55 protein-coding genes (1 of these 55 running past the window's edge) are annotated in these 57,671 nt (G+C 63.4%); 27 read left to right on the top strand and 28 right to left on the bottom strand.

Annotated elements, in window-relative coordinates; genetic code table 11:
* From VKS22_01455 to VKS22_01430, 6 genes are all read left to right on the top strand, one after another.
* Positions 1-410, top strand: the 3' portion of a protein-coding gene (locus VKS22_01455) for a class I SAM-dependent methyltransferase (protein HLW69267.1). The gene continues 217 nt to the left of window position 1, outside the view; only the last 410 of its 627 coding nucleotides appear in the window; its start codon lies beyond the left edge, outside the window; its stop codon occupies positions 408-410.
* Between the two features lie 40 nt (positions 411-450).
* On the top strand, positions 451-852 hold the full coding sequence (locus VKS22_01450) for a VOC family protein (protein ID HLW69266.1): 402 nt from the start codon (positions 451-453) through the stop codon (positions 850-852).
* 94 nt (positions 853-946) lie between these two features.
* Entirely contained in the window at positions 947-2,056 is a 1,110-nt protein-coding gene (locus tag VKS22_01445) for an aldo/keto reductase (GenBank protein HLW69265.1), read from the top strand.
* Between the two features lie 51 nt (positions 2,057-2,107).
* The gene (locus VKS22_01440) at positions 2,108-3,079 is read left to right on the top strand and encodes an amidohydrolase family protein (protein HLW69264.1); all 972 of its coding nucleotides are present in this window, start codon (positions 2,108-2,110) and stop codon (positions 3,077-3,079) included.
* A 347-nt stretch (positions 3,080-3,426) separates the two neighbouring features.
* Complete coding sequence (locus tag VKS22_01435; GenBank protein HLW69263.1) at positions 3,427-3,924, top strand: hypothetical protein; 498 nt, start codon at positions 3,427-3,429, stop codon at positions 3,922-3,924.
* Between the two features lie 151 nt (positions 3,925-4,075).
* Complete coding sequence (locus VKS22_01430) at positions 4,076-4,261, top strand: (4Fe-4S)-binding protein (GenBank protein ID HLW69262.1); 186 nt, start codon at positions 4,076-4,078, stop codon at positions 4,259-4,261.
* A 22-nt stretch (positions 4,262-4,283) separates the two neighbouring features.
* Here the strand turns inward: VKS22_01430 and VKS22_01425 are convergent, their stop codons facing one another.
* The 11 genes from VKS22_01425 to VKS22_01375 form a co-directional block, all read right to left on the bottom strand.
* Positions 4,284-4,736, bottom strand: a complete 453-nt coding sequence (locus tag VKS22_01425; protein HLW69261.1) for a response regulator — start codon at positions 4,734-4,736, stop codon at positions 4,284-4,286.
* A gap of 7 nt (positions 4,737-4,743) precedes the next feature.
* Positions 4,744-5,781: a sigma-54 dependent transcriptional regulator gene (locus VKS22_01420; protein ID HLW69260.1), complete on the bottom strand. Its 1,038-nt coding sequence runs from the start codon at positions 5,779-5,781 to the stop codon at positions 4,744-4,746.
* 149 nt (positions 5,782-5,930) lie between these two features.
* Positions 5,931-6,452, bottom strand: a complete 522-nt coding sequence (locus tag VKS22_01415; protein HLW69259.1) for a 6-carboxytetrahydropterin synthase — start codon at positions 6,450-6,452, stop codon at positions 5,931-5,933.
* On the bottom strand, positions 6,449-7,354 hold the full coding sequence (locus VKS22_01410; protein ID HLW69258.1) for a hypothetical protein: 906 nt from the start codon (positions 7,352-7,354) through the stop codon (positions 6,449-6,451). The genes VKS22_01415 and VKS22_01410 overlap by 4 nt, the downstream gene beginning before the upstream one ends.
* A 108-nt stretch (positions 7,355-7,462) precedes the next feature.
* Positions 7,463-10,963 carry a UvrD-helicase domain-containing protein gene (locus VKS22_01405; protein ID HLW69257.1) on the bottom strand — a complete coding sequence of 1,167 codons (3,501 nt, stop codon included), beginning with the start codon at positions 10,961-10,963 and terminating at the stop codon, positions 7,463-7,465.
* Complete coding sequence (locus tag VKS22_01400) at positions 10,960-14,220, bottom strand: PD-(D/E)XK nuclease family protein (protein HLW69256.1); 3,261 nt, start codon at positions 14,218-14,220, stop codon at positions 10,960-10,962. The genes VKS22_01405 and VKS22_01400 overlap by 4 nt, the downstream gene beginning before the upstream one ends.
* A gap of 101 nt (positions 14,221-14,321) precedes the next feature.
* The gene (locus VKS22_01395; protein ID HLW69255.1) at positions 14,322-15,164 is read right to left on the bottom strand and encodes an MOSC domain-containing protein; all 843 of its coding nucleotides are present in this window, start codon (positions 15,162-15,164) and stop codon (positions 14,322-14,324) included.
* A gap of 25 nt (positions 15,165-15,189) precedes the next feature.
* Entirely contained in the window at positions 15,190-16,011 is an 822-nt protein-coding gene (locus tag VKS22_01390; protein HLW69254.1) for an MOSC N-terminal beta barrel domain-containing protein, read from the bottom strand.
* The gene (locus VKS22_01385; protein HLW69253.1) at positions 15,980-16,651 is read right to left on the bottom strand and encodes a DUF2231 domain-containing protein; all 672 of its coding nucleotides are present in this window, start codon (positions 16,649-16,651) and stop codon (positions 15,980-15,982) included. The genes VKS22_01390 and VKS22_01385 overlap by 32 nt, the downstream gene beginning before the upstream one ends.
* Positions 16,652-16,877: 226 nt before the next feature.
* A complete protein-coding gene (cobU, locus tag VKS22_01380; GenBank protein HLW69252.1) occupies positions 16,878-17,402 on the bottom strand; it encodes a bifunctional adenosylcobinamide kinase/adenosylcobinamide-phosphate guanylyltransferase in 525 nt (174 codons plus the stop codon).
* Positions 17,403-17,405: 3 nt separating this feature from the next.
* On the bottom strand, positions 17,406-18,581 hold the full coding sequence (locus VKS22_01375) for a CoA transferase (protein ID HLW69251.1): 1,176 nt from the start codon (positions 18,579-18,581) through the stop codon (positions 17,406-17,408).
* Positions 18,582-18,689: 108 nt separating this feature from the next.
* Here VKS22_01375 and VKS22_01370 point away from each other — a divergent pair, with 108 nt between their 5' ends.
* The 3 genes from VKS22_01370 to VKS22_01360 are packed head-to-tail and all read left to right on the top strand — an operon-like array spanning position 18,690 to position 20,859.
* Positions 18,690-19,847, top strand: coding sequence for an alpha-hydroxy acid oxidase (locus VKS22_01370; GenBank protein HLW69250.1), 1,158 nt, complete (start codon positions 18,690-18,692; stop codon positions 19,845-19,847).
* A 14-nt stretch (positions 19,848-19,861) separates the two neighbouring features.
* Positions 19,862-20,440 carry a hypothetical protein gene (locus VKS22_01365; GenBank protein HLW69249.1) on the top strand — a complete coding sequence of 193 codons (579 nt, stop codon included), beginning with the start codon at positions 19,862-19,864 and terminating at the stop codon, positions 20,438-20,440.
* A gap of 50 nt (positions 20,441-20,490) precedes the next feature.
* Positions 20,491-20,859, top strand: a complete 369-nt coding sequence (locus VKS22_01360; protein HLW69248.1) for a hypothetical protein — start codon at positions 20,491-20,493, stop codon at positions 20,857-20,859.
* 30 nt (positions 20,860-20,889) lie between these two features.
* On the opposite strand, the gene VKS22_01355 is transcribed toward VKS22_01360, so the two are convergent.
* The 3 genes from VKS22_01355 to VKS22_01345 all read right to left on the bottom strand — a co-directional run bounded on the left by VKS22_01355 (position 20,890) and on the right by VKS22_01345 (position 23,708).
* The gene (locus VKS22_01355) at positions 20,890-22,020 is read right to left on the bottom strand and encodes a hypothetical protein (GenBank protein ID HLW69247.1); all 1,131 of its coding nucleotides are present in this window, start codon (positions 22,018-22,020) and stop codon (positions 20,890-20,892) included.
* A gap of 78 nt (positions 22,021-22,098) precedes the next feature.
* A complete protein-coding gene (locus tag VKS22_01350) occupies positions 22,099-22,704 on the bottom strand; it encodes a 2-hydroxychromene-2-carboxylate isomerase (GenBank protein HLW69246.1) in 606 nt (201 codons plus the stop codon).
* Between the two features lie 95 nt (positions 22,705-22,799).
* Positions 22,800-23,708 (bottom strand): DUF3108 domain-containing protein, encoded by a 909-nt coding sequence (locus VKS22_01345; GenBank protein HLW69245.1) that lies wholly within the window; start codon positions 23,706-23,708, stop codon positions 22,800-22,802.
* A gap of 87 nt (positions 23,709-23,795) precedes the next feature.
* Between VKS22_01345 and VKS22_01340 the strand changes: the two genes are divergently transcribed.
* The 3 genes from VKS22_01340 to VKS22_01330 are packed head-to-tail and all read left to right on the top strand — an operon-like array spanning position 23,796 to position 26,064.
* Positions 23,796-24,605: a HEAT repeat domain-containing protein gene (locus VKS22_01340; GenBank protein HLW69244.1), complete on the top strand. Its 810-nt coding sequence runs from the start codon at positions 23,796-23,798 to the stop codon at positions 24,603-24,605.
* Positions 24,602-25,447 carry an isocitrate lyase/PEP mutase family protein gene (locus VKS22_01335; GenBank protein HLW69243.1) on the top strand — a complete coding sequence of 282 codons (846 nt, stop codon included), beginning with the start codon at positions 24,602-24,604 and terminating at the stop codon, positions 25,445-25,447. Before VKS22_01340 ends, VKS22_01335 begins: the two co-directional genes overlap by 4 nt.
* The gene (locus VKS22_01330; GenBank protein HLW69242.1) at positions 25,447-26,064 is read left to right on the top strand and encodes a DsbA family protein; all 618 of its coding nucleotides are present in this window, start codon (positions 25,447-25,449) and stop codon (positions 26,062-26,064) included. Before VKS22_01335 ends, VKS22_01330 begins: the two co-directional genes overlap by 1 nt.
* Here the strand turns inward: VKS22_01330 and VKS22_01325 are convergent.
* The 5 genes from VKS22_01325 to VKS22_01305 form a co-directional block, all read right to left on the bottom strand.
* Positions 26,061-26,900, bottom strand: coding sequence for a hypothetical protein (locus tag VKS22_01325; protein HLW69241.1), 840 nt, complete (start codon positions 26,898-26,900; stop codon positions 26,061-26,063). The genes VKS22_01330 and VKS22_01325 overlap by 4 nt on opposite strands.
* Before the next feature lie 12 nt (positions 26,901-26,912).
* Positions 26,913-28,358 carry a glutamate synthase subunit beta gene (locus VKS22_01320; GenBank protein ID HLW69240.1) on the bottom strand — a complete coding sequence of 482 codons (1,446 nt, stop codon included), beginning with the start codon at positions 28,356-28,358 and terminating at the stop codon, positions 26,913-26,915.
* Positions 28,359-28,407: 49 nt separating this feature from the next.
* The gene (gene gltB, locus VKS22_01315; GenBank protein ID HLW69239.1) at positions 28,408-32,961 is read right to left on the bottom strand and encodes a glutamate synthase large subunit; all 4,554 of its coding nucleotides are present in this window, start codon (positions 32,959-32,961) and stop codon (positions 28,408-28,410) included.
* Entirely contained in the window at positions 32,961-33,524 is a 564-nt protein-coding gene (locus VKS22_01310) for an Lrp/AsnC family transcriptional regulator (GenBank protein HLW69238.1), read from the bottom strand. Before VKS22_01310 ends, gltB begins: the two co-directional genes overlap by 1 nt.
* 164 nt (positions 33,525-33,688) lie before the next feature.
* Positions 33,689-35,257: an outer membrane beta-barrel protein gene (locus tag VKS22_01305; protein HLW69237.1), complete on the bottom strand. Its 1,569-nt coding sequence runs from the start codon at positions 35,255-35,257 to the stop codon at positions 33,689-33,691.
* Positions 35,258-35,639: 382 nt separating this feature from the next.
* On the opposite strand from VKS22_01305, the gene VKS22_01300 reads away from it, so the two are divergent.
* The 5 genes from VKS22_01300 to VKS22_01280 all read left to right on the top strand — a co-directional run bounded on the left by VKS22_01300 (position 35,640) and on the right by VKS22_01280 (position 39,522).
* Complete coding sequence (locus VKS22_01300) at positions 35,640-36,551, top strand: cyclase family protein (protein HLW69236.1); 912 nt, start codon at positions 35,640-35,642, stop codon at positions 36,549-36,551.
* 37 nt (positions 36,552-36,588) lie between these two features.
* Positions 36,589-37,515, top strand: coding sequence for a cyclase family protein (locus VKS22_01295; GenBank protein HLW69235.1), 927 nt, complete (start codon positions 36,589-36,591; stop codon positions 37,513-37,515).
* Between the two features lie 20 nt (positions 37,516-37,535).
* Complete coding sequence (locus VKS22_01290; GenBank protein ID HLW69234.1) at positions 37,536-37,916, top strand: hypothetical protein; 381 nt, start codon at positions 37,536-37,538, stop codon at positions 37,914-37,916.
* 64 nt (positions 37,917-37,980) lie between these two features.
* Positions 37,981-39,177, top strand: a complete 1,197-nt coding sequence (locus VKS22_01285) for an amidohydrolase family protein (protein HLW69233.1) — start codon at positions 37,981-37,983, stop codon at positions 39,175-39,177.
* Between the two features lie 69 nt (positions 39,178-39,246).
* The gene (locus VKS22_01280; GenBank protein ID HLW69232.1) at positions 39,247-39,522 is read left to right on the top strand and encodes an AbrB/MazE/SpoVT family DNA-binding domain-containing protein; all 276 of its coding nucleotides are present in this window, start codon (positions 39,247-39,249) and stop codon (positions 39,520-39,522) included.
* A gap of 251 nt (positions 39,523-39,773) precedes the next feature.
* On the opposite strand, the gene VKS22_01275 is transcribed toward VKS22_01280, so the two are convergent.
* The 5 genes from VKS22_01275 to VKS22_01255 all read right to left on the bottom strand — a co-directional run bounded on the left by VKS22_01275 (position 39,774) and on the right by VKS22_01255 (position 44,115).
* Entirely contained in the window at positions 39,774-41,069 is a 1,296-nt protein-coding gene (locus VKS22_01275) for an MFS transporter (protein HLW69231.1), read from the bottom strand.
* An 83-nt stretch (positions 41,070-41,152) separates the two neighbouring features.
* Complete coding sequence (locus tag VKS22_01270; protein HLW69230.1) at positions 41,153-41,584, bottom strand: helix-turn-helix transcriptional regulator; 432 nt, start codon at positions 41,582-41,584, stop codon at positions 41,153-41,155.
* Positions 41,585-41,595: 11 nt separating this feature from the next.
* Complete coding sequence (locus tag VKS22_01265) at positions 41,596-42,759, bottom strand: acyl-CoA dehydrogenase family protein (GenBank protein HLW69229.1); 1,164 nt, start codon at positions 42,757-42,759, stop codon at positions 41,596-41,598.
* Positions 42,760-42,911: 152 nt separating this feature from the next.
* Complete coding sequence (gene lptE / locus VKS22_01260; GenBank protein ID HLW69228.1) at positions 42,912-43,478, bottom strand: LPS assembly lipoprotein LptE; 567 nt, start codon at positions 43,476-43,478, stop codon at positions 42,912-42,914.
* A 28-nt stretch (positions 43,479-43,506) separates the two neighbouring features.
* Positions 43,507-44,115: a hypothetical protein gene (locus tag VKS22_01255; protein HLW69227.1), complete on the bottom strand. Its 609-nt coding sequence runs from the start codon at positions 44,113-44,115 to the stop codon at positions 43,507-43,509.
* Between the two features lie 78 nt (positions 44,116-44,193).
* Between VKS22_01255 and VKS22_01250 the strand changes: the two genes are divergently transcribed.
* From VKS22_01250 to VKS22_01225, 6 genes are all read left to right on the top strand, one after another.
* Positions 44,194-45,216: a DUF1646 family protein gene (locus VKS22_01250; GenBank protein HLW69226.1), complete on the top strand. Its 1,023-nt coding sequence runs from the start codon at positions 44,194-44,196 to the stop codon at positions 45,214-45,216.
* 235 nt (positions 45,217-45,451) lie between these two features.
* Positions 45,452-46,864 (top strand): type I glutamate--ammonia ligase, encoded by a 1,413-nt coding sequence (gene glnA / locus VKS22_01245; GenBank protein ID HLW69225.1) that lies wholly within the window; start codon positions 45,452-45,454, stop codon positions 46,862-46,864.
* A 360-nt stretch (positions 46,865-47,224) separates the two neighbouring features.
* Complete coding sequence (locus tag VKS22_01240) at positions 47,225-47,410, top strand: hypothetical protein (protein ID HLW69224.1); 186 nt, start codon at positions 47,225-47,227, stop codon at positions 47,408-47,410.
* Positions 47,411-47,595: 185 nt separating this feature from the next.
* On the top strand, positions 47,596-48,498 hold the full coding sequence (locus VKS22_01235; GenBank protein ID HLW69223.1) for a DNA-formamidopyrimidine glycosylase family protein: 903 nt from the start codon (positions 47,596-47,598) through the stop codon (positions 48,496-48,498).
* A 182-nt stretch (positions 48,499-48,680) separates the two neighbouring features.
* On the top strand, positions 48,681-49,247 hold the full coding sequence (pyrE, locus tag VKS22_01230; GenBank protein HLW69222.1) for an orotate phosphoribosyltransferase: 567 nt from the start codon (positions 48,681-48,683) through the stop codon (positions 49,245-49,247).
* Between the two features lie 193 nt (positions 49,248-49,440).
* Positions 49,441-50,268 carry a dioxygenase gene (locus VKS22_01225; protein HLW69221.1) on the top strand — a complete coding sequence of 276 codons (828 nt, stop codon included), beginning with the start codon at positions 49,441-49,443 and terminating at the stop codon, positions 50,266-50,268.
* A 13-nt stretch (positions 50,269-50,281) separates the two neighbouring features.
* Here VKS22_01225 and VKS22_01220 read toward each other — a convergent pair whose 3' ends face one another.
* Entirely contained in the window at positions 50,282-50,977 is a 696-nt protein-coding gene (locus VKS22_01220) for a hypothetical protein (protein ID HLW69220.1), read from the bottom strand.
* A gap of 17 nt (positions 50,978-50,994) precedes the next feature.
* The gene (locus VKS22_01215) at positions 50,995-52,113 is read right to left on the bottom strand and encodes a hypothetical protein (protein HLW69219.1); all 1,119 of its coding nucleotides are present in this window, start codon (positions 52,111-52,113) and stop codon (positions 50,995-50,997) included.
* 523 nt (positions 52,114-52,636) lie between these two features.
* On the opposite strand from VKS22_01215, the gene moaA reads away from it, so the two are divergent.
* Complete coding sequence (gene moaA, locus VKS22_01210) at positions 52,637-53,635, top strand: GTP 3',8-cyclase MoaA (protein ID HLW69218.1); 999 nt, start codon at positions 52,637-52,639, stop codon at positions 53,633-53,635.
* Between the two features lie 25 nt (positions 53,636-53,660).
* On the opposite strand, the gene VKS22_01205 is transcribed toward moaA, so the two are convergent.
* Positions 53,661-54,449 (bottom strand): isoprenylcysteine carboxylmethyltransferase family protein, encoded by a 789-nt coding sequence (locus VKS22_01205; protein ID HLW69217.1) that lies wholly within the window; start codon positions 54,447-54,449, stop codon positions 53,661-53,663.
* An 83-nt stretch (positions 54,450-54,532) separates the two neighbouring features.
* Positions 54,533-55,471, bottom strand: a complete 939-nt coding sequence (gene trxB / locus VKS22_01200; GenBank protein HLW69216.1) for a thioredoxin-disulfide reductase — start codon at positions 55,469-55,471, stop codon at positions 54,533-54,535.
* A gap of 112 nt (positions 55,472-55,583) precedes the next feature.
* Here trxB and moaC point away from each other — a divergent pair, with 112 nt between their 5' ends.
* The 3 genes from moaC to VKS22_01185 all read left to right on the top strand — a co-directional run.
* Positions 55,584-56,117, top strand: coding sequence for a cyclic pyranopterin monophosphate synthase MoaC (moaC, locus tag VKS22_01195; GenBank protein ID HLW69215.1), 534 nt, complete (start codon positions 55,584-55,586; stop codon positions 56,115-56,117).
* Between the two features lie 23 nt (positions 56,118-56,140).
* Entirely contained in the window at positions 56,141-57,325 is a 1,185-nt protein-coding gene (locus VKS22_01190) for a class I SAM-dependent rRNA methyltransferase (GenBank protein ID HLW69214.1), read from the top strand.
* Between the two features lie 49 nt (positions 57,326-57,374).
* Positions 57,375-57,671: VOC family protein (locus VKS22_01185; protein ID HLW69213.1), on the top strand; the 297-nt coding region annotated here is incomplete at its 3' end.

The raw sequence follows: 57,671 nt of genomic DNA, 5'->3' as shown, positions 1-57,671 counted from the left end.
TCGTCGGCCTCGGGCTTAATCGCGAGGAGATGAGCGACAATCCCGCGTTAAGTGAAATCGTGGTGCATGATGTCAATCGGGAGCCGCGATTGCCCTTCGCGGATAGTTCCTTCGACGCGGCGCTGATAACCGTGTCGGTGCAGTATCTTACCCGGCCAATCGAAGTATTCGCCGAAGTTGGGCGGGTGCTGCGCGTGAGCAAGCCTTTCATCGTGAGCTTCTCGAACCGCATGTTTCCGACCAAAGCGGTCGCGCTCTGGCAGGCTTCCGGCAGTGCGGGTCGGGTCGCGGTCGTGACACGCTACTTTGAAGAAAGCGGCGCCTTCGAGCAGATCGAGGTAATCGATCGCAGCGAACGTCCAGGAGCGCCGTCCGATCCGATTTGGGCGGTGATCGGTTATCGGCGGTAATGAGCCCGCTTCAGCCCGGTTTCAAGGAGAGGTTCACACGATGATCTCACATCGGGGACTGCGCCATCTGGCTCTGCGGGTGGCGGATGTCGAGCGGGCGCGGGAATTCTACGCGCGCGTCTTCGGCATGCGCCTGGTATGGCAGCCCGATGCCGATAACGTCTATATGAGTTCCGGATGCGATAACCTGGCGCTCCATCGCGGTGCCCGCGGCGACCCCGCGGCGCAGACGCTCGATCATCTGGGCTTCATTGCCGCCTCGGTTGCTGAAGTCGAAGCGGGTTTCGCCTGGGCGGTGACCCACGGCCTCGACATCGTAAAGCCGCTGGCGCATCATCGCGACGGCTCGGTCTCGTTCTACCTTCGCGACCTCGACGGCAACGTTGTCCAAGTGCTGTACGAGCCTGCTATAAGTTCGCTGGATTTCGTGGCGAACAAGTAAGCGCTGCTCGGCTATCGGCTCAAATCTGATTCGGCTAACGTAGACACGGGTCACGATCGCGCTAACCCGCGATGGTGCTGCGAGAAGTGGGGGTATGATGAACGGTTGTGCGACACCCGAGGGTACCGCCGCTTACGCGCAGCGTTTCAGCGCGCTCGACGGTAATTACCGCCCGCTACTCGGGCTGGCGGTATCGTCAATTGGGCTCGGCACCTATCTGGGCCAGAGCGATGCGGCGACGGACGCGGCCTATGCCGAGGCTCTACGCGCTGCCCTGACCAGCGGCATCAATGTGATCGACACGGCCGTCAACTATCGCGATCAGCGTAGTGAACGCGTGATCGGCGCGGTGATGGCCGAGCTTTGTGCCGCGGGCAAGCTGCGACGAGAGGAGATTGTCGTCGCGACCAAGGGCGGCTACCTGGCGTTCGATGGCGGCATGCCGGCCGATCCGCGCGCCTGGTTCGAGGCGCAGTTCATCAAGCCCGGGATTGTCCGGGCGGGCGACGTCGTCGACGGCTCGCACTGCATGACGCCGCGCTATCTCGACGCGATGATCGAAACCAGTCGCAGGAATCTTGGGCTCGCTACGATCGATATCTATTACCTGCATAACCCGGAAGCCCAATTGAGCGCACTTAGTCGCGAGCAGTTCAACGCGCGCCTGAGGGACGCCTTTAGGGCGCTTGAAGGCGCGGTCCGCGACGGCCGTATCGGAGTTTACGGCGCGGCCACCTGGAACGGCTATCGTGCGACGCCAAAGGATCGCGGCTATCTTTCACTGACGGACATGGCCGCGATTGCGCGCGAGGTTGGCGGAGAGGGTCATCATTTTCGCGTCGTGCAACTGCCCTACAACCTCGCGATGACCGAGGCGTTGACGGCGCGCAACCAACCGATGCCCGACGGCAAGAACGGCAGCCTGCTCGCCGCCAGCGACATCCTGGGTATCGGGGTCTGCGCCAGCGCCTCGCTCCTGCAGGGGCAGCTCACGCGCGGGCTGCCGGCAATTCTAGAGGAGACCTTCACGGGGCTGAACTCCGACGCGCAGCGCGCGCTCCAGTTCGTGCGTTCGACGCCCGGGGTCAACGTCGCGCTGGCCGGGATGAGCACGGTGGCGCACGTCGCGCACAACCTCGGCGTCGCGCAGCATCCGCCGGCCTCGTTCGAAACACTACTGAAGCTCTTTGAACCGACGAAATAGCCATATAGCCCGGTAGCAGGATGGTGACGAGCGTCTAAAGCGGGCTGCGGTATGAAGATCGATTTCCACGCCCACGCCTTTCCCGCCAAGCTTTTCACCGAGCTCGCGCGGCTCTATCCCGGAATCCTCGAGTTGCAGCGCGACGCCGAAGGACAGTTGATTGCGCTGTGGTGCAACGCGCCGCTGCCGGCATGGGATCATGGCGCAAGGCTCGCGGACCTCGATGGCGCAGGAATCGATGTACAGATTCTTTCCGCTCCGCCGATCTACAACCGCGTTGACAGACACGCACCCGAGCTCTGCCGGATGGTCAATGACGCACTGGCGGAATCGTGCCGCCGCGAGCCTCAGCGGCTCAAGGCCTTTGCGCATCTGCCCTTTAACGATATCGATCAAGCGCTGGCCGAGATGGCGCGGGCGCTCGATGAACTCGGCTGTGTCGGCGTCTTAATCAACTCCAATGTCGGCGGCCGCTATCTCGACGAGGCGGAATTTTATCCGTTCTGGGAAGAGGTCAACCGCCGGCGCGTCTGCGTGTTTATGCATCCATCGATCTCGCCGGTTTATCGCGACGCGCAGCCGGCCACGATGTTGTCGTTCCCGTTTGACACAACGCTCGCAGCGCACCGCTTGGTGGCGGGCGGGCTATTCGAGCGCTTTCCCGACGTCGTGCTGGTGCTGGCTCATCTCGGCGGGACCCTGCCTTACCTGGCCCGCCGGATCGATCTCGCCTACGACGCGCCGGGCTTTTACGCCGGCTATCCTCGTCCGCGCCGGCGGCCGAGCGAAGACTTAAGCAAGCTTTACGTGGATACGGCGCTGGGCTGGAATCGGAGCGCTTTCGAGTGCGCGCGCGAGCTGGTCGGAATCGATCACATCGTCTTCGGCACGGATTATTTTATCCGCAGCACGCGCTTTATGGATTGGACCAGCGAGTTTATCGACGGGCTCGGGCTCAAGCCCGCCGAGCGCGAATTGGTTTACTCGGGCAACGCCGCACGCATCCTGAAACTTCACGGCTGAGGCCGTGGATTAGAGACGTCATGGCTGCGTGGCCTAAGTTCGTGCGAGGCGTGAAGCCGCGTCAACGGAGCGGCGGAGCGTCCGGACGGTGAAAAAATGAAGATCGGATTCATGGCCGATACCCTGCACCAGAAGGCGTTACAACACTGCAACGGCAGTGTCAGTCGGCGTCGCGGAACGGGACAGCCCTTAATCTAGTGCCGCAAAGCGGCGAGATCAGGCAAATTAGCCTTGAGTATCCAAGGCTGGTCCAAGAGAACCGGATTTCATAAGCGCCGGGTGCTTCGCGGAATCGGCATAGCGCTTGCTGAATAGGCTGAAACCAAACGATTTTGGAGGGCCCACCGATGTCCGCAATCTCTGCTATATCGCTTCACACAGTTCCGGAAATTACCCAGCCTCCGGTGGCTAACGGCTACAGCACCGCCAGCGCGGTGGTGAACAGTCTGCAATCGATCAGTTCGGCGCTGCAGTCGGGCGACGTGGCTACGGCGGAACAGGCCTACGGCTCACTCTCGCAGTTGCTGGGGTCGGTCAATTCCGGATCGCCGGGGCCGGCGTTGACGGCGCTCGGGCAGGCGCTACAGAAGGGCAATATTTCGGCGGCCGAGAAGGCGCTCAGCGCCGTCAGCAATAACATTCTGGGGATTCTGCAAGCGCACGCCGCGACACAGGGAGCGGCGGGAAATTCGAGCGGGGTCACGCGGATCGACGCGCTCATCAGCCAACTCGAGACGATACCGGGCGTGAGCGCCAACACCGCCTCTTCCGCCAGCATTGCCAATCCGCCCGCGGACAACGGCGCTTCGGCCGGCGGTCCCGGGGGAGTGAACGTCGTCGCGTGAAGCGCTGAACCAATCTGTCGATTCGATCATGCGGCGCGTCGGCCGCGAGAAAGATCGCTAGATTGAGGTATCATAGGCGAGCGCCGCGGCCCGCCAAAGATTGGCGGCGGGGTCAGACTTTGTGCGAAGCTGGCCGCGGAGGATCATAACGATGGCGCTTGAAGTGACGTGGGACAGCAAGGTCTGCATTCACTCCGGCAATTGCGTGAAGACGCTGCCGGAAGTCTTCAAGGTCGAAAATGGCAAGTTCGTGATCGAGCCGGCGGCCGCTGACGAGAGTCGCTTGCGCGGCGCGATCGCGGCGTGCCCTTCGGGTGCATTAAAGCTCAAGCAATAGTCGGCGAGGGTGGACGTCGGGGCTACTTCTTTTTGCCCCCGTTACGGCTGCGATTGAGGCGGCTGAGCGCGGCCTCGGTGGCGCGGCCGGCGGCGACCGCCTCGAGTTGTGCGCGGATACGGTTGGCGAGCTGGCGGCGAAAGACCGGCTTGGCGAGAAAGTCGCTAACTCCCAGACGCATCCCTTCGGCGCGGGCGTCGAGGTCGTCGCGCGCGGTAATCATGATGATCGGGATTTCCGCAGTCCGGGGATTCCCTTTGAGCGCACGGCAGACGTCGAAGCCGTCCATCCCCGGCATCATGAGGTCGAGCAGGATAACGTCGGCGGTGCGGTCGCGCAGCAGGCGGAGGCAATCCTGACCCGAGCCGGCCTCGATCGCAGTATAGCCTTCACGCTGGAGATGGCGGGCAAGAATCGAAACCGTATCGGGGTCGTCATCGACGACCATGATTTGCGCAATCCGTTGCTCCGCCATCGTGTCTTTAGCTTTCGTCATGGCCATACAAATTGGAAGGGACTAGGACGCCGCAGCGGCGCAGTTTTGCCGCGAAGGTGGTGCGCTTGAGCCCCAGCAGACGCGCCGCCGCCTGCTTGTTGCCGGCGCTCTGCTTCAACGCCTCGTTGATCATGCGGCCTTCGAGCTCGCGCACGATCGCGTTGAGGTTCACGCCCTTCTCATCGAGCGCCGGCGTCTCCGGCGGCGGGTTCAGACGACTGCCGTTTAACAGGTTGGCAGGCAAGATCGACGGGTCGATGACCGAATCCTCGCACAGGATGACCAGGCGCTCGACCATATTTTCAAGCTCGCGAACGTTGCCGGGCCAGTCGTAAGACCACAGATGGACCATCGCCTCGTCGGTCACGCGCCAGGTGTGGCCCGGGCGGCGCGCGCGCAGGCGGGCGAGAAAATGATCGATCAGGAGGGGAATATCGGAGCGGCGCTCGCGCAGGGGCGGGATGGCAATCGGCAGAACGTTGACGCGGTAGAAGAGGTCCTCGCGGAAGCTGCCTTTCTTGACGGCGGCGAGCAGGTCGGCGTTGCTTGCGGCGATCACGCGGACGTCGACTTTGGCCGAACGATCCGAGCCCACCGGACGCACGACGCCGTCTTCGAGCACGCGCAGGAACTTGGCCTGCAGCAGCAGCGGCATCTCGCCGATCTCGTCGAGAAAGATGGTGCCCCCGTCGGCCGTGGTGAAGAGTCCCTGACGCGCTCCGGAGGCGCCGGTAAAGGCGCCGCGCTCGTGGCCGAACATCTCGGATTCGAGCAGCTCGTGCGGAATCGCGGCGCAATTGACCGGTACGAAGGCGCGGTCGCGCCGCACTGAGAGCGCATGAATCGCCTTGGCGACTACCTCCTTGCCGCAGCCGCTCTCGCCGGTGATGAGGACGTTGGCGTCATCGGCGGCCGCGATCTTCTCGAGCAGTGCGCGCAGCTTGACGATCGTGGGATGAGCGCCAATCAGCGTCTGTTCAGGCAGCGGGTGGCGCGTCAGTTCTCGCAAGTTGGTTACAGCCATCGGTGCGCGAGGCTCCGGTAACTTTAAGCCGTTGGGCCTCAAAATCTTTTCACGTTATCCACACACTAGACAAGCCTAAGAATCACTCAAGCCCGATTTTGATTCGTTATGGGCGTTATCTGTTTCCAGATCGTCAGTCTTGAGGTCAGTCATTGGGATCGGTCGTCGGGAGTGACGGCGCAGCGGTAGTGTGCGGCTTGGCCGGGGCCCTCGGCCACTGAGACCTCGAGTGCGAGCACGCCCGCGACTGCGTCGCGAGTGCGCAAGGCCGCACACAACTCATGCCACAGGAAGCGCGCCAGCTCCTCGGCCGAGCTATGCGCGATCGCGAGCAGGGCGACGTCGGCGGCGGGAAAGACAAACTCGTCGTGCTCGTAACGCACCCGCACGCGATTTTCTTCCTGCGTGATTTGGAGGCAGTCGCTATCGGCCGGGATAATCGTCCGCTCATCGAGCCGATCAACAATCTCCTTGAGCAAGCGCTTGACCAGACCGAAATCGAGCACATAGCCCATCGCGCCGAGCGCGCCTTCGACCTTCACGCCGACCTGATAGTTATGGCCGTGCAGGGGCTCGCGGAAACCGGGGTAGGCGATAAAGTGGGCCGCCGAGAATTTCAGATTCTCCTTGGTCACGACGATCGAGAAGCCCGATGCGATCGGTGTCGTCATGCCGGCACCGCGGCGAAGAACGGCTGCAAGCGCGGCTCGGCCAGCCCACCGAAGGCGGTGTGGTAGCGCGCCTCGTCCATCGAGGTCGCAGAGCAGAAGCGCGCGCATTCGTCCACGACTGCGGCGGCGAGCCGCCGCTTCACCTCAAGACCTAGCGGGCTGGAGGGGTCGAGTCCTGCGACGAGATCGGCAACCCCGAGGCCGTGAACGCCGCCGAGGATGCACTCGACGAAATAGCCGACCTGGCCGTCGTACTCGGGCTGCAGATTGGGCCGGTTGACGGCGAGGGCCTCAGGCAGCGAGAGCAAGCGCTCCATGCCGCATTCGTTGCGCTTTGAGCGCACCGCGGGATCGCCGCTGCCCTCAAAGCCGGAGCCGATCGCGGCGACGCCGACGCGGCCGTCGTGAAACGGGATCGGATGGAAGACATAGCCCGGCGAGGTATATCCGACGAGCTCGCGCAGAGCCGTGCGATAGGCCAGCAAATCGAAACGCGTGCGCTCCGCGAGCGCGAAAAGGTATTCACCGAGAGGCTGGCCGGCGTGATCGGCCAGCGCGATCAACTCGCAGAACTTTTCCGGCGAATATTCCTCGCGCCGTGCGATCTTAGGCGCCCACTCACGATCGAACTCGAGGCCGAGCACCCCGATCCCGTCGACAGCGGCGCCGCCCCGCGCGACCAACGGCTGACCTATCGCGAGCGGCTCCAGATCCATCGCCAGATAATGACCGTGGCTCGAGGGTTTGGCGAGACCGCGCCGCGCATTCGCCAGGGTCACCGGAAAGGCGTCGCGCGCGATTAGTTTGCTGCCGCCGCCGCGCCGCTCGGCGAGAATTCCGTAGCCGCTCAGGAGCGAGCCGTAGGCGACCATCAGGATCGTGCGATTCTTTTCTGCCGGCAAGCTCGCGTCCCCCGCGTTGTTGAGCGCAACACGAAAATACTATCTGCGCGGGCCCTGCGGATCGATGGCGCAAACGCCGCCGCGCCGCGCACTTCGGCTCGATCGCGGTCACAGCCACAGGAGGATTCCGCGGGCGGGTGTCGCGGTCGCGCGCGCGATCGCGCGCAGATAAAGCGCGAGCTGCGCACGATACTCCTCGAGCCGACCCGCGATTGCCGCGTCGGTCTTGTAATCAACCACCGTCCAGTGTCGGATGCCCGCGGCGTCCACTTCGAGGAAAGCGAGATCGGCGGTTCCCTCGACCAGGCTGCCGTCGTCGAGTATGAGCGTGAGCGGAGTCTCGCGTCGAAGCTCGATCGCGGCTGCCGCCCGTCGTAACAGCGGTGACGCGAGCGCGCTCGCCCCTGCCGCGCTTGCCGCCGCGACCTCGTCTTCCGGTGCGCCAAGGATGCGGCCAAAGAAGAGCGCCGCCGCTGCGATCGCGTCGGGAGCGGCGTCGAGCGCGACGCGCGAGAGTATCGCGTGGACCAACGTGCCGAAGCGCGCGCCATGCAGTCGCGCATCCTTGCGCGCCACTTCGATAAGCTCGATCGTCGCGGCTTCCTCGAGGAGCAGGCCCCCGGCTGCGGCGGCTTCTGTCGCGATCGACACGCGAAGTGACGGGATCGCGCCGGCCTTGAGCAAAGCGTCGCGCGAATCGCGCCAAGCCTCGGCTTCCTGCTTGCCTGCGACGGAGCGGCCCCCCGGCGCTTCGTCGGCCTCGAGCAATCTGGTCTGGCGCAGCCCCATGCTCGCGCGCGCATCGAGCTTGAGCAGGGCCGGGTCCCACCAGACTACTCGATGGTCGCCGGTTTCCGGCCGATGGAGTCCCGGCGCCACTCCGGCGCCGTTGAGATGGGCGTCCGGCGGACGGGTGCCGACGAAGGCCGAAGGAAATTCGGGACAGCCCTCAGGCGCACGCGTCAGCGGAGTCAGCGCGACTTGCCGATCGGGATAGAGCGCGGGCGCGAGCTTGCCGAGCCAGCCGTCGTGACGCGCGTCGCCGATGACGGGCACGACGAGCAGGTCGCGCGCGCGCGTGGCGGCGACGTAGAGCACGCGCACGGCCTCTTCTTCGTCGCGGCGCAACTCTTCCGCGGCATGTTCGATGAGCTCGCGCGGCGCGCATCCGGCCAGCGTCTGCACGCACAGATGGCGTGCGGGATCGACGTAGCGGCGCGCGGCGCGTGCGGTTTCATTGCAGGTCAGGTCCGCCAGGATGACCACCGGAAACTCGAGGCCCTTGGCGCTATGCACAGTCATGACGCGCACGCCCTCAGTCCCTTCCTCGACCACCGGCGCGTCGCCGGCCTGCTCGCCAGCCGCGCGCTCTTCGAGCAGATCGACGAAGCCGCGCAGCGAGGTCGCGCCGCTGGCCGCTTCGTAGCGCCGCGCTGTCTCCATCAGCCGCATCAGGTTCGCCAGCGCCTGCTCGCCGGTCGGCCAGATCGCGAAGCCGGCGTGCGCGCGCGTCTTCGCGAGTAGCTGCGCGATCGTCTCGGCGATCGGCCGCCGGTTGCGTCCGCGATGGAGCTCGCGCAGCACGCCCAGTGCCGCCGCCACTTCGGCCAGCTCGGCGGCCAGCGCCGGCGGCATCGAGCGAAACGGATGCAGACTGCCGCAGGTCTCGCGAAAGCGTAGCAGCGCCGCGTCGGTCAGCGCGAACAGCGGACCACGCATCGTTGCATAGACACTCAACTCGTCGTCGGGACGTTCGATCGCCGCCAGTGCGTTGCGTAGCGCCTCGACCTCCTCGCGTTGATTGAACGAGCCGCCGCGCACCAGCACATGCTCCAGATGGCGCCCTTCGAGCGCGCGCACATAGTCGCGCGTGACATCGCGCGGACGACCGCCGCGCCACTGATTCAGCCGCCGAAAGAGCATGCAGATGTGGCGCGGCCGAATCGCCGTCCGCCGCTCAGGCGCGTCGCGCTCGGTCACCGTCCAGCCGCTCTCGCGAATCAGCCATTCGATAAAAGCCGCGATCGCATCCGGCAGCGACTTCTCGATGCTCCAATCCGTGATCCGGCCGTAGTCGCTATAGGGCGCGGGCACGGGCAAGGCGACAATCGCGGGCTGCGCAGGCGCGTCGAGCCGGAAGGCTTCGAGCGCGGCGTAGGCCGGCTGACTCGGCGACTCGACCGGCATCAGCGGCGCGAAGGCCGCGTTGATCATCTGCTGGATTTCGGCGGTCGCGCGGAAGCTCACGCGCAGATGTTCGAGCGCGGCGCCGCGCGCCAGCAGCCGCTGCTTGACGCTCTGATAGAGCGCGACATCGGCGCGGCGAAAACGATAGATCGATTGTTTGGGATCGCCGACGATAAACAGCTTGCCCGGCCGGGGCGTGACCGCCAGCCAGTCCGTCGCAGCCGGATCGTCGGCGGCAAGCAGCAGCAAGATTTCCGCCTGCAGCGGATCGGTATCCTGAAATTCATCGACGAAAATATGGCTGAAGCGCTCCTGCAGCTCAGCGCGAACCACGGCGTTGCTGCGGATCAAATCGCGCGCGAGCCGCAGCAGGTCGAGAAAATCCAGCCGTCCGGCGCGATCCTTCAATTCGTCGTAGTAGGCGATCACCGGCCACAACTCGTCGCGCAACTGGGGCGCGAGGTTGGCGCCGGCCCGCTCGCGGAAATCCTCGAGCCGCGCCTTGATCGCGGCGCGCCGGACGAAAGCCTCCGCCCGCGTGATGGTGCCGAAGCTCTCCCCGCGCCCCTTCCATCCCCAATGGCGCTGATTGCCTTGCAACAGCCGCAGGAGGGTATCTTCGAGCGCGTCGTAGTCGCGCGCGCGCACCGCTTCGAGCCGCGTTGCCTCTGCGAGCGGGCGCGCGAGCAACTCGAAAGAACGGCGCAGCCAATCGTCGGCATCGGCCTCGGCCGCGATCGCGCCCGCCGCCTCGATCATTTCGACCAGCTCGCCGATCGCGGCGTCACGCTCGAACTCCTCGTCCTGCCAGGGGGTGGCGAAATCGCGCCACTCCAGCAACTCGCGCGCCGCCGCGGCGAGAATCGGCCGCGGACCCTCGCGATCGGCCAATGCGCGGCGACGCAGGATGCGCCGCAAGGCGGGACCGGGTGCAGCGAGGGCCTCTTCAAACCAGCGCCCGAAGGCCGCCTCGAACAACGCGCGCTGCACCTCCTCCGGCGCGATCTCGAACATCGGATCGACCCCCGCCGCGATCGGGCGCTCGCGCAGCAAATCGGCGCAGAACGAATGAATCGTCCCGATGTGCGCCTCTTCGAGCTTTTCCAACGAGTCGCGCAGATGCTTACGCGCCGCCTCATCAAAATTCGCTGCGTCGTGCCGCGCGCACTCGATCGCGGCGCGCAGCCGCAGCTTGAGCTCGCCCGCAGCCTTCTCCGTGAAGGTCACGGCGACGATCCGATCGAGCGAGGTCAGGCCGCGCGCCAAAACCGCGACGATCCGGCTGACCAGCGCGGTGGTCTTGCCGGTGCCGGCCGCGGCCTCAATGATCAGCGTGGCCGTTAGATCATGCTGGATACGATCCCGCGCCGCCTGATCGGCCGGTACCGTTTCGGTCAGCAAAATCGGCGGCGCCGCGCTCATCGCATCTCGCGCAGGCGTGTTAAATCGGCGAGCCGCGCGCGGACTCCAGCGCCCGCGCTTTTGATTCGCACGCGGACCTCCTCGTAGGGTCCGCAGACCAGCCGGTAATCGCAGTACTGGCACTCGCCCTCGCCCGGAGCGGCAGGCATGAAGCCGCTGTCGAGCGCCGCGCCAACGGTCTGCGCGAGCCCGTCGATCGCCTCGCGGGCGGCGCCGTCCAGCGGTACGATCCGTTCCTCGTAATTGCCCGCGGCGGTGCAGTAGTAGAGCCGTCCGCTCGCGACCGGCTCGCCCAGTAGCCGCTCGGCGGCGAGCGCATAGAGCACCGGCTGCAAGGTTTTGCCGCCGCCGATGAGCAGATTTTTTTCCGCGCGCACGCGGCCGGTTTTATGATCGGTCACCCGCAGCGCGCCGGCGGGTCCGCGCTCGACCAGGTCGATCGAGCCGCGCAGATTGATGCCGGCGTCGAGGGCGACCGCTGCGGCTACACTCGCGGGATCGGCCTGATAGCGATCGCTCAGGCCGAACGAGAGCTCAAAGCGTTCGGGGCAAAAAGCGTCGGGATCGTCCGCCATCCGCCGCATCCATTCGCGCAGGTCGGCGCGGATCGATTCGATACCGTCAAGCCATACGCGCTCGATCGCGGGCGCGAGCTCCTCGTGATAACGGACGGCAACTGCCGCGAGCTGGTCCTCGACGGCCTGGTAGCCGGCCTCCAGATTGCTCCTTCGGATCGGCAACAGGCCCGCGGCCCGCAGGACCGTCAGCGTCTCGAACTGGACCTCGTGATAAAGCGCGCCACGGGTCAACGGATCAATTGCCTCCAGCGCTTCAATCTCTTCGCGGGGCGCGAGCCGGATAATCGCCTGCAAAAAAAAGCGGTAAGGACAGGCGGCAAAATGCTGCAACGCGGTCGCCGAATAGGAGCGCGCAACCAACTGATGGCGCGCCAGCGCGGCCCGCTCGTCCGCGTTCGGATCGACCAGGCCGTCGTTGGGCGTCCAGCGCCGGAGCCAGCGGCGGGCCCGCGCCCGCAGCGCGCGCCCCAGATGCGGATTGCTGTCGAGCAGGTAATGCGCCGCGCCGACGGTGGCGGCAGGCGCCGCGTCTAGCAGCCGATCGAGGATCGCCAGATCGAATTCGGCGGCGTCGATCGCGTCGGCCGGATTTTCCGGCGCCGGCCATCCCAGCCGCGCGCGGGCTTCACCGGCCGCCCGCCGCGCCAGCTCGTCGAAGCCGGGCAGGCGGCCCTCGGCGGCGCGCAGGACTTCAAGCGCGTAGAACGAGGGCACGCGCGGACGCCCCTGGTCCAGATCAACCCGCGGGTACGAGAGGGCGACCCGCTCGCGCGCGGCGCCGACGGCAAGGCGCAGCGCGAGGCGCTGTGCCGCAGCGCGATCGGCCTGGAGCGTCAAGCCCGCGCGTAAGCGGCACCGATCGCGATCGGGCAGGAGCGGATCTTCTGTCAGCTTTTGCGGAAGCACGCGTTCGGCCAGCCCGGGCACGATCGTCACCGCGAATTCGAGTCCGCGCGCGGTCGCGGTCGGCGCGACAAAAACCGCCCCATAACGGCGGCGCGGCGGCGCGGCTTCGAGCCGCCCCAGCCGCTCACTCAGCACGATGCGCACTTCGTCGAGCGTAATCCCGCCGATTGGACCCATCGGTTCGAGCTCGGCCAACGCCGCCAGCACGGCGCCGCGGTCACGGAGCGCGAGCTCGCTCAGTGCGCGCAGATGGCTCAGCCATTCACCCCAGGTCGCCGCGAGCGGCATCGCCGCCAGCGCTCCGATGATCGGGATCGCGGTCGCGCGCAGATGAGCGAGGTCGCGAATTTCGCGATCGAGTTGCCGCGCGCGGGGCTCGTCGTCTTCAAGCTCGCCGCGTCGCAACCGCCATTCCGCCTCGAGCCCGCGCAGGCGGGAATCCCAGCGCTCGCGTCCGCCGATCACCGAGGCTTCCACCAGGATGCGCTCCCAGCGCCAGGGCGCGCGTTCTGCGCCACTCGCTTGCGGACTCGGATCGGGCGCCTCGATCACGGCCGGTATTTCGGCGTCAGCCAGCGTAGCTTGCAGAAATTCGGGGTCAGCGGGCGCGAAAAGGGCCGACGCCGCGTCGGGGTCGGCGGCCGCATCAGGTACCTGGGCGAGCGAGAGATATTCCGCAAAGCGTCGCGCCGAGAGCCGCTCCGCTGCGCAATTCAACAGCGCCAGCAATGCGCGTCCGCCGGGCTCCGCACGCTTTGCCCCACGCGCGAACCACGCCGGAATTCCTGCGCGCGTTAGCGCTTCTTCGAGGTAGGGGGCATAGCGGGTCGGCGCGTGCAGCAGTATCGCGATCCGATCGAACGGCACGCCGCGTCGCGCCTCGGCGTGAATCCGCCGCGTGATTTCGACGCACTCCTGCATCTCGCCCGCGGCCGAACCCAGGGTCACGGTCTCGTCGAGCGGTAGCGGCTTCGGTGTGCTGCCGGCAAAGAGATATTCCTGCACTCGCGCCAGGGACGTGGCGCCGCTGTTTGCCTCAGCGTGATGACGCGGCGTGACTTCAAGCGCCGCAGCCAGGTAACCAAGACTGCGGCCGTCGCCCGCCGCTACCGTCGCGAGGAGCGACGGCGCGCGCGCCGCCAGCGCAGCGACGAAGTCGCGATCAAGCGGACTTTCCAGCGGGAGGTCGAGCAATAGCGTCGGGATCCCGGCGAAGCGCGGGAGGTTGTCGGCGGCCAACGCGGCGAGCGCGGCCTTCAGGATGCCCGCGCGATCAATCAGATGGCCGGTGCGCAGTTGCAACTCGAATTGCTCGAAGAGCGCGGCCAGCGCGCCGCCGGTCTCGCCCAGCTCCGCGACAGCCGATGGCTCAATCGACGCGTGGCTCAACTCGGCGTAGGTCGCCGCGATCGCCTTCGGCAATCCGGGCAGATGGACCACCGCTCCCAACGGCGCGAGACGGGGGTCGCCCCTCAGCGCAAACAGAGCGCGCGCGGCCACGGCCTGCGCGCCGAGCCCGCTCACGTAAGCGAGTCCATGCGCTGAGGCATGCTCGGCGGCGAGCAGCCCACTCAGCCGATTCAAGGTTAACCGATGCAGCCCGAAGCCCGCGCCGCGTTCCAGCGCGAGCGCGCGCCCGAGCTCGTCGGCGGCCTCCTGACTCGGCGCGACGATCAACGCTTCAGTGCCCGGCGCTAAGCGTTCGAGCCATGCGCGGGCCGCGCCCAACCGGCGATACGCGCGCGGTGAAACGACTATTTCTCTGGAGGACAAAGCGAGCTCACTCAGCCTGATCGTCCGACGCGCGCGCGGTCGGGCGCAAGCGGTGTCGCGCCCTCAATCAACAAGATCGCGTCAATCGAATCGGCGTTCGGCTAGCCTTCGAGCCAGACCGGATCGCCGACACGAACGAGCCCCGGCGTTGCGATCGCGGCAAAGACGCCGAGGCGGGCCTGATGATGCTGCGCGGTGGCGCGCAACATGCGCGGGTCGCGCGGTAGCTCGGACTGCCGATGGGTCGTCATCACGCAGCGCAACGCAGGCTGCATCGCGACGATCCGCACATCCGCGCCGATGCGCAACTCGCCGCTGAGCCAATCGTCTTCGACAAAGGCGTCGCCCACCGTGCCCGTATCGACGACGATATTCGGGCGGAAGCGGCGCGCATCAACCTGCGCATCGCTGCCGATGAGCGAGCGCAGGTGCACGAGCGTACTGCTGGCGAGCAGATGGACCGCGGCCGAATCCTGGAAGCCGCCGCGATGCAGCCCGAAGGTGTCGGGCAGGGTTTGCGCGGTAAACTGCGGCATCACGCGCTCGACGCCAACGTCGCCGAAGATGGTCGCCGGATCGATCTCACCGCGCGAATGCTCGTCGGGGCGGGCGCGTTCGAGGTGGATCGGACGTCCGATCGCCGCCGAGATAATCGCCGAGGCGTCGGCGTCTTCGGCGTGGAGGATGCGGCCTTCAGGGGTCGTAATCCGCACTGGTGCGAGCCGCTCAGATCGCGGCGGCGAATCGTAAGCCGCCTTAAAGTCGAGCAGGCCGGGCCACTTCTTCGCGGTCGCGATCCGTCCGTTGCCTTCGCGCAGCCCCCACGCGCGATCGCCGACGATCCCGTTGCTGCCGGCCTTAATCTCCGCGAGACGTTCACCCAGCATCGATTTAACCGGGTAACGGAACACGTCCTGAACCTTTCCGATCTGATAACTGCTCATCCGCTCGTCCTCCTGCGAAGGCGGCTCAGTCCACCAGCATGACCGCGTCGCCGACGCGAATCCGGCCGGGCGCGGCCACCGACGCGAAGACTCCGACGTAAGCTCCATGATGTTGCGCGGCGGTGCGCAGAATCGACATGTCGCGCGGCAAGTCCGACTGCGGATGGGTCGTCATCACGCAGCGAATCGCCGGGCGAATCCCGCCGATACGCGCGGTCGCGCCGATCTCCAGCACCCCGTCGAGCCAGCCGTCTTCGATGAAGCCTTCGTCCTCGTCGCCGGTGTCCACATAGATATTGGCGCGAAAGCGGCGCGGATCGAAATCAGCGTCAGGTTTCAGCCGGCGCAGATGGGCGAGCGTGCCGCTCGCGATCAGATGCATCACGTCTTCGTCATAAAAGTCGCGCTTCGGCGGCTCGGCGTCGCCGCGGATCACCGCCTCGATCTCGATGGCAGTAAGCCGTTCGCGCCGCACTTGCACGAGCTGAAGCTTGCGATCGATTAACTCAGAAAGCACGGTTGATGCCTCGGCGTCGCTGGTCGCGAGCGTGCGGCCGTCAGGAAGTTCGATCCGCGTCGCGGCCTCCGGCGGCGCCGTTTCATCATAAGTCGCGCACAATTGAAGCATCGCGGCCCAGATGCGCGCGCTCATGATCCCGCCGTGATCGAGCTCGCGCAGCGCCCATAGCCGATCGCCGCGGACGCCATGCTCAGTGAGTTCCGCCGCCGCCATTTCTTCCCCACGCATCGATTTGACCGGATAGCGCCACAGCGCCTGAACTCGTCCGATTTGCCGTCGCGCCAAGGCGTACCCGTCACAGCGTCGTGGATTTCGCCGAGGGCGCACTCGGCTCCGCTGCCGGAGTAGAAGGCGCAGGCGCCGCCCCTATCAGCGGAGGGGTGGTCGCCGTCGGCATCGGCGTCGCTATCTCGGTTGGCGTCGGCGAAGGCACGAAGACCGTCGGAATCGGCGTCGCAGGCCCCAGCGCCGCGGGCGTCTCAGTCGGCGCGGGCGTGGGCGCCATCATCGGCGCGGTGCCGACGCCGTACTCATAGACCAAATCGCCGCCCATATCGCCCTGATAAAGGATCGCGCCGCCCGCGACAATCGCGACCAACAAGTAGATAAATCGCGTGCGCGCCAGAAAGCCGGTGAACTGAATCCCGAGGCGCCACAGCGCAAGTACGCCGAAAACGTAAGGAAGGTAAGTGCCGAGGCGGGCGTGATCCTTGAGCAGATCCTTGGCCGGGCCGCTGACATGCTCCCAAACCCGCTGGGCCTCCCAGCCGCCGGTTGCGAAGGAACAGTATGCCGCCGCCGCCCCGAGCACCATCAGCGTGGCCGCCATGTAGCGCAACCACAGGCGCGCCGGCATCAGGCTCGCAACCAAATCCACCGCGATTCCGACCAGCACCAGCGCGACCGTGAAGTGGTCGACCACTGGATGAAGCTGCCAGCCCTTGAGAAACTCGACCATGCCCTGCATCAGACCTCCAGCTTATTGTCGCACCAACTATCGCTGCACTACGGCCCGCGCCACCTGCCTTGCTTACGCGCGTGAACCTTTTCTTATCGCAAAGCCGCGCACCCCGCGCAATTGATGACGAACTGCTAATCGGCTACCCAAGCTGGAGACGCTCAGCGCACGTATTCTATTCCCAAGTGTCATACGCCGCTGGTCGCACCCCCCCCTGCCGACCCAATAGAAAGTTTCATTTGAGCGAGAGCGGATAACCCGCGGCCATCAGTATCGCGCTATCGGCCGCGCCTGCGACGGCCTGATTGATCCATCCGAGGCGATCGCGAAAGCGGCGCGCCAGCGGATTGACTGGGACGATACCCGAGCCGACTTCGTCCGTCACCACGATTACGCTGTAGCTCGCAGTTGCGAGGGTCGCGACTAACTCTTCAACTTCACGCCCGATCGCGGCGTCGGCTAATCCTTGGCCCAGCAGATTCGACAGCCATAGCGTCAGACAATCGATCACGACAGTATCCGCGCGGCCTTCGAGCGCTGCGAGCGCTGCAACGATCCTCACCGGCTCTTCGATCGTTTCGAAATCGGCTGAGCGATCCGCGCGATGACGCGCGATCCGCTCGCGCATCTCGTCGTCCAGTCCCTGCGCGGTGGCGATAAAGAAGCGGCGGAGCCCCGGACATTGCTGCGCGAGGCTGAGTGCATGGGCGCTCTTGCCGCTGCGCGCGCCGCCCGTAACCAGGGTGATGCGCCGCGGCATCGCTCAAATTACGCCGCGGGTTCTGAGCGCCGCAATCGCCGCGGCGTCGTAGCCGAGTTCGGCCAACACCGCGTTGGTGTGCTCGCCCTTCGCCGGCGTTGCGCTGCGCAGCGCCCACGGCGTCCGGCTGAGTTCCACCGCCTGCCCAACCAGCTCCTGCCGTCCCAACTGCGGATGCTCGATCGCGCGCGCGATGCGGACATACTTGACCTGCGGATCGTCGAAGACCTCATTGATTTTGTAGATCGGTCCGCACGGCACGCTCGCGCGATTGAGGATGTCGATCCATTCCGCCGAAGATTTGGTGCGCGTGATCTCCTCGATGACGGCGTTGAGCTGATCGCGATTCTTGAGCCGCGCGCGTCCGCTGGCGTAGGCGGGATCGGTCGCCAGGTGTTCGGCGTTGATCGCCTTGCACAGCCGCGCGAAGAGTCCTGGGCCCGCCGCCGCAATGTTGATATGGCCGTCGGCTGTCGCAAAAACTCCGGTCGGAATTGAGGTCGGATGATTGTTGCCGGCCTGTTCCGGTACCTCGCCTGCGAGCAGCCAGCGCGCCGCCTGAAAATCCAGCATCGCGATTTGCGCCGCGAGCAGCGACGATTGCACCCATTGTCCTTCGCCCGATTCCTCGCGCTCGAGCAGCGCTACCAGGATGCCCATGGCGCAGAAGATACCCGCAGTCAGGTCTGCGATCGCGATCCCGACGCGCATCGGTCCCTGCCCCGGCATTCCGGTGATCGACATCAAGCCGCCCATGCCCTGCGCGATTTGATCGAGTCCGGGCCGCTCGCGATAGGGCCCCTCCTGGCCGAAGCCCGAAACGCTGGCATAGATCAGGCGCGGATTGATCGCGCGCAAGGTCGCGTAGTCGATGCCGAGCCGATGCTTGACATCGGGACGGTAATTTTCCACCAGCACGTCGGCGCGTGCGACCAGCCGGCGCAGAATCTCGCGGCCTTCCGCGTCCTTCAGATTGAGCGTCAGACTGCGCTTGTTGCGATGGAGGTTCTGGAAATCGAAGCCATTGCGCGATCCGACTTCCGTAGAGGCGTCGCCCGGCTCCTCGACCTTGAGTACGTCGGCGCCCCAGTCCGCCAATTGCCTGACGGCGGTTGGACCGGCCCGCGCCCGCGTCAGATCGATCACTCTAAAGCGCGACAGCGGCGGCGGATTGATCATGTGAGTCCTTTACAATATGGCCCGAAAAGTTCAAACACTAGCGGAGCGCGAATTCCGCGCGGAGCGAGCAGGCGAGTCCGCGAGCTGCGTCAAGATTTCTTGATATCAATGAATCTGAGCCACGCGATCAATATCGACGACCTGCGCAAGCTGGCGAAGCGCCGCCTGCCGCGCATCGCCTTTGACTTTATCGAAGGTGGCGTCGAAGACGAACTGGGCATCGCGCGCAACGAGGCCGCCTTCACGCGCGTCCGTCTTCTGCCGCGTTATCTGGTCGATGTCTCAAAGCGTGATCAATCCTGCGATCTTTTTGATCGTAAGTACGCGAGCCCCTTTGGGGTTTCGGCCACCGGCCTGGCCGCACTATTTCGCCCCGGCGCCGATTTGATGCTGGCGGAAGGCGCTGCGGCGGCAAATATTCCCTTCATGATGTCGGGTATGAGCACGGCTTCGATTGAGGACGCAGCCAGAATCGCGCCGGCTCATAGCTGGTATCAACTTTATGTCGCGCGAGATCGCGAGATCACGCTCGACCTTATCCGGCGGGCCCGCGACGCCGGCTTCGGCACGCTCGTGCTCACGGTGGACGTGCCGGTCTCCTCGAAACGCGAGCGCAACCTGCGCAACGGCTTTGGCCTGCCGCCCAGGTTGACGGCGGCCACGATGCTCGACGCATTGGCCCATCCCGGATGGCTCGCCGGCTATCTCCGTCACGGGATGCCGCGTTTCGAAAACTGGGTCCCCTACGCGCCGCCAAACTCGAGCACACAGGCGATCAATGCCTTCGCCGCGGCGCAGGGCCCGGCGGCCGCCGTGACGTGGGAGGACCTCGAAGAGTTTCGCCGATTGTGGCCGCGCCATCTGGTCGTCAAGGGAATACTGCGCGCGGATGATGCGATCCGTGCGGCCGCAATCGGCGTTGACGGCATTATCGTGTCGAATCATGGCGGCCGCCAGCTCGATCAGGCGCCGGCGGCGCTGGAGGTTCTGCCCGCCATCCGCGACGCCGTCGGCGACAAGCTCACGCTGATCATGGACGGCGGTGTGCGGCGCGGCGCCGACATCGTGATGGCGCTATGCCACGGCGCGCGCTTCGTCTTCGTCGGTCGCGCGACGCTTTACGGCGCTGCCGCGGCAGGTATTCCAGGCGTCCGCAAAGCGATCAGTATCCTGCGCAACGAGGTCGATTTGATTCTTGGCCAAATCGGCTGCCCGAACCTCGCCGAACTCGACGCGAGCTTCCTTCTCCCGGTCCCTAACCAATGAGGCGACTAATCGGGTTGACGGCGATACTGGTTGCGGTCGCCGGAGTCTTCGGCGGCTGTGCGGTCTCAGCGCCTGTGGCACGGTCAGCGCTGATTGCGCCGACCAACGCCTCGCCATCAGCGAACGAGCGCCAGGCACCCGAGGCCGCGCCGCGGTTGCCCTTCAAAGGTAAACTGACTGCGGGAGATGCCGATGAATTGCCGCCGGCCGTGGCCGCGGCGCTTTCTCCCGACGCCATCGTCAGCTTCTCCTATCGGGAGCAGTTGACGCACGACGAGTACCATGTGCCGCTCCTGCTCTCAGCACTGGATCCGGTTACATACGTGGGCGCGCCGCTGGGGGATTACGGTGTAACCGCCTTTGCCTCGCTGACGATCACCAAGGGTGACACGGTGCTGGGTAATTACACCGCCAAGGCCCACGTCGCGAAATCATATTCGATCTATTCCGAGCCAACTCATCGCGAGGTCGAGGAGGCCGCGCGCGCCGCAGTGCGCGACAAGATTGACCAGCGGCTCTATCGCGACGCCGGTCGCGTCGCCGAATTGATCGACGCTCCGACGCAAGCGGCAATCGGGGCAGGCGTCAGGTGACACGGGCCGCGCGAGTTCTGTTTGGCGTGTTAGTCCTCGGAGGATGCGCAGTGCAGGGCAGGCCTTTTGAGCGAGCCGCGGCGCCCTCCGGCAACGCTATAATCTACGTCTATCGGCCCTACCACTATGGGAGCTCGCTGCTGCGCCCGGCGGTCACTTGTGGCGACGAAACCGCGCGGATCGGTCCCGGCGGCTATCACGCTTTCTTGGTTCCCGCCGGCAAAGTGATTTGCAGCGTCGCCGGCGGCGAGAGTAGCGATGCGACCGAGGTCGACGCGGCGGCCCATGTCTATTACATCCGCGAGGAGTTCGGCTGGGGTCTTCTCACCGGCCACCCGCATCTCAATCCGATCGACACGGATGCAGCGCACGACGAGATCAAAACTTGCTGCGTCGATGAAACTGCGCCGTCAGAGTGAGGTGCAACGTCGTTGGGGTGGCGCGCGGCGTCATTTCGGCTCCAACAGCACCACAAAGCCGTCTGGCAGTTCACGCATCCCGGCGATAAAGTCGCCATTGATATCGTTGGCCCACAGACGATGGCCGACGAAATGCAGGCCCGAAGGATTGACGAAGCCGCTCGCCACCAGCGCTAGGACGCCGTCTTTAACCCGATAGATTTTGCCGTCACGCTTGAGCGCCTGCGTTTGCGGCACGGGCACCTGGATGTCGCCCATATCCGTCACGAAGATCTGCCCCGCATACTCCCCAAAACCGGCAGGCGCGACCGCGATACCCATAGGGCGGCCTAGCCCGGTAACGACCGGCGTCGGATCGACTTTGCCGTCGGGTGCGATTTTCACGATCATGCCATTGTGTTCGACCGTAGACGAGACGATCTCGCCCGGCGACACCGTCACGAGCATCGCGGCGCCGTCGGGCGTAAAGGTCAGACCGGCCGGCGAGCCCTGTTGTGACAGGTCAGCGAAGGGTTTGCAGACGCCGTCGGCGGTGGTCTGGTAGATCATGTCGTTGAGCGCCGCGATCGAGTAGAACTTGCCGGCGAAGCCGCTGCCGGCGGGACCGAAGCGCGCATCGACGCCGTAGCCGGCTATCCCCTTTGCGACGTTCCCCGCCGCCGGCAAAGTGCAAAAGACTGACGCAGTTTGCGCGGCGAGGTTGATTCGCTGGATGACATGATTTTGCAGCGCGCCTTTTTCCGCTGATACCGGTTGGGCGAGCGAGAAAATCTGACCGCCGAAAGTGCCGAAATCCGCAGGCGCAAGGTCGAAGCCGGTCACCGGCAACAGCTTGTCCGCGCCCATCAGCACCGAGATTTTGCCCGCGGACGAAACCGCGAGCAGTCGGCTGCCGTGGCCGTCGGTCGCGCGGCCGTCGTCATTCATCCAGACGCCGTCGCCGTGCGTCAGCATGAAGAGCGGGTCGTAAAGTTCGCCCGGCGCCTCGAGCATCTTCGCGCTGAATCCGGCTGCCGGCGTGATCTTCGGCACGGCCAGGATTGTATCGATCACGATCTGCGCTTCGTGGCCGAGCGGGCGGGCGCTCGCCCCGATCGGGATCAGAGCGATAACCAGCATGGCCGTTACCGCGACGATGACCGGGTGGGTACTCGGTTTCATAGGTTTCATGCCTCCCGACGCGTAGCGCTGTTCCTCGTCCGACTCCAATCCGGCGCTATGCCGAGGTCCCCTCGCGGATCAGTGCGAGTGCTGCAGCGCGTGCTCGATCAACACCAGGCGATCGTTGCCGAAGAACATCTCGCCTTCGACGAAGATCGAAGGCGAGCCGAACCCGCCGCGCGCGATCAATTCGTCGGTGTTGGCTTTCAGTTTCTCTTTGTACTCCGGCGCGGCGATCTTGCTGAAATATTCCTGCTCGTCGAGGCCGGTGGCGCGCACGATGTCGCGCAGCACCTCGTCCTTGCTGATATCGCGATCCTCGCCCCAGTAGCTCTCAAAGACCCGCCGCGAGTAGGGCGACAGTTTGCCATGCTCCAGCGCGACGAACGCTCCGCGCATCGCCTTGACCGAATTTACCGGGAAAACCGACGGCTGCCCGATCTTGATGCCGTAGAGATGCGCCCAGTCCTGCAGGTCTTTCGCGTAGTAGCGGGCTTTCGGCTTCACCGGATGCTCGCGCGATTCATATACGGACGGATTGACGGCGTTGAAGACCCCGCCGACCAGAATCGGCCGCCAGATCAATTCTGCGCGACCGCGTGCCGCGACCTCCTCGATCTTCGTGAAGGCCAGATAAGTCCACGGACTCGAACAGTCGTAGAAAAACTCCAGCTTTTTGCCCATTGTCGACCTCCGCGCGCTTAAGGATGGTGAGTTCGGAAAATAGCACGCCGCCGGGAAAACTCGTCAACCGCGTCCGCCGTTAGGCAAGGTGCGAATTAGCGCGCGACCGCGCCCTGAACCGATATTGGCTTCGCGCCAGTCGACGACGGCGGCCGGACAATCTGCGTCAGGTCCGCTCGCACGACGCCGAAAAAAACTGCAGATTCGATGCGCAAGGGCAGATGACGCTTATCATCGGTGACCCAGACCGTCATGCTCCTCGCCTGATCACGAAAGCTGTTCTCGCTCAGCCAGACTGCGGAGGGTTCGATGCGCAACGCGGAGAAAGTTCCGAGCGCGGTCGTCAGCGGCTCGCGCTGCCGCACGGCGAACGCTAAGACGTAACGATTGCCGCCGCTGAAGACGTCAACTGTGTAGGTCTGGCCGGGCGTCAAGGGCTGCGACAAAGCCATCATCGCGCCAGAGAATGGGCCCCAAGGTTCACCACCGCTGAAGCGCCGAATCCAGGTGCGGCCCGCGCGGTTGGTTTTTATCGCCGTCACCATATGCGCCGGGTCGTTAAAGGTTGCGCGCCAGATGTCGAGCCGCGATTTCTCGTGTTGCACAATATAGAGATGCTGCGGACGCCACGTCGTATAATCAAAGTCCTCGTGAAAATAATCGCGCATCCGGTAAAGCAGATCCGCGGCCGGGCTGGTCGTGATCCACATCTGCCCCGTCCACCAGCTCGGATGGGAACGATTGCGCGCCAGGGTCACGCGCGCGTCGGCTACCGCGAACCCCTCCCACGACGCCTGATAGACCAAAGTCTCGCCGCTCTGAAACGGTTCCATGCCGCGCCCATAGCGCGGTATCGCGAGATTGGGCGGGATTGCGATCGGCGCCGGGGTTCGTATCGGATGCGGCTTGCGTCGCGAACCCGCTATCGGCTTTCGTGCCGAACCATCTGCTATACTCGCGGCGCTGGATCGTGGTTGCTCTATGGCGCTGGCGGCAACGGCCATCAGGATTGCGCTGCAGGCGATAAGCGCCCGGCTTGACTTCAAATGCATCGTGCCAAAAGATTCTGCCCAATCACGGAGGGCCTTGGAATGCTGTACCGGCCTCGTTTGACGGCGACCGCTTTACTCACCGGGTGCTTGTTCCTCCCGTTTGCGGCGCGCGCCCAACTCGGACCAAATGGTAACGGCTATGGTGAGAACGGCTTCGGTGGGCCGCACGGCTCCGTTGCGAACCTGGAATCCCTGGAAAAGGCCGGACCCGATCGCAAGGCCAAGAATGATCCGGAGCTGATCAAAACCGCCAAACGCAAGATTACCGACGCCGACCCGCGCGTGCGCGTCGAGGGCCTCGAGGGCCTGCGCTACGTGAGCGACAGCGCCGAGGCGAACGAACTGCTGTTTCGTGGCCTGAATGATTCTGACGTCCGGGTGCGGATCAAGGCGATCGATGTGCTGGGCGCGCGCGGCTCGAACGACGCGGTGCCGGTGATGGATCAGGATCTGTTCCTGCGCGAGACTCCGGCGGTCGAGAAACTGCATCTGGTCGCTGCCCTGGGACGCGTCGGCGACGCCCGCGGCGCTTTGCCGATCGTCGAGTATCTCGACCAGACCGATGATACCGCGAGCCGCGGCACCGCCATCTTCGCCCTGGGCGAGATCGGCGACCCGCACGCCAATGACAAACTGATCGAGATCGTCAAGACCGACAAGTCCGCGATGGTGCGCAAGCTCGCCGAGGAGGCGCTCGAGAAAATCGATGGCGAGCTGCCGAACCGGCGGCAGGAAGCGCTCGCGCAGGAAAAGACCAAGGACCTCCAACCGACCGACCAGAAACTCGCCAAGCTGCGTCAGTACGATTATGAGACCCAGGCCGAGAAGTACGGCCGCAGTACGCATTGAGCACGACGGCAAAACGCTTGCGTGAACTGCTCGGCGGGCCCGCGATGGTCGTCGCGCCGTTCGTTTACGATTGCCTCCAGGCGCGCCTCGCCGAGCAGACCGGCTTTGACGCGGTTTACATGACCGGTTTCGGCACCGCGGCCGCGCGTGGTTTTCCCGATCTCGGCCTGCTGACGATGAGCGAAATGGTGCAGAACGTCCGCGCAATCGCTCACGCGGTCAAAATCCCGGTGATTTGCGACGCCGACACCGGATACGGCAACCCGCTCAACGTCGCGCGCACCGTGCGGGAGTACGAAGAGGCCGGCGCCGCCGCCCTGCATATCGAAGATCAGGTGTTCCCGAAAAAGTGCGGCTTCCTCGCCGGCAAGCAGGTGATCCCGCTCGACCAGATGGTTCCGAAAGTGCGCGCAGCCTGCGACGCCCGCCGTGATCGCGACTTCGTGATCATCGCGCGCACCGATGCTCTGGCCGTCAATGGCTGGGATGACGTCGTGCAGCGCACTCACGCCTATCGGGCGGCCGGCGCCGATCTGATTTTTGTCGATGGCATCCGCACGCTGGAAGATCTAAAAAATTACGCGACCAGGCTTGGTGATTTGCCGCTGCTCTACAACGGCGCTCTTCTGCCCGTGCCCGAACTCGCGCGCTACGGTTTTAAGCTCACGCTGCATATCAGCAGCTTGATCGCTTCCTACGTGAATTTCCGCGACGGCCTGCGTGAGCTCAAGGATACCGGCGCGATGAAGGTGACGCTTACCGGCCGCCTATTCGAAGAGCTGACTGATCTACTCGGTGTTCCCGAGGCCGAGGCGTTGGCGAAGAAATATTCGGACTCATAATGCCCGACACCGCGGTCATCAAATTTTATTTCGCCTACACCAGCCCATTCACCTACCTGGCGATGGCGCCTGCTTATGTACTCGAACGCAGTCATCGGGTCGTCTTGCGCTTCATCCCGTTCGGTGTGAATATCCGCGGGATTTATGGCGGCGAGGTCGAGCAACGCGACGAACGCAACCGCAACAAGCTCCGCTATCTTTATCTCGATGCGCGCCGGCTGGCCGCTGAGCGCGAATTGATTATTCAGCCGCCGCGAAAAATCTACAGCGCGCGCCTCGCCTTCTATGGCGGGATGTGCGCGGACGACCAAGGGCTGTTCCGGCCCTATGCGGATCGGGTCTTCGAGCGCTTCTGGCGCCGCGAGTTGGAGGTCGAGGACCCGGCGCCATTAGCTGCGATACTTGCCGAAGTCGGTGCTGATCCCGCGCAGTTTCAGCGCTATATTGCCGATGAGGAGGCGGAAGCGAAGCCGCGGCTTAAGGCCGCCTTCGCCGAGGCCGATCGCGATCAGGTTTTCGGCGTCCCGACCCTGGTGGTTGAAGGCGAGCGCTTCTGGGGCTGTGATCGTATCGATTTTCTTGAGCGCAAGCTCGACGCCATGGGCCTGCGTCGCTAAGTCACTCGCTGCAGGAACGCCGGCAGGTCGAGCGCCTCGAAACCGTCGAGCGGCACACGCGCGACGATCCGACGCAGCGTCGCGTCGTCGGTGACGAAGGTCTCAGCCACCGCGGCCGCGGAGGCGGCATGCAGCAGGTCTTTCGAATCGCCGATATTTGGCGATAGTTCCTCGAAGCTCCACGCGTAGATGAAGGAGAGGCTCGCGCCGACTGACATCCGCACGCTGCGAATGTTCAGCAGGCCTTCCAGCCCCCGGTTTTCGCACTCCGCCAAAGCCCCGGCGCGCTCCGCAAAACTTCTCGCCGCGCTCGGCGCCATCAGGTCGAAGTATTCGTCGAAGGTGACCTGACCAGCGATACTCGCAGCGGCTTCCTGATTTTCGGCTCGATGCATGCGGATGCCGTCGCGGAAGTGCTCCTTCTGACGTCGCGTCTCCTCCAACGCTGCGATTAGATCCTCATCGAGTTCTTCGCCGTCGGTCTCGATCAGCTCCGTGAGGCCGTCGCTGATGATGTTCTGTAAATTTGCGTCGATAAACGGCAGTGCGGCCTCGCCGGTCGCCGCGTAGGCGCGAATATCGTCAGATAGTAGCTGATCGCAGGGCTTGACCATCCGTCGGAAATTGGCGAGCGAGAGCGTGAGCTTTATTTTCGCGACGAGCAGTTCGGGACGCGCCCGGCGATCCAGCAGAATCTCTTCGAGGGTGTGGATGCTCAGCGGGATCGAAAGTTCGCGGCCATAAATTTTTTTGCGCAGGTTCGCGATATCCGCGCCGCTGCAACCAACCTTCTTATAGAGATGATCGAAGACGTTGGTATCGAGGTACGCGGCCATCGCCGGCGCGGCTCACAGTTCCGGACTGGCCGGCAAAAACGATTCACCCATCAGGTAGGCGTCCACGGCGCGCGCGCATTCACGGCCTTCCCAGATGGCCCATACCACCAGTGATTGACCGCGGCGCGCATCGCCGGCCGCGAAGACGCCGGGGATGTTCGAATGATAGTTCTCGCAGGCGAGGTTACCTCGCTGATCGAGCTTGAGCCCCAGCTCCGCGACGATCCCATCGGGTTCAGGCCCGAGAAAGCCGAGAGCGAGCAGCACGAGGTCACATTCAAGCTCGAACTCGCTGCCTGCGATTTCGTCCATGACCATGCGGCCAGTATCGCTCCTCCAGTTGAGCCGCACGCCGTGAAGTTTTTTCACCTGGCCGTTTTCGCCCGATAAAAACTTGGTGTTGAGGCTCCAGTCGCGTATGACCCCTTCCTCATGCGAGGTTGAGGTCCGCAGAATCATCGGCCAGTCCGGCCACGGCATCGCGACGGTGCGCTTCGCCGGCGGCATCGGCAGCAACTCGAACTGATGGACGCTCACCGCGCCTTGCCGATTTGAGGTGCCGAGACAGTCGGAGCCGGTATCGCCGCCGCCAAGAATTACGACTTTCTTGCCCTTCGCGGTGAGTGAGATTTCCGGCGGGATTACGTCGCCGGCATTGCGTTTGTTCTGCTGCGGCAGAAATTCCATCGCGAAATGCACGCCCTTGAGCGCGCGACCCGGCACCGGCAAATCGCGCGGCTTGGTCGAACCGATCGTGAGCGCGATCGCGTCGAACTTGCCACGTAGCTCATCGGCATGGAGATCTACCCCGAGGCGGCAGCTCGTCACGATCTCGACGCCTTCCGCCTTCATCTGCTCGACGCGCCGTTCGACCTGCCATTTTTCGAGCTTGAAATCCGGGATGCCATAACGCAACAGGCCGCCGATACGATCGGAGCGCTCGTAGAGCGTCACCGCGTGGCCCGCCCGCACGAGCTGCTGCGCACACGCCATCCCGGACGGTCCCGAGCCGATTACGGCGACCTTCTTGCCGGTCTTGCGCGGGTTCGGCGCCGGCGCGATCCAGCCCTCGGCCCACGCGTGATCGACTATGTGCTTTTCGATCTGTTTGATCGTGACCGGATCATTGTTGATATTCAGTACGCAGGCTTCTTCGCACGGCGCCGGACAGACGCGGCCGGTAAACTCGGGAAAGTTGTTGGTCCAGTGCAGCCGGTCGATCGCCTCGCGCCAGCGCCCGCGATAAACCAGATCGTTCCAGTCGGGAATGATGTTGCCGAGCGGGCAGCCGCGATGGCAGAAGGGAATGCCGCAATCCATGCAGCGCGCGCCCTGCTGCTGCAGCTTGGCATCGGGCAGCTTGAGGTCGTACTCGCGATAGTCCCTAACGCGCTCGGCCACCGGACGCCGCGCGTTGGTCTCGCGATTGATCTCCATGAAGCCCGTGATCTTTCCCATTGACTACCTGCCCTCCCGACGTTCTGATTTCAATTGACTAGTCGATTACTCACACTGCTGCGAGCTTGGCCATATCCGACTGCATATTGAGCTGCCCCGCCAGCACCCGGCGATACTCAGTCGGAATAACCGCGACGAATTTCGTGATCGCCTGGTCCCAGTTATCGAGCAGCCGCCGCGCGACCGCGCTCTCGGTGTACTGATAGTGGCGGGTGAGAAGCGTGTGCAGCTCCTGGATTTCGGTCTGATCGGCGAGCGGGTGCAACTCGACCATGCCCATGTTGCACTTGCTGGCGAAGCTGCCGTCCGCGTCGAGCACGTAAGCCATGCCGCCGCTCATACCTGCGGCAAAATTGCGGCCGGTGCGCCCCAGCACGACGACCTTGCCGCGCGTCATGTATTCGCAGCCGTGATCGCCCACGCCCTCGACCACCGCGGTCGCGCCGCTGTTGCGCACGGCGAAGCGCTCGCCGGCGATGCCGCGGAAGAAGGCCTCGCCGCCGGTCGCGCCGTAAAGCGCGGTGTTGCCGATCAGAATGTTGTCTTCAGCCTTGAAGGTTGCGTTGCGGGGCGGCCGCACGGCGATAAATCCGCCCGAGAGGCCTTTACCGCAATAGTCATTGGCGTCGCCTTCGAGATGGAGCGCCACGCCGGAAGCCAGCCAGCCGCCAAAGGTTTGCCCGGCCGAGCCGCTGAAATGGATCTTGATCGTATGAGGCGGCAGTCCGCGCTCGCCGTGCCGCCGTGAAACTTCCGACGATAAGATCGTGCCGACCGTGCGGTTGACGTTACGAATCGGCAGCCGGAGTTCGACCGGCTGGCGAGCTTCCAGCGCGTCCTTGCACAGCTCCTTGAGTCGCTGATCCAGCGCCTGCGCGATTCCATGATCCTGCTGCTCGACGCAATGCAGCGGCCAATCCGCCGGCACCGCGGGCTTACTCAGGATGGCGCTGAGGTCAATGTGGCGCGCCTTCCAGTGTTCAATCGCCTGGTCAGCATCGAGGCACTCGACATGGCCGACCATCTCGGCGACGCTGCGAAAACCGAGCTGCGCCATGTACTCGCGCATCTCCTCGGCGATGAAGAGCATGAAATTGACGACATGCTCGGGCTGGCCTTCGAACTTCTTGCGCAGCTCCGGATCCTGCGTCGCGATCCCGACCGGGCAGGTGTTGAGGTGGCACACTCGCATCATGATGCAGCCTGACGAGACCAGCGCGGCGCTGGCGAAGCCGAACTCCTCGGCGCCGAGGAGAGCTGCGATCGTGACGTCGCGGCCGGTCTTGAGCTGGCCATCGGTTTCGACCGCGATCCGCCCGCGCAGATTGTTGAGCACCAGGGTCTGCTGGGTCTCCGCCAGCCCTAGTTCCCACGGGATGCCGGCGTGCTTGATTGAGGTTAGCGGTGAGGCGCCGGTGCCGCCGTCATAGCCGCTGATCAGCACGACGTCGGCCTTGGCCTTCGCTACGCCAGCCGCGACCGTGCCGACCCCAACCTCCGCTACCAGCTTGACGCTGATTCGTGCGCGGTCGTTGGCGTTCTTGAGATCGTGGATTAGTTGGGCGAGATCCTCGATCGAATAAATATCGTGATGCGGCGGCGGCGAGATCAACCCCACGCCCGGCGTCGAGTAGCGGATTTTCGCGATGAAATCGTCGACTTTGTGTCCGGGCAACTGACCGCCTTCGCCCGGCTTGGCCCCCTGCGCCATCTTGATCTGCAGTTCGTCCGCGTTCACCAGATACCAGCTGGTGACGCCGAAACGTCCCGAGGCCACCTGCTTGATCGCACTGCGCCGCCAGTCGCCGTTAGCGTCGCGCTCGAAGCGCGCGGGATCCTCGCCGCCTTCGCCGGTGTTCGATTTGCCGCCCAGCCGGTTCATCGCGATCGCGAGATTCTCGTGCGCCTCCTTACCGATCGAACCGAAGGACATCGCGCCGGTCTTAAAGCGCTTGACGATCGCCGCGACCGGCTCGACTTCTTCCAGCGGTATGGGCGAACGATCGTTCTTGAATTTGAGCAGGCTGCGCAGCGTCGCGAGATTGCGGCTCTGATCGTCAACCAGGCGCGTGTAATCCTTGAAGACGCGATAATTTGCGGTGCGCACCGCGTGCTGCAGCTTGGCGATGGTGTTGGGGTTGTACATGTGGAACTCGCCGCGCCGCCGCCACTGGTACTGGCCGCCCGCGTCGAGTTCGCCGTCGAGGTGGGGATCCGCCTTGTAGGCCAGACGATGGCGGTTGGCCGACTCGCGCGCTATAACGTCGAGCCCGATACCGCCGACGCGCGAAGCCGTCCAGGTGAAATAGCGATCGATCACGTCGCGGCTGAGCCCGATCGCCTCAAAGATTTGTGCGCCGTGATAGCTCTGGATGGTGGAAATTCCCATCTTCGAGGCAACTTTGACCAGGCTCTTGCTGAGCGCCTTGATAAAGTGCTCGACGGCGTCCTCCTCCGCGATCTCGCGCAAGCGGCCGTCGTCGATCATCCCGGCCATCGTCGCATAGGCTAGATAGGGATTGATGGCGCCTGCGCCGTAACCGACCAGCAGGCAGAAGTGCATGACCTCGCGCGGCTCGCCCGACTCGACGACCAAGCCGCATTTGGTGCGGGTGCCCTCGCGAATCAGGTGATGATGCACTGCGCCGGTGGCGAGCAGACTCGGAATCGGCGCCCACTCTGCGTTCACGCCGCGATCCGAGAGGACGAGTATGGTGAAGCCGTCCGCGATTGCTTTCGAGGCGCGCGCGCAAAGGTTATCGAGCGCCGCGCGCAAGCCCTTTTCCCCATCGTCGACGCGATAGAGCGTACCGAGCGTAATCGCGCGCAGACCGGGCCGCGCCAGCCGTTTGATCTTTTCGAGCTGGGCGTTCGTGAGAATCGGATGCTTGAGCCGCAGTTGCCGGCAATGCAGCGGAGTTTCCTCGAAGAGGTTTTGCTCCCCGCCGAGCGCAGTCTCGGCCGACATGACCATCTCCTCACGGATCGAGTCCACCGGCGGATTCGTCACCTGCGCAAAGAGCTGCTTGAAATACTGGAACAGTAGTGGCGACTTGTCCGACAACGCCGCCAGCGGCGTATCGGTGCCCATCGAACCCACCGCCTCCTGGCCGTTGGCCGCCATCGGCGCCAGGATCATCTTGAGCTCTTCGAGCGTGTAGCCGAAGGCCTGCTGCTGCTTGAGCAGATCGAAGGGCTCGAAACCGTTGATCGCGGGATAGGCAGCGGGCGCGGGCAGCGCGTCGAGATCGACCATCTGCTCGTCGAGCCACTGGCGGTAGGGATGACGCCGCGCGAGGCCTTGCTTGATCTCCTCGTCCTGCACGATCCGCCCCTCAACCGTATCGACGAAGAAGATTTTGCCCGGCTGCAGCCGCCCCTTGGATTCGACCTGCTCCGGGGAGATTTCGAGGACGCCGGTTTCGGAGGCCATCACAACGAGGCCGTCCTTGGTGACCAGGTAACGCGAGGGGCGCAGACCGTTGCGGTCGAGCACGGCGCCGATGCGCCGGCCGTCAGTGAAGGTGATCGAGGCGGGGCCGTCCCACGGCTCCATCATGCAGGAATGAAACTCGTAGTAGGCGCGCTTGCCCGGGTCCATCAGGCGATCGTTCTGCCAGGCCTCCGGAATCATCATCATCACGGCTTGCGGCAGGGTGCGGCCGGTGCGGATGAGCAGTTCGAGACAGTTGTCGAACATCGCGGAATCGCTGCCGTTGGCTTCGATAATCGGCTGAATCTTTTTGATGTCGTCGCCGAACAGCGGTGACGCGAACTGCTTCTCGCGCGCCCGCATCCAGTTGATATTGCCGCGCAGCGTATTGATTTCGCCGTTATGGCTGAGAAAACGATACGGATGCGCGCGATCCCAGCTTGGAAAGGTGTTGGTCGAAAAGCGCTGATGAACCATCGCAAGCGCGGTGGTCAGCGCGGGATCGAGCAGGTCCGGGTAGAACTTCGGAATCTGATGCGAGATGAGCTGGCCCTTGTAAACGAGCGTCGTGGTGGAGAGGCTGCAGACGTAAAAGAGTTCGCCTTCGGCGAGGCCAAGTTGCGCGCCTTCATTGGTAACCCGCTTGCGGATGACGTAGAGTTTGCGTTCGAGCGCCTCCTGATCCTCGACGCCCGCGCCGCGCCCGATAAAGATTTGCGCGATTGCGGGCAGCCCCTGACGCGCGATCTCGCCGCACTGCGTGGAGTCGATCGGGACTGAGCGCCAGCCAAGAAAACGCTGGCCCTCCTCGCGGACGACGCGCTCGAAAAGGCGCTCGCAAGCTTGCTGCCGGCCGGTTTCGAGCGGCATGAACACCGCGCCGACGCCGTATTCGCCCGGCGCCGGCAGCGCAAAGCCCAGCTTGCCGGTTTCGCGAACGAGGAAATCGTGCGGGATCTGGATCAGTATCCCGGCACCGTCGCCGGTCAGCGGATCGCATCCGCAGGCGCCGCGATGAGTCAGATTGTCGAGTACCTGCAAGCCCTTGAGCACGATATCGTGGGAACGTTCGCCCTTGATGTTGACGACAAAACCGGTGCCGCAAGCGTCGTGCTCGTGAACCGGATCGTACAGTCCCTGGGCTTTCGGGAGTCCGCGAAAAACCTGCATCACTGGGCCCTCTTTGCTTCAGCGGTGGCGTTGCGCACGACGACGTGGCGCGCGCGGCGGCCGTTGCCGTGGTCCGGCGCCTGCTCGTCCGCGGCCGTCGCAATCTGCCAGCGCTCCGTATGAGTCGACAGCACCACCATGGTTTCCGTCCGCGTCACGCCATGGATCAGGCGGATCGTACCGATCAGCCGCTCGAGTGACGCCGTGCTGTGCGTCTTGACCTTGAGCAAGACCGTGTGCTCGCCAGTGACGTGATGGCATTCGAGGACGTCGGGCATCCGCGCGACCGTCTCCTCGAAGGGATCGATCGTGCGCGGATGGCCGATCGAAACACCGATGAAGGCGGTGACATCCTTGCCCAGCTTTCGCGCATCGACCGAGGCGTGATAGCCGGTGATAACGCCACAGTCCTCGAGCTTCTTGACCCGCTCGATAACCGACGGCGCCGACAGGCCGACCTGATCGGCGAGCTTGGCGTGCGGAATACGGCCATGCTCCTGCAGCGCGTCAATAATCTGCAAATCTATCGCGTCGGGCTCAAAGGCCTCGGTACCTGCTTTCATAAGGCCAAACCTCGAAAGGGATGGTCAAAGTAACGGGTCGAGACCGGCTTTGTCAAGGGAATCAGAGGCAGATCAACCGGTACACCGATGTTTCATCGAAAAACTACGGCGGCGAGCCCCGGAATTGAGACCCGCCGCCGTGCTTGCAGACCGCGGCTTAAGAATCAGAACGAATAGATCGCGTCCGCGATAAAGGTATCTTGCCCCGCGCGAGTGTGGTTCGGTAAGCCGGCCAGGATCGAGGTCGGCCCGAAGACGGTGTCGTTGAAGAACGGCTTCTTGTTCGATTCGTCGTGCCGATACTCGAGGCGCGCGAGCAAGCCGGTCACTGCCGGAATCTTGTAATTGATCGTTCCGGTGCCTTCGCCTAGTAGCTGCGGCAGGCCGGTGCGCGCGCCGTTGGGATCCTCGAAATACTCGCCCCGCAAGGCGAACTCAAGGTTATCAGTCAGGTCGTAGACGATGTATGCGTCGGCGCCGTTCCAGCTGACCGCATGTGGATGAAGGATCGTGCCGTTGGGACCTGCGCTGAAGCCCGGTGCAGGCGCACAGAAGTTCCCGGGAACGACGGCGCACAGCGGGTTACCGTGCGAATTGAAAGCGGGACTTATCGAGACCGGTCCGGTTTCCTGAGCATAGAGATATTCGCCGATCAGCTGCAGCCCTTTAATCGGCGTCTTGTAGGTCAGCACCGGATCGATCTCCCAGCGCCGCGAACTGCCACGGTTGACCTGTTCCGGGCCGTAAGTACTGCTGAGAGTCAGCGCCAGCGACTGGTTGTGAGTCATCCTGTCGCCGCTGCTTAGTGACAGCTGGCCCTCGAAGGTCTGCCCGTCGTTGTTATCGGTCACGTCGTCCCAGCCATTGTTGACGCCCAGCGTGAGCCCGAGAAATTGGTTGAAGTTATAGGTACCGCGCAGGCCGGTATGGGTGAACGGGATGCCAAAGCCAAAAATAAACGAGCGCGAAATATTGTAATCCGCGCTGCCATAGGTGCTGTAGGTCGGAATCACTTCCGCGCCGAGCAGCGTGACGAAACGGCCGAGTTGCAGCGCAATCCCGCTGCCGACCGGCACCGTATAGGTCATGTATGCCTGAGTCAGATCGATGACATCGTTGCTCGTCGTGCCCGGGTTGATGTTGGACTCACGCGTCGATGCGCGCAGGACGTTTGCCACCTGTCCGAAGTTCAACTCCGTGACAAAGCCGACGCCGCCATCCGAGGTGCGATCGAGATGGAGGTTGAATTGCTGGAGGTTGAAGCCGCTGCCCTCGGTATCGAAGACCCGCAACTGATTGACGCTGCCGCCCGGCGACGACGAGTTCACCCCGCCTTTGCTGCCGCCACTGGTGTTGGGTTGGTTGAGATTGTACTCGTAGGGCACATCGACCAGCCCGTGGATATGCACGCCCAGATTTGTGCTCAGATTGGTCTTGATATCGGCGACATCCTTTTCGATCGCGCCGACGTGCTGGCCCACTGTCGCCGGCGCCGGCGCTGCAGCCGTACTCCCGGCGGGCGGCGCCGCCGGAGCTTGCACGACTGAATTCGCCTTTATGGTGTTGATTTCACCTTTGAGTTCCTGAATTTCGGTTTGAAGATCTTGTACCTGCTTTTGCAATGCCGCGTCCGATGCGGCGTCAGCTCTGGCGACACCTTGCAAACCTAACGCGATGATGAGTCCGAGCGGCGCCAGACGAGTTACAACGTGACAACCTCTTCCTATTCTCATGCCTCTCCCTCTTCTTACCGGACAAGGTACTGCCGACCAGCGTGTATAGCTCCGCAGCGGCGTTCCGCAAAGTCGATGCCATCAAGAGCGCTGCGAAAATATGAATTCGTGAACTCTACTTTTGCCCGCGACTTGGGCATTCGCCCAGCAAGTGGTCACATTCTCGAGGAAAATGATGCTCGAAATCTTTTCTTGACGCAGCTCGCAGACTCCCTTCGACAGGCTCAGGGCAGGCTGCCTGCTCGTTCCGCTTCGCTCCACTGGCGTCGAGGCTAGGAGTTCTCGTGGGGGAAATGTTATACGAGGGTCGCGCTGGGCGATTGCACCGCTTGTGCAATTTGCGGCGCAATGAAAAATGCAAAGTACGACGGAGGGTGCGTCGATGGCAGCACGTCTGAGTAAGGAACAGGTCAAGGCCAACTTCGAGAAGATCAACAACTGGGGGCGGTGGGGCAAAGAAGACGAGCGCGGCGCCCTGAATTTCATCACTGACGCCAAGCGCGCCGCGGGCGCGAGGCTAGTCCAGACTGGCGAGATCGTGTCGTGCGCGCTGCCGCTCTCAACCAAATCAGGGCCGGACAATCCGCAGCCGGTCCATCATATGATGTTGCATGTGGGACCACCGGTCGCCGCGCTCGATTATTTCGGCATCGCGCCGCACGGGTTCGCATTCACCCACCTCGACGCGCTCTGTCACGTCTTTTGGGAAGGCCAGATGTATAACGGCTTCAGTGCGCGCGAGGTCGGACGCTTCGGGGCGCGCAAGTGCGCGATCGACGTCACGCGCGACGGCATCGCCACGCGCGGGGTCCTGCTGGATCTGCCGGCGGTGAAGAAAGTCGACTTTCTCGAGCCTGGCGAAGCGATCTATCCGGAGGATCTCGACGCCGCCGAAAAGCTTTACGGGGCGAAGGTGGAAGAGGGCGACGTTCTGCTAATCCGCACGGGTCGTCATAAGCGACGCCAGCTCAAGGGCGAATGGGACGCGCGCCGCGAAGGCTTGGCGGGTCTCGACGCCGCGTGCCTGCCATGGCTGCACGAGCGGCGAGTCGCGCTCCTCGGCTGCGACGGCGTCAGCGATTGTTCGCCCAGCCATTATGCTCCGGAGTTCGAGATGCCGATCCATGTCGGCGCGCTCGTGATGATGGGGGTCCATCTGCTGGACAACGCCAATCTCGACGCGCTGGAGGCGGCGTGCCGCAAAAATCATCGATACGAATTCCAGTTCGTCATGGCGCCGTTGATCCTCGAACGCGGCACGGCGTCGCCGGTTAATCCCCTGGCGATTTTGTAATCGAGACTTCGAAACGGTTGTAAAAGAGGTGAGCATCGTGGCCAAGCCGACTGAACATGAATTCAAAGCTTTGCTCGAAAAGTGCAGCAACTGGGGCCGCTGGGGCAAAGATGACCAGCGCGGCGCGCTGAACTTCATCACGGCGGCCAAGCGCGCCGCCGCGGCCAAACTTGTGCAACACGGCGAGGCGGTCTCGCTCGCGCTGCCGCTGCCGACGATCCCGGCCCCTGACAACCCGACCCCGGTGATGCACATGATCCAGCAGGCAGGTTATGACTCGCACGATTTGCCGCTGCTGCCCTATGCTTCCGACTATTTCGCGATCGCACCGCACGGACTCGCGACGACGCATCTGGACGCGCTTTGCCACGTCTTCAACGAGGGTAAGATGTACAACGGCTTCGAGGCGAGCGAAGTCGGCTCCCACGGCGCGCGCAAGTGCGCAATCGATGTGGCGCGCGACGGCGTGATCACGCGCGGGGTTCTGCTGGACATCCCGCAACTCAAAAAGGTCGAGTGGCTCGAAAACAATGTCGCGATCACGGCGGCGGACCTCGATGCCGCCGAGCGCGAACAGCGCGTCAAGGTCGAAGAAGGCGACGTGCTTTTCATTCGTACCGGCCGCGCGAAACAGCGCAAGGCCAAGGGCGGATGGGATGCGCTGCACGACGGGATGGCGGGACTCGAGACTTCCTGCCTGCCGTGGATTCACGAACGCCAGATCGCCGTGCTGGGCTCCGACGGGATCAGCGACGCCGTGCCGAGCGGCATCGGCAAGTTTGCCCTGCCGATTCACGTCTGCACGCTCGTGATGATGGGGTTGCATCTGATCGACAATGCCGACCTCGACGCCTTGTCAGCCGCCTGCGCGCGCTTCGGCCGTTACGAATTCCAGTTCGTGATGGCTCCGCTGATCCTCGAACGCGGTACCGCGTCGCCGGTCAATCCGCTCGCACTCTTCTGAGCAGGGAGGTTCGACCCGGCGTGCGCATTACCCTGACGATACTCGTGGCCGCGCTCTTGGCGCTCAACGGCGTCGCAATGATCGCGGCGCCGGCAGCCTGGTACGCAAGCGTCCCCGGAGTCCCTGGCACCGGTCCGCTGAATACTCACTTCGTCCGCGACATCGGCTGCGCCTATCTGGTCAGCGGCGGCGCGTTGTTCTGGCGCGCGCTCGATGAGAGGGCGTGGCACGCCGCAATGGCCGGCGCGATTTTCCTTATACTGCACGCTCTCACTCACGTCTGGGATACAGCCGCCGGACGGGAGAGCGTAGCCGGATTGATGCGCGACCTTCCGGCGGTTTTTATTGTCGCGCTATTGGCTTTGTGGCTGGCCTGGCCGCATGCGCGGCCTCGCGAATGAGGCGCGGTTAGTCAGTACATTTTTCGCTCACGAAAACTAATTGGCTTGTACGGAGAACAAGGTAGTGAACAACGGGACCAAAGTAATCGATGCGGACGGTCATATCCTCGAGCCACCCGATCTATGGGAGAAATATCTCGAACCCAAGTATCGGCCGGACGCAGTGCGGCTCCGGATTGGCGCGGACGGCTATGAGTTTCTCGAGGTCGCCGGTCATCGCGCCAAACTGGTCACTCAAGGGCAGCTCGGCACGCTGGGCGGGATGGGCAAGAAGGTCGAGGAAGCCAATCGCCGTCGCGAGCAGGCGGTCAATTCCGGTCAGGCGGCGAATTTGCGCTATGCCAAGCCCGGTCCGGATGACACTTATGTTCGCGGCGCGGCCTTCGGCACGATGGATATGAAAGAGCGCCTGCAGTTGCTCGACCAAGAGGGGATGGCGGCGGCGGTGCTCTATCCGACGCTCGGGCTGTTCTGGGAGGCCGAGAGTAGCGACGCCGAATTGTCGGCGGCCTATGCCCGCGCCTATAACCGCTGGATCACAGATTTCTGCGGCGACTCGGGCGGCAGATTGATTCCGATCGCGCATATCTCACTCGGCGATCCGGAGGAAGCCGCACTGGAGCTCGAACGAGCGGTCAAAGAGGGATGCCGCGGGGCGTTCCTTGCGCCGTTTACGCTTTCACGCCGGCCACATGGCGACGCGGCACACGACCGTTTCTTTGCGGTTGCGCAGGACTGCAACGTTCCGGTCGCGATTCATCCGACGGTCGAGCCGGCCGCGCTGGGCATTCACCATCGGTACGACCACTTCGGCTGGGCGGCATGGTATTACGACCTTTTTGCCGGCCAGCCCGTGCAGCACGCCTTCGCAACTTTCTTTCAGCTCGGCGTGTTCGATCGTTTTCCGCGCCTGCGCGTGGTCGTGCTTGAATCAGGCGCCGGCTGGATCGGCTATTTCCTCGACCGCGCCGACGCCATCTTCACCGGCACGCCGATCGCGCAGACCGTGCGGCTCAAGGAAAAGCCGTCGGTTTACTTCAAGGAACGCTGCTTCATCTCGGCAGATCCCGACGAACGCACGATCGCCGGACTGATGGCGCATGTCGGCGAAGACAAGTTCTTCTGGGCCAGCGACTATCCGCACCCGGACCATCCGGGCAACTATCTCGAAGAGCTATCCGGCCTCGTCGCCCCGATGACCGACTCCGGCCGCCGCGGAATCCTTGGTGAGAATGTAGCCAAGGCTTACCGGTTAACCTGACGCGAGAGCGTGGCTGGGCTGGCGCGCGATCTCCGGGGGTGTTTGTCGCGGAAGCTCGAAAGACGCCGAATGCCCCAATTCAATTTAAAGACCAAGTTTCAGATCGTCATTCCACAGCACATCCGCGAACAGGTGCATCTGGAGATCGGCGATCTCCTGGAAGCGAACGTGGAGGACGGCAAAATCACCTTTACGCGCAAAAGTCGGGTTGACCGGCATCTTGCGGAAGGGCTGGCCGATTTCCGGGAAGGCAGGACCCACGGCCCCTACGACAACGCCGCCGCAGCGATAAAAGCTCTCGACGCGCGCGCGAAACGCTCTACAAAGAACAAGCCTCGCAGATGAGGCTCCGCTTCACCGAAAGAGCCGACAAAGACTATGCCGGCCTTCCGGTGAATGTCCGCAAGGCGTTCGCGAAGCAGCTGCGGTTTTTGCTGGCTGACCTACGGCATCCTTCCTTGCAGCCAAAAAATACAGCGTGGCCGACGATATATGGCAGGGACGCGTGACGCGCGGCTGGCGCTTCTATTTCAAGATCGAGGATGACGAGTACATCATCGTTTCGATCATTCCTCACCCCAAAAGCCCCGACCCGGTTAGATCTTGCGTTCGCCGGAGGCCAGCGTCGCATACGCTACCAGTCCGATCGCGTACACCCCCGCGATGAGATAGAAAGCCGCCGAGAACGATCCGGTGGCCTCGAGGATGACGCCGGTCGCAGCGACCCCGACGATCCCCGGCAGGGTCGCAAAGGTATTCGAGAGGCCCATCAGGATGCCGGCATAGCGTGGCGCGACGTCGAGATGATTCACCGCGAAGCCACCTGCGCCGAGCCCAGTGCCGGCGAGTGAAATCGTCGCCAGAATCACTGCCGCCCGTGGCGAATGAATTGCCGGCAGCGCGAGTATCGGCAAGCCACCCAGCGTGAATGACGTCGTCTGCATCAGCTTGCGCACAGTTCCGAGCGCGAGCCCCCGCCGATGCAAGCTGTCGGCGATCCAGCCGCTCAGGTTCTGCATCACAAAGGCCGCGAGATAGGGGATAACCGCGAGCGTGCCCAGCCGCTCCATCGGCACCGCGAAGTTGTGATGCAAATAGCTCGGCAGCCACAGCAACAGAATGTAGAAACCAAAATTGTTGCAGGTGTGCGCGATTACGATCGCCCATACCGCTTTTTCGCTGAGGATCGCGCGCCACGGAATTGCCGGCGCAAACGAAGTATCGTGACGCTCCGACTCGATCAACGCGAGTTCGGCGGCGGAGACTCCAGCACAATCCGCCGGACTGTCCGCCGCTTTGACCCACCACGCCGCGAGCCAGATAATCCCGCTCGCGCCCGAGATATAGAAAACCGCCGGCCAGCCAAGCTTGATCACGATCAGCGGACTCACCAGCAACGCGACGATCGTGCCGAAGGCGACGCCGCTGAAGTGCAGCGCAATCGCGCGCGAGCGTTCGGCCTCGAGGGTCCAGCGCGCAGCCAGGCTATGGACCGCCGGAAAGTTGATCGCCTCGCCCGCGCCCAGGGCAGCGCGCATCAGCAGCAGAGCGGCAAACGAAATTGCCGCCGCCGGTGGCGTCAGAAAAGTCGCGACCGACCACAGCGCGACGCCGGCGGCGAGCACCCGTTTGCCGCCGAAACGATCTGCCACCCATCCGCCGAGCATCTGTGGAGAGAGGTAACCCCAGAAGAAGGCCGACAGCACGAGGCCGCGCGCGGCGGCGTCATAGCCTTTGTCATGCGCGAGCGGGATGATCGCAATTGAGATATTGACGCGATCGACGTAGCAGAGCGCCGTCGCCGTCGCGAAGAGCGCGACAACGGTATAGCGTCGCGGCCAGCCCGCGGCGCCCTCTATGGTTGGCTTCGCAGCGGTTGTCGGTTGCGCCATCCGGATGCAGCTCCGCGGCGAGCCTAGCAGGATCGCATCGCGTCCGGTTAGCCACAGCGCGCGAAAGAAGACGGCGCGGCGGCTCAGCGATTCAGGGCGTGGCGGATAGTCGTGAGAATATAGATGAAGTCCCGGGAACTGCCGGCGTCGCCCAGCTTGGCGACGCGCCCCAGCAGATCGAGTTCATCCTCGGTAATCGCGTGCACGCGATGGAGCCGCGCGTCGCGCTTGAACTCTTCCCACGCCGAGCGCCGCCGCTGTCCGGATGGCGGCTCCATCAGCGCGATCGCCCGCGGATTCGCCGCAAAAAACAGCTCGCGGCCCTCGAAGCCGAGCACTTCCGCGAGCCGCCCGATAACCTTATCCGAGGGATGACGCTTACCCGCTTCGAGATGGCCGATATACGGCGTTGAAGTGCCGATTCGTTGCGCCACCTCGAGTTGCGTCAGGTCGAGCTTGCGGCGGCGCTCACGCAGCATCTGTCCCAGAGAGCGCTGTGCCTTCTTCGATGCCATCGTGGGTCGGCTCAATAAGAACGCGGCAGTTGGAGTACGTGCTCGCTGATCGTGTTGAGGACCATCTCCTGCGAGACCGGCGCAATCTTGACCAGGCGGCACTCGCGGAAGAAGCGCTCGACATCGTACTCCTGCATGTAACCATAGCCGCCGAAAGTCTGTACGGCGCGATCGGTAGCTTCGCAACCCGCGTCGGCGGCGCGCAGCTTCGCCATGTTGGCCTCGGGCCCGCAGGGTTTGCCGCGGTCGTACAGCCACGCCGCCTTCATCGCCATCAGTTGCGCGACTTCGAGCTTGGAGTAGGAGTCAGCCAGCGGATGCGCGATCGCCTGATTCTGCCCGATCGGCCGGCCGAAGACGTTGCGTTCCTTCGCGTACTTGACGGCGCGATCAACCGCAGAACGGCCCATCCCCACCGCCTCCGCCGCGAGCAGGATGCGCTCGGGATTCAGCCCGTCCATCAGGATGCGAAAGCCGCCGCCCTCGGGCCCGACCATGTCCGAGGCGGAGACTTTGAGATTGTCGATAAAGAGCATGTTAGTGTCGACGGCGTGACGCCCGAGCTTCTTGAGCTCGCGCACCTCAACGGCGTCGCGATCGAGATCGGCGAAAAAGAGCGTCATGCCGTCGGTTTTCTTCGTCACCTTCTCGATCGGCGTGGTCCGCGTCAACAGGAGCATCTTGCTCGACTCCTGCGCCTTGGTGATGAAAACCTTGCGCCCATTGACGACGTAGTTGTCGCCCTCGCGGCGGGCGAAGGTCTTGATATGCGTGATGTCGTTGCCCGCGTCCGGCTCGGTGACCGCGAACGAGACATGCAGTTCGCCGCTGATGGCGCGCCGCAGATGACGCCGCCGCAGCTCCTCGCTGCCATGCTTGACCAGCGGCATCAGGCCGAACATCCCGAGATGGATCGCGCTCGCCGCGTTCATCGCGCCGTGATACGCAACCTCGCCCATCAGCAGCGCGGCTTCGGTGATGCCCAGTCCGCTGCCGCCGTACTCCTCGGGAATCGCGATACCTAGATAACCGGCGTCGGCGATGGCTTTGTAGAAATCGTGCGGAAACTCGTGGCGCTGATCGTGGCCACGCCAGTACTCGTCAGGAAAGCGCTGGCACAGCGCGCGCACGCCGTTGATAATTTCATGCTGCGAGTCGGTCAAATCAAAATCCATGCGTCAGTCTCCGGAGCCCGTCGATTATCCAACTGGTAGGACTATTATGCGGGTCTGCACCGCGATGCCAAGCGATATTCCGCAAGAACCACTGCGGCCGATTGCCGATTCTCAGCCTATACCGCTTGGTCGATCGCAACTTCCGCCAGCGATCAAAGGGTCAGCTTCGCGAGGTCGTTCACCAACTCGGCGAGATTTTTACGCATCGCACATTCATTGGCGTTCGAGATGCTGTCGGAGGAGATGATGCTCGAAGGAATGATCTCGTTCAGTTTGCACTCGGAAACCAGTGTACCGCTCCAGGAGAGCTTGCCGGAACTCGGCTCGACGAGCCTGTACCGTACCCCCAGGGTCGCCGTCCCAAGCCCGCCGTTAGATATCTCCTCGGAGAAAATCCGCCCGTCGAGCTCGTAATCCGCGGCGCCTCCAACGACGACATTCTTGAAGAGTCTGGAATCTGCGAGGGTGGTGTTAAGCGCACGATAGAAGTCCGCTTGCGTGATCGCGGATTCGGTCGTCGGAGGGGCAACCAGACCTACCCCGGTCTCGAACACCCAAGGAGGGATAGTCCGGTCAGAGGTCGTCGCCAACAGCCGCAGCGTTTTGGTCGCTGCAATCGGGGGCGTCGTTGACGCCGGCTGGCGGACCATGTTTGCGGACCGCGGCGCCGAGCAGGCGAACAGCCCCAACGCAGCTCCCGCCAGCAGGGCCCGGTTCATCCCTGCCGTTTTCACTCGCTCCACAGCGTCAAGCGCCCTTGATTTTTTCGTCGATCGCTGAGGCGACAGGCTCTGCCACCATTTGTTGGATATAGTGCTTCCCAGTAGTCCAACCACCTGAACCGTACTCGGGTCCAGGCGTGATCTCTTTGACCACCACCATGCTGGCCAGCACCTTGCCGCTACTCTTGTCGCTGAGCGTGACCAAAACCGTCGCACCAATATCGCCCGCATGACCAAAAAGGAGCGCGGGGAGCTGAGGCCCTGGAATCGCGGCTCCGGCTAGCGATAAGGCATAAATACCCGTGGTCACTGCCGCATTTCCGGGACGATAACTAACGTAGGTGCACTGTACGATTAAGGCTCCGGCGGGCGCAGACTTGGAGTCGGCGACACTGTAGCCCTTCGTTTTCAGCGCCGCCGAAAGATCCGCTGCGAGTTCGTCGGCCAGCTTGGGATCGAGATCGATCGATGCATCCGGCGACAGCGTTATCGGCGCTACGACGAGCGCATTGTACTGGGCGAGCGAGACATTGGGCTCGAGTGCAAGCTCAGGCGGCCTGACCGTGGTGCAGCCGGCAATAAATGCGGAAGCCACGATTAACGACCCAAGTTTGGTTTTGGTTTGAACGCTCATCCAAGCTCGCCCCGTTGCGCGGCAACTTCGCGACTAATCTGACAAACCGAAGCTGGTAACTCAACCTTACTACACCTGATGATGACTCTACTGCCCGCAATATTCATTCTGCTGCTCTTACTGCTCGGCCCCCTGCTGATCGCACCCATCGAGCGCAATCTCGAGGCCTGGTGCATTCTGCTCGGCCTTGCGGCGGCGACCTTCGCGCGCGTCTGGAGCGCCGAGCTGATCGCACAGGCCGCTGCAGCGCCGATCGCGATCACGATCGCAGTCATCATTGCCGGGACGCTCTTCGCCCAATTCCGTGGACGGCTGGATCAAGGCTTCGAGCGGCTGCGACGAAGAGTCTCGCGGGCGGCCTTGACGGGGGCGTCGATCGTAGCAATCGGTCTGCTCTCGAGCCTGATCAGCGCGATCGTCGCGGCGCTGCTTCTGGTGGAAGCGATCGCGATGCTGCGCCTGGGTTCGTCGGTGCGAGTCCGCGTGGCCGTCGCCGGCTGCTTCGCGATCGGACTCGGTTCGGCGCTGACCCCGGCCGGCGGTCCCTTCTCCGCGATCGTGGCGAGCAGCCTCCAGCTGAATTTTTTTGCGCTCCTCGTAATGCTCGGGCCTTGGCTCATTCCAGGCGTGGCGACGTCCGCCCTGATCGCAGCCTGGTGTGCGCGCGGCGACTACGATTTGATCGCCGAGGCAGTCGCACCCCGCGAGCGCGTGCGCGACGCCATCATGCAGGGCGTCAAAGTCTTCGCCTTTGTCGCTGGTCTCGCCTTGATCAGCGCGGCGTATGCGCCGATGGCCGCGCACTGGGTCCCCCATCTCGGCGCGACCACCCTATTCTGGGGCAACACGGTATCCGCGGCCCTCGACAATGCAACGCTCGCGGCGATCGAAGCTCACGGCCTCCCGGCCGGCCGGATCCGCCCCGCACTGCTCTCGATGGTGATCTCGGGCGGGATGCTGATTCCCGGCAATCTGCCCAACATTGTTTGCGCCGGCGCGCTAAGAATCCGCAGCGGCGAGTGGAGCAGGGTCGGGATTCCGATCGGCGTTGCGATGCTCGGCATCTGCTTTGCAGTGCTAGCTCTCGTGAGTCGAGGTTAAAACCGGGCTAATTGAGAAAACTCTCGCGAATAATCGGGTTTGACGGGTCGTTTCGAGAGTAGTGTTTCCCGATGATGAGTTGTGCATTGCTCAAATGATTGGCGGATGCCCAACCTTCGATCGGATCCCCTGGTTTTGATCCGCCTTCGCGGAACTGGAATTCGGGGCTCCGATTAGGATAAAAACTTTGAGCGCAATAGCGGCCGCATGAGCGGCCAGGAGGACGACGAGTCAGATGACTCCAAAACAAGTTCTACAAATGATCAAGGACAAGGGTGCCGTCGCGGTTGATATCAAGTTCATCGATCTGCTAGGCACCTGGCAACACTTCACCGCGCCGATTAGCGAGTTCAAGGACGAGGCTGCGTTTGAAGAAGGTCTCGGCTTTGACGGCTCCTCAATCCGCGGCTGGCAGGCGATCGATAACAGCGACATGCTGGTTATTCCCGACTGCGACACTGCGGTAATGGATCCCTTCACGAAGGATCCAACGCTCTCGCTAATCTGCACGATTCAGGACCCGATCACCCGCGCCGATTACAGCCGCGACCCGCGCAACGTCGCGCGCAAGGCCGAGGCCTACCTCAAGTCCACCGGCATCGGCGACACCGCCTACTTCGGCCCCGAGCCCGAGTTCTTCATCTTCAACGGCATCCGCTTCGATACCAATCAGCACTCCAGCTACTACTTCATCGACTCGGAAGAGGGGAGCTGGAACAGCGGCAAGGAAGGCCCCAACCTCGGCTACAAGCCGCGCTACAAAGAGGGCTATTTCCCGGTGCCGCCCAACGACAGCCTGCAGGACATCCGCCAGGAGATGGTGCAGGTGATGGAGCGCGTCGGCATCCGCGTCGAGAAGCAGCATCACGAGGTCGCGACCGCAGGCCAGGCCGAAATCGACATGCGCTTCAACTCGCTGGTCAAGATGGCTGACTGGCTGACCTGGTACAAATACATCTGCAAGAACGTTGCGGTCCGGCACGGCATGACGGTCACTTTCATGCCCAAGCCGATCTTCGGCGACAACGGCTCCGGGATGCATACCCATCAGAGCATCTGGAAGGGCGAGACGCCGCTCTTCGCGGGCTCGGGCTATGCCGGCATGTCAGAGCTGGCGCTGCACTACATCGCGGGAATCCTCAATCATGCGCCGGCGCTAGCGGCCTTCACCAACCCCGGAACCAATTCCTATCGCCGGCTGGTGCCGGGCTTCGAGGCCCCGATCAATCTCGCCTATTCGAGCCGTAACCGCTCGGCCTCGGTGCGTATCCCGATGTACTCGCCGTCGCCCAAGGCCAAACGCATCGAGGTGCGCTTCCCCGATCCGACCTGCAACCCCTACTTGGCATTCTCCGCGATGCTCATGGCGGGCCTCGACGGTATCCAGCGCCGCCTCGACCCGGGCCAGCCGCTGGACAAGGACATCTACGCCCTCACTCCGGCCGAGCTCGCCGAGGTGCCGAGCATGCCGGCGTCGCTCGAGGCCGCGCTCGACAATCTTAAGCGCGACCACGAATTCCTGCTCAAGGGTGACGTGTTCACCTCCGATCTGATCGAGACCTGGATCGATTACAAGTACACGCGCGAGGTCAGCCAAGCTCGTCTGCGGCCTCATCCGTACGAGTTCGCGCTCTATTTCGACGCCTGATTCGACATCCACTCACCCGCTGATTATGGGGCGATGGGCACTCTGCTCATCGCCCCGTTTCTTTCGCACTTCGCCAATTAGACTAGAACTCTTCGCAGATTGCTACGATGCTGCCCTCCGTTAGCACTTAGACTACTGGTCAACCTCACGCGGGGACAGACGTCGGAAAGTTCCCCAATCGATAAAATTCAACAAATTCAATAGTTTAGAGGAGCTTCTCGACGGCCGTGAAGCGTTAGACAGAAGTTCATTGCGGTTTCTGAGGAATAGGCACGACTCTCGCTTAGTCCTATCAGCAGTTAACGCAGCGACTGTTCGGCGAGAATCCGCAGAGGCGCTGAAAGCAAGGAGAGCAAGATTATGAAGACTTTCAAAAATGCCGCATCACTGATCGTTGCGGTTTCACTGATGGGTTTGATCCTGATTGAGCAGCGCGCCTACCAGCAGAGCTGGTCAGGCGGCACCACGGCGCCCGTTGCATCGACGGACACGACTTCCGCCATTGCATCTTACGCGCCCGGCGTCGAGACCATCGTGATGAAGTAACTCGCAGCTCTGAGGCGCGGTCTCCCCCACCCGCACCTCTCCTCCGCGCGGCAGGCGGGCGGCTCTCCCCGGCCGTCCACCCGCCGCGCTCTTTCCGCAATCTTTTGCTTTGAATTCGGGTTTCCCGCACGATAAGTCGGTGTCGCGGCAACACCCCCGCCCGCGGCGGGCGCGAACGCTCTCCGATGCCGGAACTACCTGACGTCACTCTCTACGTCGAAGCGCTCAGCTCGCGTATCGCCGGGCGTAGACTTATCCGCGCAATCGTCAAGTCGCCGTTTCTCCTGCGCTCGGCCGATCCGCCGCTGAGCGCGACGTATGGCGCCAAGGTCCGCGAAATCAAGCGACTGGGCAAGCAGATCGCTATCGCGATCGGCGACCAGGAGCTGTGGCTCGTAATCCATCTCATGATCGCCGGCCGCCTGCACTGGAACATCGCCGCGCCCAAACTCGGCAGTCGTAACCTGCTCGCGGCCTTCGAGTTCGATAACGGATGGCTGTGGCTGACGGAGGCCGGCAAGCAACGCCGCGCGGCGCTCCACGTCGTCAGGAGCGCGGCGGGCCTCCAGGCGCTGAGCGCCGGCGGGATCGAACCGCTCGAAGCGAATCTCGCGGCCTTCATTGCGGCGATCGTCGCCGCCAATCACACGCTGAAACGCGCGCTCACCGACCCGCATATTCTGAGCGGGATCGGCAACGCCTATTCAGACGAGATTCTCCATCGCGCCCAGCTCTCGCCGATCGCGATGACGCAGAAGCTGACCGCGCCCGAACTCGCGCGGCTATATGAAGCAACCCGCAAAACTTTGATCGAATGGACCGATCGCCTGCGAACCGAAGCCGCAGGCGCCTTTCCCGAGAAGGTCACCGCCTTTCGGCCCGAGATGGCGGTGCAGGGCCGCTACAGTCTGCCCTGCCCGCGATGTGGCGCCAAGGTCCAGCGCATCCGCTACGCCAGCAACGAGACCAACTACTGCGCGCCGTGTCAGACCGGCGGACGCCTGCTCGCCGATCGCGCGCTCTCGCGCCTGCTCCACGCCGACTGGCCACGCACCCTCGAAGAACTCGAAGCCCGCAAGCAGCGTTAAGGAATCTGCACAAGCCCGATCTGTCATCCTGAGCGCAGTGAGCAACGCGAACGCCGTCGCAGGATCTCGGACAGCTTCGCGCCAGCGAAGCCGGTACCGATTTCTGCGTCAGCGCCTTTGCGCCATTCCATTTTTGAACGTATTTCTAACTTAGGACACTGGAAGGCGATGGCTGCAGCTAGATGAAAGCAGAACGACAAAGACTGGCCGAGCTTCTTCGCGCGACGTCGCTGAAGTTAGCGACCGAGCCGGTTTTCCGGCTGGCCTCGGGCAAAATGAGCCGCTACTACGTCGATTGCAAACAGGCGCTGTCGGATCCGGAGGCCCGCGCCTTGATTGGCAACCTGGCCGCCCAAATGATCGACGCGCGGGGCTTCGACGCGGTCGGCGGACTCGAGCTCGGCGCCTATCCGATCGCGATCGCGATCTCGGACGCGATCTTTCGCACGAGCGGCGTGAAACTTCGCGTCTTCGTCGTGCGCAAGGAGCCCAAAACCCACGGCATCAAAGATCTGATCGCGGGCAACGTCGCGGCGGGCGATCGCGCGCTAATCGTCGATGACGTGGTCACCACTGCCGGCTCGACGATCAAGGCGATCCGCGGCGCGCGCGCGGCCGGACTCGTGGTCGCGCGGGCGCTGGCCTTGATCGATCGGGAAGAAGAACAGGGCGCGGAAAATCTCGCGGCCGAGAGCGTCGCCTTCGTGCCGCTATTTACCCTGCGCGAGCTGCTCGACCCGCCCGGCTAGCCTTAACTGCATACTGTAGGGTCGGTCTTTACGCTAGCGGAGCGCTCCGCGCGGAGCGAGCAGGCGGCCTGTCCTGAGCGAAGCCGAAGAAGTCTGCGAGCTGCGTTAAGAATCTGGACGGGAGCGGAGTTGCAAATCCGGCGAGGCGGGATTAAACCCGAAGCAGGTAATTTCCCTCCGTCGGAGCACACCAATGAGCGCACAAACCCCGGCTGCAAACCCGCGACTGAAGAGCGTTTTTGACGGCCTGCTCGGCACGTTGCATCAGTTCATCCGCGACCACCAGGTCACGCACGCCGAGTATCGGCAGGCGGTGGCGTTCATGGTCGATACTGCCGCCAAGGGCGAGATCCCCTTGCTGATGGACGTGCTGCTCGAGGCGACGGTGGACCAGGTTGACAGCGTCGGCCATGAGGGTACGGCGAGCGCGGTCGAAGGCCCCTTCTATGTGCCCAACACACCGGCGCTGAAATCGCCGGCCGTGCTGCCCCATCGCAAGGACGAGCCCGGCGAAGTGCTGTTCCTGTCGGGCACGGTCCGCGCGACTGATGGCGCGCCCTTGGCGGGCGCAATCGTCGACATCTGGCAGGCCGACGCGCAGGGCGCCTACTCGCACTTCAACATCCCGCAGGCCGACGCCCCGTTTAATCTGCGCGCGCGCGTCAGCACTGACAAGGATGGCGGCTACGACATCCAGACCTGGGTGCCGGCGTCTTACGAAATCCCGAAACACGGCCCGACGGGAGCGCTCCTGAAGGCGACCGGCCGCCACGCCTGGCGGCCCGCCCATGTGCACTACCGGCTGAGCCACCCCGGCTTCCAGACCCTGACGACACAGCTTTTCGTTTCAGACGATCCGTGGATCGACTCGGACGTCGTCGGTGCGGTCAAGGCGCCGCTGGTAATCAACTTCGTGCGCCACGACAAAGAATCTGAGCTGCGCGCGCGCGGCCAACAGCGGCCGTTCCGCACGGCGCGCTACGACTTCGTCCTGGCCTCCGCGATGGCCAAGGCCGCGTAGCTACTCGCAATCGTCAGATCAGGCTCCGCTGCCACTCTGCGCGACGGCGGGTGCGGCGCTCGAACCGGCAGCCACGCTTCGGCAACTGATGCCGTGAGCGCTTGGCCGTGTTGGCCAACTGCGTCCACTGCCCGTTGGTGAACGTCAGCGCGCCGATATAGCCGCCCGGCAGAATCTCACGAGCCGACTGAATATGCCCTTTGAAGTCGTAGGGTCCGGGTCCGCCCGTAAACCAGTTCATGAAGACAAAGTCGCTCACTTGGATACCGTTGATGTCGTAGCTGAACTGATCGTCTTCCGGCGCATCGCAAATCTCGAAGGCGTAACAGGTCGAGCTGTCGACCTGCATCACCGTCGAGATCTCCGGATCGCACATCATCTCGAGTAGCTCGTGCGAGCCGTCGACACTCACCAGGCCGCCGTCCAGCAATGTCGTCTCGACAAAGACCTTGCCGAGCGGCTTCCCGCCGGGCGTCCAGTCGTGATAACCAAGGGCGCCGGCAACGTCCGAGTTGTCGAAGAACCCGAGTAGCCAGTCGTTTGACGGAATCGTCACACCCTGCGCCGGATATACTTTGAGACTCACACCGACTAGTCCGTGGGTCGGCGCAAAGTCGCGATCGACCTGCACCTGGTACGCCGCCACGTAAGCCGCAAGGTCCGCATCCGACAGCTTCGTTGAAAAGTTCTGCACCGCTACTTCAAGCATCGTCTGGCTCCTTTTCCTTAAACCAAAGGCCTTTCAGGTCCGTACAAATTGGGATCGTCTTCGTTACGTTCGAGAAAATATCGGCGAACCGCGTCGCGCAGGCGCGGTTTGGCGCCGGTCCACTGGTAGATGCCCTGCCAGTCTCGCGCGATATCCGTGAAGGGGTTGTAGTCGTTGTCGCGCAGAATCTTCCAGCGCTCGTAGTATCGGCGTTTCTGCTTGCTGCCGTGGAAGTGGTGAGCGAGAAACTGCTCGACGTAGCCGATATTCGCTTGCAGCTTCTGTGCGCGATCCTGCCAGAGCAATACCGCGTCGGTATGGTTCCGCGTCGAGGAGTTCTCCGCGCGCGGCGAGGTCAGTCGCGTGACCAGTTCGTTGATTACCCCGATCAGGCCATGCGCCATCTCGGAATCGCCGCCGCCCAGGATATTGATGTCGAGCAGGCCGCCGATTGTGTCAAAGGCCGAGCGCCGCCACGCCCACGCGCCACCCGGCGCACCCGGATCTTTCCCGAAGGGAAATTTCTTCGCGTCGGTATCGTAGCGGCCGGTGCGCAACGGCCCGTAGCCGGAACTCGCCACCTGAGCATAGCTGGATTGCGCTTTGATGCGGGAGAGAAAGGCGTCTTGATTTTGATAATTCCAGGCAAACGCCCGCGCCAGCCCGATCGGCTCCTGCTTCGCGCTCAAGTCCATGTAAGACGAAAACAGTTGCACCAAATCATAGTGCTGAAGCAGATGAATCGCCTCGAGCGCCCAGTCCTGCCGCGTGAACACCAGATCGGCGTCTGAGTATCCGCCGTATTTCCAGTCAGCCGGAAACCGCGACACGATCACATTGAGAATGTTTTCTTTGTGCCAGAGCTCGGTGTTCGTCCGGAGCTGAATGTCGTTTTCGGCAAACGGTACTGACGGATCGCCAGTGACCTCGAACGGGCGATCGCCATAAGCCAGTTCGCCGACGTACAGTTTGACGTTCGGCCAACCGGCCGCTCGTCGGCGAAAATCATTCATCAGGATCCGGCGCGTCCGCCAGCGAAACGGATTAGAGTAGGCGACCGCCAAATGTAGTACTTGATCTTCGGACCATTGCGACCATGGCCGATGAACGTCCGGATGACGCAAATAGTTAGTCATTAAAACCGCCGAGACAACGGACGCGGGACTCTTGGAGCGCCCACGCCTCTCAGTCCGTGAATATTACATTCACGAACGCCCATTTAGGGGAGTTACGCCCTGCGCAGGCGTCGCACACGCCCTTGCTGGAACGTACTTAAACCAGTTTTGGTTTGCATTATTTAGGGTGAAATATTTCCTTTTCTCACGCCGGAAGAGGAAGGATCTTATGCGGTCTTCGCAACCGCTTGCGCCGGCTCGGCAGGAAGAGGGGGCTGGCGAGTGTTGCCTTGCGCGCTTCGAGCCGTGGCCCGACCAGTTCAAACGGCGCCCGCCCCGAAGAGCACGGGCCATGGATGCGCCTCGTCGAAAGGCGCGAGCGCGCCGAAAAGTCGCTGGCACACCGTGCGCATGGCTTCGGGACCCGTCCCTGGAAGCGTTGTACGCACACGCAGTTACCTAATAAAATCAATCTGAGCCCGACTCCAACGGCGGCGGGCACAATCAAAATCGCCCGCCAAGGAGCGACTTCGTAGTAACAACGATGCCTGCTGATTCCTTCAATCGCAATATCGACTATCTGCGCATCTCGCTGATCGATAACTGCAATCTGCGTTGCGTTTACTGTATGCCCCTCGAAGGTCTCCAGTTCCTGCCCAAAGCGGAACTGCTGACCCCCCTTGAGATTGAGCGGGTGGCGCGGGCTGCCGTGAGCATCGGCTTCCGCAAATTCCGCCTGACGGGTGGCGAGCCGACTCTGCGTGCTGACGTGATCGAGATCGTCGAGCGGCTAAGCGCCGTCCCCGGGGTGGGAGAGCTTGCGCTCACGACCAACGCTCTACTCCTCGCAAAACTGGCGCGACCATTGAAAGCCGCCGGCTTGAGCCGCATCAATGTTCATCTCGACAGCCTCAACCCTCAGACGGTTGAGCGCCAGATGCGCTGGGGCACGTTCGAGCGCATCTGGGAGGGCATCATCGCGGCTGAGGCGGCCGGCCTGGTGCCGATCAAGCTCAACGCTGTGGTGACCGCCGGCTACAATGAAGCCGACGTCGTCGAGCTCGCCCGCCTGACGCTCGAGCGCGACTGGCACGTGCGCTTTATCGAACTGATGCCGCTTGGCGGCGGCGAATGCGCCTCGTTGTCGATCAAGCGTTATGTGTCAAATATCGAGACGCGGCGCCGGATCGAAGCGGTGCTGGGGCCCCTGACCGAGCTCGCCGCGGCCAGCGCGGCCGACGAGTCGCGGAATTTCCGGCTCGCAGGCGCGCGCGGGGTGGTCGGCTTCATCAGTCCGGTGAGCGAACCATACTGCGGCAACTGTAACCGGATGCGCCTGACGGCTGACGGCAAGTTCCACTTGTGTCTTTTGAACGACGACGAACTCGATGTGCGCAAAGCCCTGCGCTCGAACAGCAACGGCGACGGCCAGGCCGCGATCGCCTCAATCCTGATGCGCGCAGTCGCCGGGAAACCCACCGGTCATCATTTGCTCGAAGGCCGTTCCACCCAGCAACGCTCGATGTATCAAATCGGCGGCTAACTCAAATCACCAGACGTTGGGAAAATCACCAGACGTTGGGAAGGATGTGATCAGTCACGCGGCGGTACTCGGCGTAATCGTCGCCGAAGCGCGCGAGCAGTTCGGCTTCCTCATTGCGAATTCGGCGCCGGATCACCGCTGCGCCGAGCACTGACGCGAGGATCAGCGTAAGCGGAGCGCCGTACTCGAACGGCCAGGCGAACAGCACGATGAATTCGCCGGCATAAATCGGATGGCGCACGAATCGGTAAAGGCCGCTGCGCACCAATACCGGAGCGCCGTCGCGCCCGGGCGTCGGCGAGAAAAAGCCGAGTTGAATGCGCGCGCCCAGCACGATCCATAGGCCAGTCAGTTCGATCAGTAGTCCCAGCGCGCCGAGCCAATGCGGCGGCTCGCCGCCATAGATGTACGTGCGCTCGAAGGGCGCCGCGAAGAACAAGGCCAACAGCGGCAATTCATACATCAGGCGACGCACGAAGCGCTCGCGATCCAGCCCCAGGGCGGCTTCGTCGCGCACCAACAAATCGGCAAAGCGGAAAACCCCATAGAACACCAGATATGCGACGACATAGGGATGCTCGCCGAAGTATTGCGAGATGCCCAAACCGAGTGCGACGGCGCCCAGAATCGCCGCCATCAGAATAATCAGCTCGGCCAAACGGGCAGTGAAATCTCGCCGGGCTGGTGTACCGCCGAAGACCACGGCTTCCCGGGATCCCGCCGCGTCCTTGAGGCTGCCGGTTGGCACCTTGAGTTCACCGGTGGCCTTGCGGGCTGAAGTTGTTGGTGCGGCGTCGAGTTCGGTGACGGACACTAATTACCCTTTCAAGCGGCGCGGCTTCGGATCTACTGGTGATCGGTGACGGAACGATCTTCGCACACTGCGCGTAAGCACCGCTATCCGTGCCGGGCTTCGAGCCAGCGTTCGGCGTCGAGCGCCGCCATGCAGCCGGTGCCTGCGGCGGTCACCGCTTGACGGTAAACCCGATCGGCGACGTCGCCCGCGGCGAAAACTCCGTCGATATTCGTGTAGGTCGAGCCCGGCCGCACCTGCAGATAACCCAGTTCGTCCATGTCAAGCTGTCCCTTGAAGATCGCCGCATTCGGCTGATGGCCAATCGCCATGAAGACGCCGTCAACCTTCATCTCGGACGTCGCCCCGGTCTTCGCGTCCTTGAGCTTGACCCCGCTGACCCCACTGGCGCGCTCGCCGTAAATCTCCTCAATCACGGCATTCCAGACGAACGCGATCTTCGGGTTCCGGCGCGCACGATCCTGCATGATCTTGGAGGCGCGCAACTGATCGCGCCGATGCACGATCGTCACTTTGCGGCAGAACCGCGTCAGGAAGGTCGCTTCTTCGATCGCGGTATCGCCGCCGCCGACCACCGCAACTTCCTTGTCTTTGAAGAACGCGCCGTCGCAGGTCGCGCAGGCGCTCACGCCATAGCCCATCAGCCGTTTTTCCGATTCGATCCCTAGCAGCTTGGCCGACGCCCCGGTCGAAATGATCAGGGCCTCGCAACGGATTAACTGGCCGTCCGTCGTCAGCTCGAACGGATGACTGCGCAAGTCTGCCGCGCTGACGTCGCCGGTTACGAATTGCGTGCCGAAGCGCGCCGCCTGCCGACGGAATACCTCCATCATCTCGGGACCCTGGATGCCGTGCTCGAAGCCCGGATAGTTCTCGACCTCAGTCGTGATCGTCAGTTGACCGCCAGGCGTGACGCCCTCGATCAGCAACGGCGCGAGATTAGCCCGCGCGCTATACAGCGCGGCGGTGAGGCCGGCCGGTCCGGAGCCGAGGATTACGAGGCGATACACGTCGTCAGTCATTGAATTTAACTCGCGAACGAACTTGCGCGCAGGGCGCGGGGCGGCGAAACCATCATCAACACAGCGACTTCATTATATACATGCGCCGACATAAGCTCTAAAGCGAATTTCCATGCCGCCCAGAAAATCGCAGACCAAGGCTGCACCGAGCGCCGGCCATCTCACCCATCTTGACGCGCAAGGACGCCTGCACATGGTTGACGTGGGCGCCAAGCCGATTACGCGCCGCGAGGCCGTGGCGCGAGGCGTCGTCACGATGGAGCCTGCCACCCTCGACGCGATCAACGGCGGGCGGCTGAAGAAGGGCGAAGCGCTCGCCGCGGCGCGCATCGCCGGCATCATGGCCGCCAAGCGCACCCACGAGCTGATCCCGCTGTGTCATCAGCTTCCGCTGCAGAATGTCGAGGTTGATTTCCGCTCCGATCCGGCGCACTCCGCCATCGAGATTCAGGCGCGCGCCGTTACTGAGGCGCGCACCGGCGTCGAGATGGAAGCGCTGATGGCGGTGAGCGCCGCGGCCCTCACGATTTACGACATGGCCAAGGCGATCGACCGCGCGATGACGATCGGGGCGATACGGCTGATCAGCAAGCGCGGCGGGCGCAGCGGCAAGTTTCGGCGTCGCGGGGAGCCGGCGTGGAACTAGACGCCGCGCGTACGACCGCTAGCGTGAAAGTCCGCGGGCGCGTTGTCTTGAAGCCGGGCCGCGACGGCCCGGTGCGCGGCGGCAATCCGTGGATTTTCTCCCAGGCGATCGCGCGCGTGGAGCCCGCCGATCTCGCACCCGGCGCAGAGGTCGAGGTCTATGATGCCGGCGGCGACACGCTCGGCTTCGGCTACTACAATCCGCGCACCACGATCGCGATTCGGATGCTCGCATTCGATCATCGCGTCGAGCCCGCGGCCCTCGTTGCACATCGCTTCGCGCAGGCGATCGCGTATCGACGCCGGATCATCGCCGCCGATACCAATTGCTATCGCCTGCTCAACGGCGACGGCGACGGCCTCTCCGGCGTCGTCGCCGATCGCTACGACGACGTCATCGTTCTTCAGCTCCTGACCGCCGGCGCCGAACGGCTGCGTGACGAACTCATCAGGCTGCTCAGCGCGGAGCTCGCGCCGCGCGCGATTCTCGAACGCAGTCAGGGCGCAGTCCGCCGCCAGGAGGGTCTCGCCGATCGCGTCGGTCTTATCAGCGGGCCGCCCGTTAGCGAGGTCGTCGTATGCGAAAACGGCATTCGCCTCGTCGTCGATCTCGAAGGCGGACAGAAGTCCGGCAGCTTCTTGGATCAGCGGGATAATCACCGACGCGTTAAGCATCTCGCGGCCGGCGCGCGTGTGCTCGACGCCTATTGTTATGCGGGCGGCTTCACCCTGGCCGCGCTGGCCGGCGGCGCGCAAGAAGTGATCGCCGTCGAGACTTCCGCACGCGCGCTCGAATCCGCGCGGCGCAATCTCGAGCTCAACCCGCACGCGAGTGGGCGCGCCGCTCTAATCCAGCAGGACGCGCTCGAATATCTTGCTGCGGATCACGGAAAATTCGCGGTCGTGGTTGTCGATCCGCCGCCCTTTGCGCGCAGTGTCAAGGACAGCCTGCGCGCCGGACATCTTTACGTCGAGCTCAACACGCTCGCGATGCGCGCGGTCGCGCCCGGCGGCTCGCTGATGACCTTCAGTTGCTCTGCGCATTTCGGCGGCGAAGATTTCCTCCGAGCCGTGCGGATCGCGCAAGGGCGCTCGCGGCGCAATTTTCGCCTCGTCGAACGACTTGGTCCAGGCGGCGACCATCCGGTGATGCTCGGTCATGCGGAAGGCCAATATCTGACCGGCCTTCTGCTCGCGGACTTAAGCTGAATTAGCGCAAACCTGCATATGAGTTCGACTATTGAAGGCCGCGGCTAAAATGGGCGACGATTTGCGCCCCAACCACGGAGTTAAGCTGACGATGAAGCTCGAGCGGCTCGATCATTTCGGTCTCGAGGTTGGCGACTTGGCGCGCGCGGAAGAATTCTACACGCGCGTCCTCGGACTCACGGTCGTCGCCCGTTTCGGCGACCAGGTGCTGCTGCAATGCGGCGAGCAGAACCTCGCGTTGTTCGGCGTCGCGCGCCAACCCTTAACTCCCGCGCAGCGTCGCGCGCGGATCGCGCATCCGCTCGGCCGCGGCCATCATGCGTTCCGCGTCAGCCGCGCCGATTTC

Source organism: Candidatus Binataceae bacterium (assembly GCA_035308025.1).
Lineage (GTDB): Bacteria > Desulfobacterota > Binatia > Binatales > Binataceae > JAJPHI01.
Note: the sequence above shows the minus strand (reverse complement) of the source record. Positions and strands in the feature narration are given on the sequence as shown.

Bases quoted from the DNA above. Each gene is read 5' to 3' on its own strand.
- VKS22_01440 (HLW69264.1), top strand. From the start codon at position 2,108: ATGAAGATCGATTTCCACGCCCACGCCTTTCCCGCCAAGCTTTTCACC.
- VKS22_01240 (HLW69224.1), top strand. From the start codon at position 47,225: ATGAAGACTTTCAAAAATGCCGCATCACTGATCGTTGCGGTTTCACTG.
- pyrE (HLW69222.1), top strand. From the start codon at position 48,681: ATGAAAGCAGAACGACAAAGACTGGCCGAGCTTCTTCGCGCGACGTCG.
- VKS22_01425 (HLW69261.1), bottom strand. From the start codon at position 4,736: ATGGCGGAGCAACGGATTGCGCAAATCATGGTCGTCGATGACGACCCC.
- VKS22_01450 (HLW69266.1), top strand. From the start codon at position 451: ATGATCTCACATCGGGGACTGCGCCATCTGGCTCTGCGGGTGGCGGAT.
- VKS22_01270 (HLW69230.1), bottom strand. From the start codon at position 41,584: ATGGCATCGAAGAAGGCACAGCGCTCTCTGGGACAGATGCTGCGTGAG.
- gltB (HLW69239.1), bottom strand. From the start codon at position 32,961: ATGCAGGTTTTTCGCGGACTCCCGAAAGCCCAGGGACTGTACGATCCG.
- VKS22_01405 (HLW69257.1), bottom strand. From the start codon at position 10,963: ATGAGCGCGGCGCCGCCGATTTTGCTGACCGAAACGGTACCGGCCGAT.
- VKS22_01415 (HLW69259.1), bottom strand. From the start codon at position 6,452: ATGACGACACCGATCGCATCGGGCTTCTCGATCGTCGTGACCAAGGAG.
- VKS22_01220 (HLW69220.1), bottom strand. From the start codon at position 50,977: ATGCTTGAAGTAGCGGTGCAGAACTTTTCAACGAAGCTGTCGGATGCG.
- VKS22_01310 (HLW69238.1), bottom strand. From the start codon at position 33,524: ATGAAAGCAGGTACCGAGGCCTTTGAGCCCGACGCGATAGATTTGCAG.
- VKS22_01235 (HLW69223.1), top strand. From the start codon at position 47,596: ATGCCGGAACTACCTGACGTCACTCTCTACGTCGAAGCGCTCAGCTCG.
- cobU (HLW69252.1), bottom strand. From the start codon at position 17,402: ATGCCGCGGCGCATCACCCTGGTTACGGGCGGCGCGCGCAGCGGCAAG.
- lptE (HLW69228.1), bottom strand. From the start codon at position 43,478: ATGAACCGGGCCCTGCTGGCGGGAGCTGCGTTGGGGCTGTTCGCCTGC.
- VKS22_01370 (HLW69250.1), top strand. From the start codon at position 18,690: ATGAATCTGAGCCACGCGATCAATATCGACGACCTGCGCAAGCTGGCG.
- trxB (HLW69216.1), bottom strand. From the start codon at position 55,471: ATGACTGACGACGTGTATCGCCTCGTAATCCTCGGCTCCGGACCGGCC.
- VKS22_01395 (HLW69255.1), bottom strand. From the start codon at position 15,164: ATGAGCAGTTATCAGATCGGAAAGGTTCAGGACGTGTTCCGTTACCCG.
- VKS22_01435 (HLW69263.1), top strand. From the start codon at position 3,427: ATGTCCGCAATCTCTGCTATATCGCTTCACACAGTTCCGGAAATTACC.
- VKS22_01255 (HLW69227.1), bottom strand. From the start codon at position 44,115: ATGAGCGTTCAAACCAAAACCAAACTTGGGTCGTTAATCGTGGCTTCC.
- VKS22_01250 (HLW69226.1), top strand. From the start codon at position 44,194: ATGATGACTCTACTGCCCGCAATATTCATTCTGCTGCTCTTACTGCTC.
- VKS22_01215 (HLW69219.1), bottom strand. From the start codon at position 52,113: ATGACTAACTATTTGCGTCATCCGGACGTTCATCGGCCATGGTCGCAA.
- glnA (HLW69225.1), top strand. From the start codon at position 45,452: ATGACTCCAAAACAAGTTCTACAAATGATCAAGGACAAGGGTGCCGTC.
- VKS22_01330 (HLW69242.1), top strand. From the start codon at position 25,447: ATGCCCGACACCGCGGTCATCAAATTTTATTTCGCCTACACCAGCCCA.
- VKS22_01280 (HLW69232.1), top strand. From the start codon at position 39,247: ATGCCCCAATTCAATTTAAAGACCAAGTTTCAGATCGTCATTCCACAG.
- VKS22_01320 (HLW69240.1), bottom strand. From the start codon at position 28,358: ATGGGAAAGATCACGGGCTTCATGGAGATCAATCGCGAGACCAACGCG.
- VKS22_01345 (HLW69245.1), bottom strand. From the start codon at position 23,708: ATGGCCGTTGCCGCCAGCGCCATAGAGCAACCACGATCCAGCGCCGCG.
- VKS22_01420 (HLW69260.1), bottom strand. From the start codon at position 5,781: ATGGCTGTAACCAACTTGCGAGAACTGACGCGCCACCCGCTGCCTGAA.
- VKS22_01375 (HLW69251.1), bottom strand. From the start codon at position 18,581: ATGATCAATCCGCCGCCGCTGTCGCGCTTTAGAGTGATCGATCTGACG.
- VKS22_01445 (HLW69265.1), top strand. From the start codon at position 947: ATGATGAACGGTTGTGCGACACCCGAGGGTACCGCCGCTTACGCGCAG.
- VKS22_01355 (HLW69247.1), bottom strand. From the start codon at position 22,020: ATGAAACCGAGTACCCACCCGGTCATCGTCGCGGTAACGGCCATGCTG.
- VKS22_01340 (HLW69244.1), top strand. From the start codon at position 23,796: ATGCTGTACCGGCCTCGTTTGACGGCGACCGCTTTACTCACCGGGTGC.
- VKS22_01430 (HLW69262.1), top strand. From the start codon at position 4,076: ATGGCGCTTGAAGTGACGTGGGACAGCAAGGTCTGCATTCACTCCGGC.
- VKS22_01350 (HLW69246.1), bottom strand. From the start codon at position 22,704: ATGGGCAAAAAGCTGGAGTTTTTCTACGACTGTTCGAGTCCGTGGACT.
- moaA (HLW69218.1), top strand. From the start codon at position 52,637: ATGCCTGCTGATTCCTTCAATCGCAATATCGACTATCTGCGCATCTCG.
- moaC (HLW69215.1), top strand. From the start codon at position 55,584: ATGCCGCCCAGAAAATCGCAGACCAAGGCTGCACCGAGCGCCGGCCAT.
- VKS22_01275 (HLW69231.1), bottom strand. From the start codon at position 41,069: ATGGCGCAACCGACAACCGCTGCGAAGCCAACCATAGAGGGCGCCGCG.
- VKS22_01225 (HLW69221.1), top strand. From the start codon at position 49,441: ATGAGCGCACAAACCCCGGCTGCAAACCCGCGACTGAAGAGCGTTTTT.
- VKS22_01300 (HLW69236.1), top strand. From the start codon at position 35,640: ATGGCAGCACGTCTGAGTAAGGAACAGGTCAAGGCCAACTTCGAGAAG.
- VKS22_01385 (HLW69253.1), bottom strand. From the start codon at position 16,651: ATGCAGGGCATGGTCGAGTTTCTCAAGGGCTGGCAGCTTCATCCAGTG.
- VKS22_01305 (HLW69237.1), bottom strand. From the start codon at position 35,257: ATGAGAATAGGAAGAGGTTGTCACGTTGTAACTCGTCTGGCGCCGCTC.
- VKS22_01325 (HLW69241.1), bottom strand. From the start codon at position 26,900: ATGGCCGCGTACCTCGATACCAACGTCTTCGATCATCTCTATAAGAAG.
- VKS22_01265 (HLW69229.1), bottom strand. From the start codon at position 42,759: ATGGATTTTGATTTGACCGACTCGCAGCATGAAATTATCAACGGCGTG.